Source organism: Pseudomonas sp. BNK-45 (assembly GCF_047456255.1).
Classification (GTDB): domain Bacteria; phylum Pseudomonadota; class Gammaproteobacteria; order Pseudomonadales; family Pseudomonadaceae; genus Aquipseudomonas.
This window is the reverse complement of record NZ_CP179909.1, coordinates 1644532-1702202: the sequence shown is the minus strand read 5'-3', so window position 1 is coordinate 1702202 and position 57671 is coordinate 1644532. Positions and strand designations below refer to the sequence as shown.

Sequence of the window (57671 nt, the reverse complement as noted above, 5' to 3'; positions counted from 1 at the left end):
TGAAACACGCAAGGAAATGCGCCGCGACCTGATCCAGCGCATGCTGATCCGTCTGCAGTTGCTGACCCCGGACCAGCTTGCTCAACTGCAAGCCACAGCCGAAGCCAAAGCCAAGGCCGAAGCCCAGGCGCTGGAAGCTGCACGCAAGGCTGAGGCGGAAACTCCGCAGCAGTCCCCCCTGGAACTGCCGAACCAGTAAGCCGTGTGGGGCGCTCACGCGCCCCATTGGCCCCCGCCTATGAAACTCGCACCCGCCCAACTCGGCAAACACCTGCAAGGTCCTCTCGCGCCGGTCTATGTGATCAGCGGCGATGATCCCCTGCTCTGCCAGGAAGCCGCCGACGCCATCCGCTCTGCCGTACGCCAGCAGGGATTCGACGAGCGCCAGGTATTCAGTGCCGATGCCAGCTTTGACTGGGGCACCCTGCTGCAAGCCGGGGCCAGCATGTCGCTGTTTGCGGAAAAACGCCTGCTGGAACTGCGCCTGCCCTCGGGCAAGCCAGGAGACAAGGGCGCCGCAGCGCTGATCGAGTACTGTTCGCGTCCGGCCGAGGACACAGTGCTGCTGATCAGCCTGCCCAAGCTCGACGGCAGCGCACAGAAGACCAAGTGGGGCAAGGCCTTGGTGGAAGGTGCCCAGACCCAGTTCGTACAGATCTGGCCGGTGGACGCCAACCAGCTTCCACAGTGGATTCGTCAGCGACTGTCCCAAGCCGGGCTGTCCGCCAGCCAGGACGCGGTGGAGCTGATCGCCGCGCGGGTCGAGGGCAACCTGCTGGCCGCGGCCCAGGAAATCGAAAAACTCAAGCTGATGGCTGAAGGTGGACAGATCACCGTCGAAACGGTCCAGGCCGCAGTGGCCGACAGTGCGCGTTTCGATGTGTTCGGGCTGGTGGATGCCATTCTCAACGGTGAAGCCGCCCACGCCCTGCGCATGCTGGAAGGGTTGCGCGGTGAAGGCGTCGAACCTCCCGTGATTCTCTGGGCCCTGTCCCGAGAACTGCGGCTGTTGGCCAACCTGGCCCTGCAATTCAGCCAGGGCGTGCCATTGGACAAGGTGTTCAGTCAGGCCCGCCCTCCGGTCTGGGACAAACGCAAGCCGCTGATGAGCAAGGCGCTGCAACGTTACTCTGCACAGCGCTGGGGGCAGTTGCTGCTGGATGCCCAGCGTATCGATGCGCAGATCAAGGGGCAGGCCAGCGGTTCGCCCTGGAGCAGCCTGAGCCGCCTGTCGCTGCTGATGGCCGGCCAACGCCTGGCCCTGCCGGCCGAGTAAGCACGCCGCTCATCTCACGACTGGCATCTTCCTGCTGCAGAGTGCTGGACAGCCGCTCCACTCTGGCCGATGATTCGCGCCGCAGCCTCTCTCTACAAACCGCGAGTACAAAACGATGAGCAAACCATCCAAGCATGGCCCCAACAAGGCCAAATCCATTGTCGCCCAGCCACTGTTCCGCAGCCGTCAGGAACGCCCGGCCAAGGGCAAAGGCAGCTACCGCCGCGAAGCCTTCCAGTCTAAAAGCTGGGAGGCTTCTTACTTTCTGGCCGCCTGAAGCCCTGAACCCCGTCGGCATGATAAGGTCTGCACCTGATAGTTATTCTCTCTGGACCTGTGCATGCCCTTTTGTCTTTCCCGTCGTTGGCACATGCGCCAACTGATCGCTGCCTCCAGCCTCGTTCTGCTCGTCGCCTGCGCGGAACAACCTACCGCCGCCGACGCCCAGCCGCTGCCCACCCTCCAGGCAGCCCCCCTCGCCGCACCCGCTACTGTCGCACCACTGACCGCCGACAATCTGGACATCCAGCCCGCACAGACCTTCGATGAATGGCTGAACGCATTCCGTACCGAAGCCCTGAACGCCGGCATTCGCGCCGACATCTTCGACCGAGCCTTCGCCGGTGTCACACCGGACATGAGTGTCATCAAGGCTGACCGCAGCCAGCCGGAGTTCACCCGCCCGGTCTGGGAATACCTGGATGGAGCCCTGTCTCCGGTCAGGGTACGCAAGGGCCAGGCCCTGCTGCTCCAGTACAGCGACATCCTGCAGCGGATCGAACAGCGCTATGGCGTGGATCGCCAGGCATTGGTGGCGGTCTGGGGCATGGAGAGCAATTTCGGCGACTTCCAGGGCAACAAGTCGGTGATCCGCTCCCTGGCCACCCTGGCTTATGAAGGACGCCGCCCGGCCTTCGCCAACAGCCAGTTGATTGCCGCCTTGCAGATCATCCAGCACGGCGACATCCAGCCAGAGAAGATGCTCGGCTCGTGGGCCGGCGCCATGGGCCAGACCCAGTTCATTCCCACCACCTACAACACCCACGCCGTGGACTTCGACGGCGACGGTCGCCGGGATATCTGGAACAGCCCGGCCGACGCTCTGGCCTCCACAGCCCATTACCTGCAGAGCTCAGGCTGGCAAAAAGGCCAGCCCTGGGGCGTTGAGGTCCAGCTCAAGAGCAGTTTCGACTACGCCCTGGCCGACGCCTCCACCCGCAAGACCGTGGCCGAGTGGCTGAGCCTGGGCATGACAACGAGCAACGGCAAGGCCCTGCCATATGGCTCCGAGCAATTGTCCGCTTCGTTGCTGTTGCCTGCGGGTTACCGAGGGCCGGCGTTCCTGATTCTGGATAACTTCCGGGCAGTGCTGAAATACAACAACTCATCGTCCTACGCCCTGGCAGTCAATCTGCTGTCCGAGCGGTTTGGCGGCGCTGGTCAGATCAACGGCAGTTGGCCCAAGGACGATCTTCCCCTGAGCCGCTCCGAACGCATCGAATTGCAGACCCTGCTCAGCACCCACCAATATGACGCCGGCAACCCCGACGGCATCATCGGTGCCAATACCCGCAAGGCCATTCGCAGTGCCCAGCAGGCACTGGGCTGGCCCGCAGATGGCTACCCAACCCACAAGCTGCTGGAAAGCCTGCGCAGCCGCTAGACACGCGTGTGCGAAGGAGCTGGCTCCTTCGCCAGCGCCTTACCTGAACACCACGTCCTGAGCCAGGGTCAACTCCCTGGCCCCTGCATCCAGCTTGACCAGTGCCCCCACCGGCAAGGTCAGGTTCGGATCGCAGTGACCGCTGCGCCATCCCGCCAGCACCGGAATCTGCAAGGGCTCGAAGACCTGCTTGAGCAACGCGCACAACGCGGTGAAATCCACACCCGCCACATCCCCGACCAGGACCCCGCGCACCCCCTCCAGCTTGCCGGCCAGACGCAAGTGATTGAGCAGGCGGTCGATGCGGTACAGCGGCTCGTTGACGTCTTCGATAAACAGAATGACGCCGCCGGTATTGATTTCGTAAGGCGTACCCAAGGTACTGGCAATCAGTGACAGGTTGCCGCCCACCAGCGGCCCTTGGGCGATACCCGGCTCCACCGTGGTCAAGGGAAAGGCTACCGGATGGGGCAGCAGGCTGCCGCTCTTGACCTGCCCTCTGAGCATATTGAAAAACGACGCCTCGGTTGGCGCCTGCTTGCCGCCCAGCAGGTCGGCATTGAGCATCGGCCCGTGAAAGCTGACAAAGCCCGCATAACGATTGATCGCCAGGTGCAAGGCGGTGATGTCGCTGTAACCGACAAATGGCTTGGGATGGCGTCGCAGCAACTCGAAGTCGATCTTGTCCAGCAGGCGCGGACTGCCATAGCCCCCGCGCAAACACACAATGGCGTCGATTTCGCTATCGGCAAAAGCCCCGTGCAAGTCATCGAGACGGACCTGATCACTGCCTGCCAGGTAACCATCCTGTTGACCTACGCCAGGGAAGATCCGCAGCGTATAGCCCCTGGAACGCATCCATTGGCAGGCTTTTTCGGTATCCAGAGCTGCAGGACCGGCGGGGGCGATAAGGCCAATGACACCTTCCGCCGCCAATGCCGGCACCGGCAGATGAGCGTGAAGAGCAGCAGTGGGTTGGATGGGCATGCAGATTCTCCCTGTGTGAATTCACCCCAGCACAGTAGCCATGAATGCCACCAAACAGAAGAGGGGAAATCACCCACGGAGAATACAAGGGAGGCGCAGCGCAGAAGGCGTACCAAACAGCGGCAAAGCTGCCCGCAAGGCCAGGGCCTTGCGGGCGGGCTACATCAGGAAACCAGGCCTTCTTTGGCCAGCTTCGCTTGTTCGTCGGCGTGATACGAGGAACGTACCAGCGGGCCGGAAGCGACGTTCTTGAAGCCCATCTTGTAACCTTCCTCGGCGAACCAGGCGAAGGTGTCCGGGTGCACGAAGCGTTGAACCGGCAGGTGGTTGCGCGACGGTTGCAGGTACTGGCCGAGGGTCAGCATATCGATGTCGTGCTCACGCATGCGCTTCATGACTTCGATGACTTCGTCGTCGGTTTCGCCCAGGCCTAGCATCAGGCCGGACTTGGTCGGTACATGGGGTACCCGTTGCTTGAACTTCTGCAGCAGGGTCAGCGACCACTGGTAGTCCGAGCCCGGACGCGCTGCCTTGTACAAGCGCGGCACGGTTTCCAGGTTGTGGTTGAACACATCCGGCGGCGTGGCGGCGGTAATTTCCAGGGCGACGTCCATGCGACCGCGGTAGTCGGGAACCAGGGTTTCCAGCTGAACGTTCGGCGACAGTTTGCGAATCTCGCGAATGCAGTCGGCAAAGTGCTGGGCACCACCGTCACGCAGGTCATCACGGTCCACCGAGGTGATCACCACGTACTTCAGGCGCAGGTCGGCGATGGCCACCGCCAGGTTCATCGGCTCATCGACATCCAGAGGCTTCGGACGGCCATGGCCAACGTCACAGAACGGGCAGCGACGGGTGCAGATGTCACCCATGATCATGAAGGTCGCGGTACCGCCGGAGAAACATTCGCCCAGGTTCGGGCAGGACGCCTCTTCGCAGACGCTGTGCAGCTTGTGCTTGCGCAGCAGTTGCTTGATCCGGTCGACTTCCGGCGAGACTGGAATGCGTACACGAATCCAGTCCGGCTTCTTCGGCAACTCGGTGGTCGGAATGATCTTCACCGGAATGCGCGCGACCTTTTCCGCACCGCGCAATTTGACGCCGGTTTCAACTTTCGGACGGGCCGCCCGCTCGGAAACATCCAGCGTCGGGATCAGGGTTTCAACAGCGTCTTGCGCAGTAGTCATATCAGTCGATTCCGCCCGTTAGGGTCGTCTGCTCAGCATAGTCGAGGTGTTTGACGAGCTGCGCACGCAGCCGGGCACTTACCTCGGCAAATTCAATCGGCCCTGCATGGTCGCTCAGTTGGGTCATCGCCAACCCGGCATAACCACAGGGGTTAATCCGTCGAAACGGCTGCAAATCCATGTCCACGTTCAAGGCCAGACCGTGAAAGGAGCATCCGTGCCGGATCCGCAGGCCCAGCGAGGCAATTTTCGCCCCGTCGACGTAGACCCCCGGTGCATCGGGCTTGGCCGCCGCCGGCACGCTATAGCTGGCCAGCAACTCCACCAGGCATTGCTCCATGCGACTGACCAGATCACGCACACCGAATCCCAGCCTGCGCACATCCAGCAGCAAGTAGGCCACCAACTGGCCCGGACCGTGATAAGTCACCTGTCCGCCGCGATCGGCCTGCACCACCGGAATATCTCCCGGCAGCAACAGATGCTCGGCCTTGCCCGCCTGGCCCTGGGTAAACACCGGAGGATGCTGCACCAGCCAGACTTCGTCTGCCGCGCTGGTGCCGCGTTCATTGGTAAAGCGCTGCATGGCCTGCCAGACCGGTTCGTAGGCCATCAGGCCAAGCTCACGAAAGCCCAGCGTTTGCGGCATCACAGCACCATGTGGACGACACCGGTAGCACGCAGGGCACTATTGATATCACGCAGTTGGTCTTCGCCGGTGGCGGTGATGTGCAGCTGTACCGTGGTGTACTTGCCGTTGCTGCTTTGACGCTCGGCCAGGGACTTGATGTCCAGCTTGGCGTACTTGGCAAGGATCTCGATCACGGTGTCCTTGAAGCCGACAACCGTGTCACCGATCACCTTGATCGGGTAGTCATCGACGGGAAATTCAATCTTGTGCGACTTAACGTCTGTGTCTGTCATGGCAGTAACGGCCTCGTAAGCCGTGGCGACGGACATGACCCCCGCTCCACTTCGGAGCGAGGGCCACGCAGGTCGACAATATCAGTTGAACAAACCGTAGAAGAATAGGCGGATGCTATCCCACATGCGGCGGAAGATACCACCTTCGTCGACCGCTTCCAGAGCGATCAGATCGGCGCTGTGCACCACCTTATCGTCCAGCTTCACTTCGACTTTACCAATCACGTCGCCCTTGGCGATCGGCGCAACCAGATGCGGGTTCATGGTCATGCTGGCAGCGAGCTTTTTCAGCTGGCCTTTAGGCATGGTCATGGTCAGATCTTCGGCCAGACCGGCCTTGACCTGATGAGTGGTGCCTTTCCAGACCTGGGCCTGGGCCAGCTCGGTGCCCTTCTGGTAGAAGGTCTGGGTTTCGAAGAAGCGGAAGCCATAGGTCAGCAGCTTCTGGGTTTCGGCGGCGCGCGCCTGCTCGCTGTTGGTGCCGAACACCACGGCGATCAGACGCATGCCATCACGCACGGCCGAAGACACCATGCAGTAGCCGGCCTCGTCAGTGTGGCCGGTTTTCAGACCGTCGACGGTCTTGTCGCGCCACAGCAACAGGTTACGGTTGGGCTGCTTGATACCGTTCCAGAAGAACTCCTTCTGCGAGTAGATGGCGTAGTGGGCCGGGTCTTCGTGGATGATCGCCCGCGCCAGCAGCGCCATGTCGTGAGCCGACGAATAGTGCTCGGGATTCGGCAGACCGGTAGGGTTCATGAAGTGGCTGTTGCTCATGCCCAGGTCGGCCGCCGTCTTGTTCATCATGTCGGCGAACGCGTCCTCGCTACCGGCAATGTGCTCGGAAACCGCGACACTGGCATCGTTACCCGACTGGATGATGATCCCGTGCAGCAGGTCGCTGACGGTGACCTGCGATCCCACCTTGATGAACATCCGCGAACCGCCGGTACGCCAGGCGTTTTCGCTGACGGTCACCGGGTCGTTCTCACCGATCTGACCGCGACGGATCTCCAGGGTCGCGATGTAGGCAGTCATCAGCTTGGTCAGGCTGGCTGGCGGCAGGCGCTGGTCACCATTGTTCTCCACCAGCACGTTACCGCTGCTGGCGTCCATGAGCACATAGGATTTGGCGGCCAGTTGCGGTGGCGACGGCATCGCTTCGACCGCCCAGGCGGCGGGCGTGATGATCAGCGGGACAAGCAGGCACAGGCGTTTGGCAAAGGTGGTGATGTTCATCCGTCTCTCGAAGTTGCTAATGGAAACTTGCCCCGGAGGGCAAAACTATTTCAGACAGCCTTCTGACGAGCTGTCGCGTATGCAGTTGTTCACTCACTGACCCTTGCCGGGCTTTTGTTGTTCGACGAGCCAACAACCAGGGTCCGCCCCCCAATACCGCGAGCGGACCTTCAATCTTCAATGTTCCTACTCGGCGGTGACCACACTGGGCTGACCCAGGTTAGCCAAGCGCACGCTGTTCTGCGCTTGCTGGGCCTCACCCGGCGTGCCGAACGGCCCCAGGCGAACCCGGTGCAGCGTCTGCTGGTTGCGCACGATCGAGCTGATGAACACCGGAGCGCTCACCATGCTGCTCAATTTCGACCTCAACAGCTCGGCAGCATCGGGGTTAGCGAAGGCGCCCACCTGCAAATACTGGCCTGAGGCGGCTGCAGGAGTGTTTTTCACTTGTACCGGAACCACTGCGGCCGCGTGTTGCTGAGGCGGCGGGGTCCATTGCTCGACAGTACCGGTGGAAGCCGTGACCACCGGCGCGCTATTTTGCGCCACTTGCGGCTCGTTGAGCATCAACGGCGCCGGACGGCCACGCTGAGCCCACCATTGCTGCGGATCGATGCCCTCGACCTTGACCCGGGCGGTGCCGGTTTCGGCATAGCCGAGTTTCTTCGCCGCCGCGTAGGACAGGTCGATGATCCGGTCGGAATAGAACGGACCGCGGTCGTTGACCCGCAGGATCACGCTGCGGTTGTTGTCCAGGTTGGTGACCCTTACGTAACTGGGCAATGGCAGGGTCTTGTGTGCGGCACTCATGCCATACAGGTCATAGACCTCGCCATTGGCAGTGTTCTGGCCATGGAACTTGGTGCCGTACCAGGACGCCGTGCCGGAAGCCACGTAGTTCTTCGACTCCTGGATCGGGAAGTAGGTCTTGCCCAGTACCGTATACGGATTGGCCTTGTACGGGCCGGTATGCAGGGTCGGAGTCGCATCGGGGATCCGCGAAACGTCGACATCCCACCAGGGCGCGCCATCCTTGTGGGCACGGTTGACGTCCAGCCCAGGCATGGAACGCACGGCATTCGAGGATTTCTGCTGCGGCGAGCGGCTCGTCGAGCAACTGACCACCAGCAAGGACAACGTGGCAAAAGCCAGCAGCTTCAGGGGTTTGCGGATTGGCATTGCCAGCATTACTTGACGCCCCGTGCTTGGACCAGCTGTTCAGACAACTGATGTACGGCCATGGCATACATCACGCTGCGGTTATAGCGAGTGATCGCGTAAAAATTCTTCAGACCCATCCAATATTCCGGGCCATTGTCACCTTCCAGGCGGAAAGCGGTGACCGGCATATCATCGCGCAGCGCATCATGACTCGACCAGCCCAGGGCTCGCAACTCCCCCACCGTCTTGGTCGGTTCGATGCCCGTGGTCAGGCCCTCGTCCACGCGATCGCCACGCACATCGGCGCGACTGACCACCGGCTCGCCGGCGACCCAGCCATGGCGCTTGAAGTAACTGGCCACACTGCCAATGGCATCGTCCGGGTTGGTCCAGATATTGATGTGCCCATCTCCGTCAAAATCCACCGCATAGGCGCGGAAACTGCTGGGCATGAACTGCGGCAGCCCCATGGCCCCGGCGTAGGACCCCTTGAGGCTCAGCGGATCGAGCTGCTCTTCGCGGGCCAGCAGCAGGAACTCGCGCAGCTCCTTGCGGAAGAACTCGGCCCGCGGCGGATAATCGAAACCCAGGGTCGATAAGGCGTCGATTACACGGTAATTCCCAGTATTGCGGCCGAAAAAGGTTTCAACGCCAATGATCGACACTATGACCTGGGCCGGCACGCCGTATTCCTGCTCGGCGCGGGCCAGGACCGCCTCATGCTGACGCCAGAAATCCACCCCACGGGCAATGCGCGCGTCGGTGATGAACATCGGCCGGTATTCCTTCCATTGCTTGACCCGCTCGGCAGGCCGCGAAATGGCGTCAAGAATCGACTGCTTGCGCTCGGCCTCGCGGAACACGCCCATCAGCTGTTCCCCGGCAAAGCCATAGTCCCGAGTCATTTCGCCGACGAATTCGGCCACTTGCGGCGAACCTTCGTAATCACCGGCGAACGCGGTTTGCGCTGCACCCAGGATGCCTACCAGACCGACCCACGGCGCTTGCCGAGCGGCCCAGCCACGCATTGCTTGCATTGAATTCTTCACCTTAATCAAACCTGCGCGATCCACTTGCGATGGGTATGGATCGACATCAAAACCCCAAACGCTGACAGTAGTGTCACCAGCGAAGTTCCTCCGTAGCTAATGAACGGCAACGGCACTCCCACCACCGGCAACAAGCCACTGACCATACCGATGTTGACGAAAACGTAAACAAAAAACGTCATGGTCAGGCTGCCTGCGAGCAACTTGCCGAACAGCGTCTGCGCCTGGGCGGTGATCACCAGCCCGCGCCCGATCAACAGCAGATAGATCAAAAGCAGCGCACAGATGCCCACCAGGCCGAACTCCTCGCCCATGACCGCAATGATGAAGTCGGTGTGGCTCTCAGGCAAAAAGTCCAGGTGCGATTGGGTGCCCAGCAACCAGCCCTTGCCGAAAACCCCACCGGAACCGATCGCCGCCTTGGACTGGATGATGTTCCAGCCAGTGCCCAGGGGATCGCTTTCAGGGTCGAGGAAAGTCAGGATCCGCTGCTTCTGGTAGTCATGCATGATGAAGAACCACATGGCGATCGCCACTGGCACCGCGGCCGCCAGCACGCTGAGGATCCAGCGCCAGCGCAGGCCGCCCATGAACAGTACGAAAGTGCCACCGGCCAGGATCAGCAAGGCCGTCCCCAGGTCCGGCTGGCGCACGATCAGGATGAACGGAATGCCGATCAGGATCAGGCTGATCCCCACATGCTTGAGATGCGGCGGCAGCGTGCGCTTGGACAGGTACCAGGCGATGGTCGCCGGCATGATGATCTTCATGAACTCCGACGGCTGGAAGCGGATCACCCCGGGAATGTTGATCCAGCGGGTCGCCCCCATGGCGTTGTGGCCCATGACGTCCACCACCACCAGCAACACCACCCCGAACACATAAGCCAGGGGCACCCAGCGCGCCATGAAACGCGGCTCGAACTGGGCGATGACAATCATCGATACCAGGCCGATGCCAAAGGACGTGGCCTGCTTGGCCAACAGGTCCCAGCTCTTGCCGCTGGCCGAATACAACACGAACAGGCTGCCGGCGGCCAGCGTCAGCAGCAGCACCAGCAAGGGGCCATCGATATGCAGGCGCTGCAGCAGCGTCGCGCGGCGACGCATCACATCCTCGCTGGAGAGGATGCGGTCAAAATTACTCTTCACGGGCCGTAGCCTCCGCGCTGATAGGGCTGGCGAACTCAGGCTTGAGCTGGCCGTCCTGGCCGAGAAGCCAGGCATCCATCACCTGACGCACCACCGGAGCGGCAACACCGGACCCCGACTCACCGTTCTCGACCATGACCGAGACCACGATTTTCGGGTTTTCCGCCGGGGCGAAACCGACAAACAGGGCGTGGTCGCGGTGCCGTTCCTGAACCTTGGAGCGGTCGTACTTCTCACCCTGCTTGATGGCCACCACCTGGGCCGTACCACTCTTGCCGGCAATGCGATACGGCGATCCGATTGCCGCCTTGCGCGCCGTGCCCCGGGCACCGTGCATCACTTGCTGCATGCCGTGATTGACCTTCAGCCAATCCGAGGGATCACGCAGGACGATGTCCGGCATCGGGTTGTGATCCACCGGCTTCTCGCCTTCGATGGTCTTGGCCAGGTGCGGCCGGTTCCACTTGCCCTTGCTGGCGACCAGCGCAGTGGCCTGGGCCAGCTGCAACGGCGTGGATTGCATGTAGCCCTGGCCGATCCCGAGAATCAGGGTTTCCCCCGGGAACCAAGCCTGGCGCCGGGTGGCACGCTTCCATTCACGGGTCGGCATCAGCCCCGGGGACTCCTCGAACATGTCCAGGGAGACCTTCTGGCCAATCCCGAACTTGCTCAGGTAGGCCGAGAGCCGATCGATGCCCAGCTTGTGAGCCAGGTCGTAGAAATAGGTGTCATTGGACCGCATGATCGCGGTATCCAGGTCGACATAACCGTCACCGGTACGGTTCCAGTTACGGTACTTGTGATCGTAGTTGGGCAACTGGTAGTAACCCGGGTCGTAGACGCGGGACGCCGCCGTGACCACCCCGGCATCCAGCCCGGCAATGGCTACCGCGGGCTTGATGGTCGAGCCCGGTGGATACAGGCCGCGCAGCACCCGGTTGAACAGTGGCCGGTCGATCGAGTCACGCAACTCGGCATAGGCCTTGAAGCTGATGCCGGTCACGAACAGATTGGGATCGAAGCTCGGCTGGCTGACCATCGCCAGCACTTCACCGGTGTTCGGATCCAGCGCGACCACCGCACCACGGCGCCCGCCGAGGGCCAGTTCCGCAGCCTCCTGCAGCTTGATGTCCAGACTCAGGACAATGTCCTTGCCGGGAATCGGATCGGTGCGCTTGAGCACCCGCAGCACCCGCCCACGAGCGTTGGTTTCCACCTCTTCGTAGCCGACCTGGCCGTGCAGTTCCGGCTCGTAGAAACGCTCGATGCCGGTCTTGCCGATATGGTGGGTGCCGCTGTAGTTCACCGGGTCCAGGGACTTCAGCTCTTTCTCGTTGATCCGCCCCATGTAGCCCACGGAATGCGCAAAGTGCGCGCCCTGAGGGTAATGCCGGACCAGCTGGGCCACCACTTCCACCCCGGGCAGACGGAACTGGTTCACCGCGATTCGGGCGATCTGCTCTTCGGTCAGCTCGAACAGAATCGGCACCGGCTCGAAGGGACGCCGCCCCTGCTTCATGCGCTTTTCGAACAGCACCCGATCTTCCGGAGTCAGCTCCAGCACCTCGACGATCACATCGAGGACCTTCTGCCAGTCACCGGAACGCTCCCGGGTCATGCTCAGACTGAAGCTGGGCCGGTTGTCAGCCACCACCACGCCGTTGCGGTCGAAAATCAGCCCGCGAGTCGGAGGAATCGGCTGCACATGCACCCGATTATTCTCCGAAAGCGTGGAGTGATAGTCGTACTGGATCACCTGCAGGTAATACAGCCGGGCAATCAGCACACCAATCAGGCAGATCACCATAATGGCGCCGAACACGACCCGGCCACGCACCAGACGGGCGTCTTTTTCGTGGTCCTTGATACGGATCGGCTGGGACATTAGGGGCGCGGGCTACTTGTGGTAAGGGTGCCCGGACAGCACGGTCCAGGCGCGATACAGCTGTTCACCGATGAGAATCCGCACCAGCGGGTGCGGCAGGGTCAGCGGCGACAGCGACCAGCGCTGATCGGCCCGCGCACAAACCTCCGGCGCCAGCCCTTCCGGGCCGCCGACCATGAAATTCACCGTGCGCGAATCGAGGCGCCAGCGATCCAGTTCCACCGCCAGTTGCTCGGTGCTCCAGGGCTTGCCATGCACCTCAAGGGTAACGATGCGCTCGTTATGCCCGACCTTGGCCAGCATGGCCTCGCCTTCCTGACGGATAAAGCGAGCCACGTCGGCGTTCTTGCCCCGGGTATTGAGCGGAATTTCCACCAGTTCCAGCGCCAGCTCGGAGGGCAGACGCTTGGCATATTCGTGCCAACCCTCTTCCACCCACTTGGGCATGCGTGAACCGACAGCGATCAGACGCAGGCGCACAGCCGTCCCTTATTGCTGGTCTTTGTTGAGCTTGGTGAAGTGCTCGTGGCCATGCTCCGGGCTGTGGTGCTTGCCATCGGCCGCGCGGCTCTGCTCGGCGCCCTGCCACAGGCGTTCCAGGTCGTAGAACTGGCGGGCCGAGGCGGTCATCATGTGCACGATCACGTCGTCCAGGTCCAGCAGCACCCAGTCACTGTCGCCCTTGCCTTCCTCACCCAGTGGACGCACGCCCTGGGCCTTGACCATTTCGCGGACCTTTTCCAGCATCGCGCCGATCTGGCGGTTGGAAGTACCGGTGGCGATGATCATGTAGTCGGTGATGCTCTGCTTGTCGCGAACATCGATCACCAGGACGTCCTGGGCCTTGACGTCTTCCAGCGCGGCGACAGCCACCTTGACCAGATCTTCGCCTTTCATTACTTGGTTAGTCATATAAAACTCGTTCAGCTCGTATGTTTGGAGCGCCGCTCAGCACAGGCCGGCAGCGTTCCTTCAGTTCGGCGCACGGTAAAGTCCGTGAGCATCGATATAGGCCAGGACCGCGTCAGGCACCAGGAAACGTACCGACTTACCGCTGGCCAGCAGTTGACGGATCTGGGTGGCGGACACCGCAAGCGGCGTCTGCCAGACGAATGCAATGTGCCCCCCCGGCCCTTGCAGGGCCAGTGGGTCGCTCACCGAGCGCGCCGCCAGCAGGTTGCGCAAGGCATCCGGCGGTTCGCTGTCGGCATCCGGGCGTTGCAGCACCAGGATGTGGCAATGCTGGAGAAGTTCTTCCCAGCGATGCCAGGTGGGCAGGCCGCAAAACGCGTCCCAGCCCAGTAACAGAAACAACTGGTCATCCGCGGCCAACTCGGCCCGCATCTGTTCCAGGGTGTCGATGGTGTAGGACGGTTTGTCCCGCTTCAGCTCACGGTCGTCCACCACCAGGGGGGAAACGCCCGCCACCGCACATTCGACCATCGCCAGACGATCGAGCGCCGACACCTGCGGTGTATCCCGATGCGGCGGCCTGGCACTGGGGGCCAGGCGCAGCTCATCGAGTTGCAGGGATTCCGCCACCTCCAGTGCGCCACGCAAGTGGCCGATATGCACTGGATCGAAGGTGCCGCCCAGCAGACCGATACGTTTGCCCATCAAGTGCGCACGTGACCGTCGCCGAAGACTACGTATTTCTCGCTGGTCAGGCCTTCCAGGCCCACCGGGCCGCGGGCATGCAGCTTGTCGGTGGAGATGCCGATCTCCGCGCCCAGGCCGTACTCGAAGCCGTCGGCAAAACGCGTCGAGGCGTTGACCATGACCGAACTGGAATCCACTTCGTTGAGGAAGCGCCGGGCATCACTGAAGTTCTCGGTGACGATCGAGTCGGTATGGTGCGAGCCATAGGTATTGATGTGCTCGATGGCCTGCTCCAGGTTGTCCAGCACCCGGATCGAGAGGATCGGCGCGGTGTACTCGGTGCGCCAGTCTTCTTCGGTCGCTTGCAGCACGTCGGCCCCCAGGATCGCGCGGGTTTGCTCGCAGCCGCGCAGTTCGACGCCCTTGTCGCGATAGATCGCGGCCAGCGGCGGTAATACACGCTCGGCAATGGCGGCGTGAACCAGCAGGGTTTCCATGGTGTTGCACGGGGCGTAGCGCTGGGTCTTGGCGTTGTCGGCAATGCGAATCGCCTTGTCCAGGTCCGCCGCCACATCGATATACACGTGGCAGACGCCGTCCAGGTGCTTGATCACCGGAACCTTGGCGTCACGGCTGACCCGCTCGATCAGGCTCTTGCCACCACGGGGCACGATCACGTCGACGAATTCGGGCATGGTGATCAGCGCCCCCACCGCGGCGCGGTCGGTGGTTTCCACCACCTGCACCACGTGGGGCGGCAGGTCGGCCGCCGCCAGGCCCTGCTGAATGCAGGTGGCGATGGCACGGTTGGAATGGATTGCCTCGGAACCGCCACGCAGGATGGTGGCGTTACCGGACTTCAGGCACAGGCTGGCGGCATCGATGGTCACGTTCGGACGCGATTCGTAGATGATGCCGATCACCCCCAGGGGCACGCGCATCTTGCCCACCTGAATGCCCGAAGGCAGGTAGCGCATGTCGCGGATTTCACCGATGGGGTCAGGCAGCTTGGCCACCTGACGCAGGCCTTCGATCATCTCGTCGATACGCGCGGGCGTCAGCGCCAGACGATCCAGCAGAGCCGGCTCCAGACCATTGGCCCGGCCGTTGGCCAGGTCCTGCTCGTTGGCTGCGATCAGCTCCGGTCGCGCGGCGTCCAAGGCATCGGCAGCCGCCAGCAGCGCACGATTCTTCTGCGCGGTGGTGGCACGGGCGATCACCCGGGAAGCTTGGCGGGCAGCGCGACCCAAACGGGTCATGTAGTCAAGAACGGACTCAGTCATGGTCTGGTGTGGTCTTGGCAAAGAGGAAAGCGGCTGATTATAGCTGTCGCGCCCGTTCACGGACAGCGGTCACGGGCGGATGGTCGAAATGGAGTGTAAATACTCGTGCTTCAGCCTGAATTAAGCCTGGAGTTGTTACCATTGCGTCACTTTTTTCGCCATAACCCTCGCCGCCATGCCCATTCCAACCACCGCGCAGCCGCCCAAAGCCTTGCCTGACGGCTTTTTCGACCGTGATGCACAGTTGCTCGCCCGTGCACTGCTGGGCAAAGTCATCCGCCACAAGGTCGGCGAACTCTGGTTGTCCGCGCGCATTATCGAAACCGAAGCCTATTACTGCGAGGAAAAAGGCAGTCACGCCTCCCTCGGCTACACAGAAAAACGTAAGGCTTTGTTTCTAGATGGCGGCCACATCTATATGTACTACGCCCGTGGCGGCGACTCGCTGAACTTCAGCGCCCAGGGCCCCGGCAACGCGGTGCTGATCAAATCCGGCTACCCCTGGGTCGACCCGCTCTCAGGCCCTGCCAGCCTGGCGCAGATGCAACTGAACAACCCGGACGCCAGCGGTCATCCGCGCCCGGCGCAAAAGCTCTGCGCCGGCCAGACCCTGCTGTGCAAGGCCATGGGCCTCAAAGTCCCGAATTGGGATGCAAAACGTTTCGATCATGAAATCCTGTTCGTCGAGGACGTCGGCAGCACTGTGCCGCACATCATCCAGACCACGCGCCTAGGCATCCCCCATGGCCGCGACGAACACCTGATGTACCGTTTCGTCGATGCCGCCTTCGCCCCCTACTGCACTCGGAACCCGCTGCGACGCGGTCAGGTCGAAGGGCGCGACTACCTGATCCTCGGCTGAAGCAACGGCATCCGCCTCCCCGCCGCCAACCACAATGGAGTTGAATTTATGGGCCCATGGCTCGACAGCGTGACTGCCTGGCTGACCACCCACCCGCAATGGCTGGCCGCCGCCGTGTTCATCGTCGCCTGCGTGGAATGCCTGGCCATTGCCGGCCTGATTGTTCCGGGCACGGTGCTGCTGTTCGCGATTGCCGTGCTGGCCGGCAACGGCGCGCTGTCACTGGGGGAAACCCTGCTGCTGGGCCTGTTCGGCGGCCTGCTTGGGGACCTGGTGTCCTACCTGCTCGGACGCCACTTTCATCAGAGCATCCGCCGCCTGCCGGGCCTGCGGCAGCACCCGGAATGGATCAATGGCGCCGAGAACTACTTCCAGCGCTACGGTATCGCCAGCCTGTTGGTGGGACGCTTCATCGGTCCTCTGCGCCCCATGCTCCCCATGGTGGCGGGCATGTTCGACATGCCCTTCCCGCGCTTCATAGCCGTCAGCCTGCTGGCCGCGGCGGGCTGGTCCGTGGCTTACCTGCTGCCGGGATGGGCCACCGGTGCGGCGATCCGCCTGCCACTGCCCGAAGGTTTCTGGCCACAAGCCGGTGTCGTCGCCGGCGGCCTGGCACTGCTGATCGGCTTGAGCATCACCAGCAGCCTGCGGCGCCACCGCCGTGCGACCCTGCTGATGTCCGGCACCAGCCTGCTGGTCCTGGCGGGACTGTTCATCGGCTATCCCTATCTCACGGCATTCGACCAGGGGCTGATCGCGCTGGTGCAGGAACACCGGGACCCGGCCCTGGACAAGATCATGGTGATGATCACTCAGGTCGGCGAGTTTCGCGCCATGTTCATCACCAGCGCCGTGCTGACCTTGCTGCTTCTGGCCCTGCGGCAATGGCGCCACGCGGTATTCGCCGGGGCGACCCTGATGTGCACCGCCCTGGCCAATACCGGCAGCAAATGGTTTTTCGCCCGCCTGCGGCCTGAAGTCCTGAGCGATCCGCTCACCAGCTACAGCATGCCCAGCGGCCACGCCTCGGGCTCCTTTGCGCTGTTCCTGACCCTGGCGGTATTGGCCGGACGCGGCCAGCCGCCCAGGATGCGCCTGACCTGGCTACTGCTGGGTTGCCTGCCGGCGGCCTCGATTGCCCTGTCGCGGGTGTACCTGGGGGCTCACTGGCCCAGCGACATCCTCGCCGGTGCGATGCTGGCGACCTGCGTCTGTGCCGCCAGCCTGACCCTGATTCAATGGCAGACCCCGCTCAAGCCGATGCCGGCCAGGGCCTGGTGGATAGTGCTGCCAGTGATGCTGCTGATGTGCGGCTTCATGGCCATCCGGCACCTGCCCCACGCGCTGTTGCGCTACGCCTATTGACGAATCGGCGCGCCACCTGCCGCGACCGGTGCCGGCTCAGGCGAACAGCTCGCCCTGCAGCTCGTCCAGCAATTGCTGGATGGCATCGAGCCGCTGCTGCGGATCATCCAACTGCAGCAGGTCGATCTTGTCCTGCTCGGAGAAGGGCAGCAGGTAGGCCAGTTGATTGGCCAGGGACAATTGCCCCTCGGCCTCGCTGCCCATGTCCAGCGCCTCCACCATCGGATGCTCGGCCAAGGCCTTGAGCAGGGCGATCAGATCGGCGTCCTCTTCCTTCAGCGGCTGCTCGCTGGCCTCTTGCAGCCACTGGACCTGGGCCACGGTCAATTGATCCTTCTGCACTTCACTGCTGAGCACGCGAAAACGCCGGCCACCCTTGACCCTGATGCCCAGCAATCCATTGTCCTGCTGGTGGAAATCGGTGATCAGCGCCTCACAGCCCACCAGGGCATAGCCGGGCGCTGCAGGGCCGACCTCCTCGCCCTCCAGAATGCACACCACCCCGAAACCGCAGCCCTGCTTCATGCAACGGCCGATCATGTCCAGGTAGCGCGCCTCGAAAATCTGCAGATCGAGGATGCAGTCGGGAAACAACACGGTATTCAGGGGAAACAGTGCCAGGCTCATACACCCATCCTTAAACCAGCAAAGACACCGCCAACGGCAGCAACACCGCCGTGGCCACGCCCATCAGACTCATCGCCAGCGCCGCAAAGGCGCCGCACTCCTCACTTTCCTGCAACGCCACCGAAGTGCCCACGGCGTGGGCGGTCATGCCCAGCGCCATGCCCCGCGCCTCGGGACCATGCACCCCCAGGCGATCGAGAATGGCCGGGCCGAAGATCGCCCCGATCACCCCGGTGATCAACACGAACACCGCCGCCAATGCCGCCACCCCGCCGATCTGTTCGGCCACCAGCATGGCGATGGGCGAAGTCACCGACTTGGGCGCCATGGTCATCAGGATCATGTGCTCGGCGCCGAACCACCATCCCAGCGCCACCCCCAGACTGGTGGCCAGCAGCCCACCCACCACCAGCGTAGTGAAGATTGGCCAGAACAATTGACGAATGCGCCGCAGGTTGAGGTACAGCGGCACCGCCAGGGCCACTGTGGCCGGGCCCAGCAGAATGCTCAGGATCTCGGTGCTCTTGCGGTACTCGGCGTAACTCAGGCCACAGCCGAGCAACACACCGATCACCAGCAGCATGGAGACCAGCACCGGCTGCAGGAACATCCAGCGAGTCTTCTCGAAAGCCGCGAGCACCAGTTGATAGGCCCCCAGCGTGATGCCGATGCCGAACAGGGGATGGTGAATCACGGCTGCCCAGGCCCCTTGCCAATCGAAGGTCATTGGCGGTCCTCCCGGCGAGCCTGGCGCTTGACCAGGCGCTGCATCAGCACGCCGACAAAGGCCATGGAAATAACCAGCGACAACACCAGCGCGCCACTGATGGCCCAGAAGTCTGCGGCGATATCCCGGGCATAGACCATCACTCCCACGGCAGGCGGCACCAGCAGCAGCGGCAGATAACGCAGCAGGCTGCTGGCCGCCTGGCTCAACGGCTCTCCCACTTCACCGCGCAGCACCAGGAACACCAGGAGCAGCAACAGGCCAATGATGGGTCCGGGCAGCACGGGCAACAGCAGATGATTGAGCGCCGTGCCAAGCAATTGGAACAGCACCAGCCATGTCAAACCGCGTAACAACATACCGACTCTCCAGCCAGATCCCGTCGCGCATTATAAGCACGCAGGCGCTATGAACCGGCATTCGCCAAAAGCATGGATGTTTACCGGGAAGGATCGCCATGATGATCTAAAGTGGATATTTCGGAGCGCAAAGTACTGCGCCCAACACTAAAAAAACGTTGATCCAAGGAGAGTCTCAATGCCCCATGTTCCTGTTGCAGAGCTCAAAGATTATGTCGGGAAGGAACTCGGACGCTCCCCGTGGTTCACCATCGACCAGGAGCGAATCAACCTGTTTGCCGAAGCCACCGGCGACTTCCAGTTCATTCACGTCGATCCGGTCAAGGCGGCAAAGACCCCGTTTGGCACCACCATCGCCCACGGCTTCCTGACCCTGTCGCTGATCCCCAAACTGATGGAAGACATCCTCGTGCTGCCCGAAGGCCTGAAGATGGTGGTCAACTACGGCCTGGACAGCGTGCGCTTCATCCAGCCGGTGAAAGTCGACTCCAAGGTACGGCTCAAGGTCGAACTGACCGAGGTCACCGAGAAAAAGCCAGGCCAATGGCTGCTCAAGGCCACCGCCACCCTGGAGATCGAGGGCGAGGAAAAACCCGCCTACATCGCCGAGCCCCTGTCGCTCTGCTTCGTCTGAAACGCTCCTGATGCGAAACAGCTCACGCTGTTTCGCTCAACCTCTCTATATATAAGTCACACCGCTGCGGCATACTCGGTCCCCTAATTATCCGGAACCCGTTATGCGCCCACTTGTACCCCTGGTTTTGACCCTTTTGCTCAGCGCTTGCGGAGACGGCGAATCCCTGTTGCCGCCCGACGCCCGACTGCCGGACGGCGGACGCTATCGTGGCGACCTGGTCAATGGACTGCTCCAGGGACAGGGACGCATCGACTACCCCAACGGCAGCTGGTACGCCGGCCAGTTCGACAAGGGCCAATGGCACGGCCAGGGGGAATGGCACGGCAGCAATGGCGAGGTCTATCGCGGCCAGTTCCAGCAGGGCCTGTTCCATGGCCAAGGCACCCTGACCACCAAGGACAGCAGCTACAGCGGCGGCTTCAAGCTCGGCCGCCGGGACGGCGAAGGCACCCTCAAAGAAAACGGCATGACCTATCGCGGCGAATTCAAGGCCGACCTGTACTCGGGCCTGGGTCGCCTGGAGCTGGAAGACGGCAGCCAGTATCAGGGGCAGTTCGCCAAGGGCAAACCCAATGGCGAGGGCCAGCGCAGCGATGGCAACGGCAACCAGTTCACCGGCCACTTCGTCAACGGCCAGTTGGAAGGCAACGGCACCTTCAACAGCGCCGAGGGCGACATCTACGTCGGCGGCTTCAAACACAATCAGCTCAATGGCAAGGGCCGTTACGAAAACTCCGACGGCGACGTGTGGATCGGCCAATTCAAGGAAGGCGCCCTGGGCGGCAAGGGCGAGTTGATCGGTGCCGACGGCAGCCACTATATCGGCGGCTTCAGCGACTGGCGCTTCAGCGGCGAGGGACGCCTCAACCTCAGTGACGGCAGCTTCTACATTGGCGGCTTCGACAGCGACAACTATCAAGGCCGTGGCGTGCTGGTGCTGCGCGATGGCAGCGTGCAAAGCGGCGTGTGGAACAACGGCCTGCGGATTCGTGATGCCGACGGCAAGCTCTTGCCCGACCCGCTGGAAAGCGCCCTGCTGGTCCAGGGCCACTTGCTGCAAAAAGCCCTGGACGAGGTGCCCGCCTCCACCCCAGGCATCAAGCTCTACAGCCTGACCCTGGCCGGCGACGGCAAGCAGAGCGTGTTCCTGCGCGAAGCCGACTACGTCAGCAACATGCTCGCCAGCCGCTTCGGCGCCTATGGCCAGATCCGCCTGGTGAACCACCGCGACCACCTGACGAGCAGGCCGATGGCCACCCGGGAAAACCTGCGCCGCGCCGCCCAGACCCTGGCCGAACGCAGCAGCCCCGAGGACCTGGTGTTCATCTACCTCACCAGTCACGGCACCAGCGAACACGAACTGGTGCTGGATCAACCCCGCCTGGAGCTGGCGGACCTGCCCGCCGACGAGCTGGCCAGCGTCCTGGCCCCCTTGAAAAATCGCGACAAGATCATCGTCATCTCGTCCTGCTATTCCGGCGGCTTCATCCCCGCGCTGAAGGATGAGCGGACCCTGATCATGACCGCCTCCCAAGCCGACCGGGTCTCCTTCGGCTGTTCGGAAGAAGCCGACTTCACCTATTTCGGCGACGCGCTGTTCGCCCAGGCGCTGAACCAGACGGACGATCTGGAGCATGCCTTCAAGCTGGCCAGGGCCACCGTCGCCGAGCGCGAACAGGCAGATGGCTTCGAGGCGTCGGAACCCCAAATCTGGGCCCCCAAGGGGGTCATTGCCCACTGGCAACAACTGCGTAAACAGCAGGCACGAAAAGCGCTGCAAAGTGTCTCTATAGGCAGCAAGGAAGCACAGAGCAACTAAGCTGGAACCGTATCAAGGGGGGAATGACCATGTACTTGACGCCTCAGCACATCCTGCTCGCCGGCGCCTCAGGCCTGACCGGAGAGCAACTACTCGACCGCCTGCTCAACGAGCCCACCGTGGTTCGCGTCCTGGCACCCAGCAGACGCCCGTTAAGCGAGCACCCTCGCCTGGAAAACCCCGTTGGCGATCCGGCAGTGGTCCTGCCGCAATTGAGCGGCAAGGTGGAGATCGCCTTTTGCTGCCTGGGCACCACCATCAAGCAGGCCGGCTCCGAAGCGGCCTTCCGCGCGGTGGACCTGGATCTGGTGGTGGCCTTCGGCAAGCGCGCCCGGGAACTCGGGGCACGGCACCTGATAGTGATCAGTGCGCTGGGCGCCGATCCCAAGTCGTCGATTTTCTACAGCCGGGTCAAAGGTGAAATGGAAGAAGCCCTGAAACAGCAGGGCTGGCCACAACTGACCATTTGCCGGCCGTCATTGCTGCTGGGGGATCGTATCGAGCCGCGCCTGGGCGAGCAGCTGGCCGGGCCGCTGTCTCGACTGATCCCCGGGAAATACCGCGGCATCGAAGCCTGCCAGCTGGCCCGGGCCATGTGGCGCCTGGCGCTTGAAGAGCAGAACGGCACGCGGGTCGTCGAGTCCGACGAGCTGCGCAAACTGGGTAAATGAATCATTGCCGGCAAGCCGCTCCCGCACACGCCTGTGGGAACCGGCTTGCCACCGAGGCGCTACAACCCGCCCGTCGCCTGAAACCCCACCCCCAACACCGTCAGCACTGACAACGGCAGCAGCAGGGTATCGAGCACAGCGCTGGCCGGCAGATCCACCCCCGGATAGCTCGGCGCCTCGGCGCCAAAGCGGTCCATGGCGCAGCAGCCTCCCTGCATCGCATACAGGTCCAGGCGCGTCCCCGAATACACCACCGGCGCGCCCGGTTGTGCGGCGTTCAAGGTTCGCACCGTGGCGCATCCCGCCAGTTGCAGGACAGCCAGCAGGATCAACAGGGATTTATTCATCGCTGCTCAAATGATGCTCGCCCCAGCGCGGCAACATGTCCTGGGGAATGTTCAGCAGATTGAGAATCCGCGCCACCACGAAATCCACCAGGTCATCGATGGTCTGCGGCTGGTGATAGAAGCCCGGCGAGGCCGGCAGGATGGTCACCCCCATGTTGGACAGCTTGAGCATGTGCTCCAGATGAATACTGGAATACGGCGCCTCGCGCGGCACCAGGATCAGCTGCCGGCGCTCCTTGAGGGTGACGTCCGCCGCGCGTTCGATCAGGTTGTTGCAGGCCCCGGTGGCAATCGCCGACAAGGTGCCGGTGGAACAGGGCACCACTACCATCGCCGCCGGCGAGCCGGAACCCGAGGCCACCGGCGACATCCAGTCTTCCTTGCCGTAAACCCGGATCTGCCCCGCCGCTGCACCGGTGTACTCCGTGAGGAAGGCCTGCATCAACTGCGGCTTGGGTGGCAGGCTGACGTCGGTTTCCGTGGCCATCACCAGTTGCGCGGCCTTGGAGATCAGGAAGTGCACTTCCCGATCCTCGCGCACCAGACAATCGAGCAGGCGCAAACCGTACTGGGCGCCGGAGGCACCGGTCATGGCCAGGGTGATGCGTTCCGGGCCGTTGCTCATTGCAGTGCCTCGGCCAGTTTGCCGTGCAGGCCGCCGAAGCCGCCGTTGCTCATGATCACCACCTGAGTGCCCGGCTTGGCCTGGCTTTTCACCCGTTCGATGATGCCCTCCAGGGAGTCGCTGACAATCGACGGTACCGTACACAAGGCCGCCGTGGCCGCCAGGTCCCAGCCCAGGTTGGCCGGTGCATACCAGATCACTTGATCGGCCTGATTGACGCTCTCCGGCAGCCCGTCACGATGCGCGCCGAGCTTCATGGAATTGGAGCGCGGCTCGATGATGGCGATCACCGGGGCATCGCCGACCCGCTTGCGCAGGCCGTCCAGGGTGGTGGCAATGGCCGTCGGGTGGTGGGCGAAGTCGTCGTAGATGGTCACGCCGTGCACCTGCGCGACCTTCTCCATGCGTCGCTTCACGCTCTTGAACGCACTCAGGCCGGCAATGCCCATGGACGGCACCACGCCGACATGACGCGCGGCGGCCAGGGTCGCCAGGGCGTTGGCCACGTTGTGCTGCCCGGTCAGCTCCCACTCCACCACGCCCTGGCTCACACCCTCGAACATCACTTCAAAGGCCGAACCGTCGGCACTGAGCAACTTGACCTGCCACTGGCCACCGGCACCGGTGGTCTGCACCGGGGTCCAGCAGCCCATCTCGATCACCCGCTGCAAGGCCGGTTCGGTGGTGGGATGAATCACCAGGCCTTCGCTGGGGATGGTCCGCACCAGATGGTGGAACTGCCGCTCGATGGCCGCCAGGTCGGGGAAGATGTCCGCGTGATCGAACTCAAGGTTATTGAGGATCGCCGTGCGCGGGCGGTAATGGACGAACTTCGAGCGCTTGTCGAAGAAAGCGCTGTCGTATTCATCGGCCTCGATCACGAAGAACGGTGTGCCGCCCAGGCGCGCCGACACCGCGAAGTTCTGCGGCACGCCGCCGATCAGGAAGCCCGGGCTCATGCCAGCATGCTCCAGCACCCAGGCCAGCATGCTGCTGGTGGTGGTCTTGCCGTGGGTGCCGGCCACTGCCAGCACCCAGCGCCCTTGCAGCACGTGATCCGCCAGCCACTGCGGGCCGGACACGTAGGGCAGGCCCTTGTTCAGTACATATTCCACCGCCGGATTGCCCCGGGACATGGCATTGCCGATCACCACCAGATCCGGCGCCGGATCCAGCTGTGCAGGATCATAGCCTTGAGTCAGTTCGATGCCCTGGGCCTGCAACTGGGTGCTCATCGGCGGATAGACGTTGGCGTCGGAGCCCGTTACGCGATGGCCCAGCTCTTTGGCCAGAACCGCCATCGACCCCATGAAAGTGCCGCAGATACCGAGAATATGGATGTGCATAGTCGACCTCGAAAAACATCGGCGCAGGTTAGCCTAGAGGGCTGCAAATCGCACCCATTAGCTGAGCGGGTGGTTGCCGCCCCTGCCGGCGCTGGCACCAGGACCGCAGCCTGTACCAGCGGCGAGGGGCCGGGCTTAGCGCGCGATGCCGTGCTTGCGCAGCTTTCTATAAAGGGTGTTGCGGCTGACCCCCAACTGCTCGGCGGTGTGGGTCATGTGCCAGCGCTGCTGCTCCAGGGCCGCCAGCAGCGCCACTCGCTCGGCGTCTTCCAGGGGCCGCTCCTGCACCTCGGCAACCGGCTCGCTGACCGGCGCCGGGCGGTTGTCGCGGATCAGCGGCGGCAGGTCCTCCAGAGCAATGCGACCGTTCTCGCACAAGGCAGCCAAGGTCCGCAGCACGTTGCGCAACTGGCGCACATTGCCTGGCCATGAATAGCTCAGCAGGGCCTGGCGCGCGCCATCGTCCAGCACCACGCTTTGCTCGCCGGCCTCCTCGGCCAGGAGAAAATCCAGCAACCGGGATTTATCGCTGCGATCGCGCAGGGCCGGCAAGGCGATCTCCAGGCCATTGAGCCGGTAATACAGGTCCTCGCGAAAACTGCCGTCACGCACCCGTTCCAGCAGATCCCGGTGGGTGGCACTGATGATGCGCACGTTGACCGCCTGGGGCTCGCCGCCAATGGGCACCACCAGGCGATCCTCCAGTACCCGCAGCAAGCGGGTCTGCAAGGCCAGGGGCATATCGCCGATTTCATCCAGGAACAGGGTGCCGCCATCGGCCTGTTGCAACTTGCCGCGCATGCCTTCCTTGCGCGCCCCGGTAAAACTGCCGCCGCGATAACCGAACAATTCGCTCTCGATCAGGCTCTCCGGAATCGCCGCGCAATTGAGCGCGACAAAGGCCCGTTCGGCCCGGGCACTGCCCTGATGCACCGCCTTGGCGAAAGCCTCCTTGCCCGAACCGGTCTCGCCGTTGATCAGCAACGGCACATCCCGTTCGAATACCCGCGAGGCCCGGCGAAAATCGTTCTGCAGCCCCTCATCCCCCAGGCAGATACCCGCAGGGCGCGGCAGCGTAACCCCGACCGGCGCCCGCAGCACCGGCTGCGCGGCAGCTGGTGGCTGGCCGCGCAACAGCGCAAACAGACGCCGCCCATCCCGGGTGCGCAGTGGCCAGCTGGCGCTGGCATTGATACTGGCGCGACTGAGCAACTCATCCAGCGAGCAGTCAAAAAAGCTATCCACCGGCTTGCCCAGCAGCCCCCCGCGGATATGCCCCAACAGATTCAGGGCACTCTGGTTCACTGCACAGATCCGTCCCTCGCCGTCGAACGCCAGCAAACCCTCGCTGAACAGCCCCACCGACTCAGCCTGCAAATGAAAGCGCAGCAGCCACTGGTTCTCGAAATAGCGCAGGAAATAGCAGCTCTCGATCATCTTCGCCGAGAGGTTGACCAGGGCCATGGTGTGGAACTGGCTCTGCCGGGAGACATCCTGGCGCGCCGAGGACACATCGAGCACCGCCAGCAACTCGCCATGGGGATCGAACACCGGACTCGCCGAGCAGGTCAGGCCCGTGTGCCGGCCGCGGAAATGCTCGCCCTGGTGAATGGTCAGCGATTGGCGCTCCACCAGGCAGGTGCCGATGCCATTGGTGCCTTCGCGAGCCTCGCTCCAGTCGGCGCCGAGCCAGAGCCCGGCATGCTCGAAGATCTTGCGTTCGCTAGGGGCGGTGATGCAGTTGAGGATCACCCCGCGGGCATCGGTCAGCAGCACCGCGTGCCCGGCGCCGGACAATTGCTGATGCAGGTTGGTCATCTCGGTGCCGGCGATCTGCAGGACATCCTGCAGGCGCTCGCGACTCTCCAGCAGACGACCGTGCTCCAGCACGGTGGGTGCCATGACCTGGGCCGGATCCAGGTGATAGTCCTCCAGGCAACGCAACCAGGAACGGGCGATGGAAGGATCGCTGCCCGGCCCCTGCAGATGGGCCTTGCCCCGGGCCACCGTCAACACCTGCTGGGCGTGTCGGCTCAAGTGATTACTGCTGTGCATTTCTTATTATTCTCCTGCTGCGCTGTCACGCTCAGACGGAACTCGATCGCCACAGCCGGACTGCCAGCGACCGCAAAAGGGTGAATGCTCATCAGATTTGTCTGACAAGAATCGACACGCGAACCAGCATCCTCCAGCCACTGTTGCATTGCAATGCCGGTTTGACCCGCAAGTCACAGGCTGTGCCATAAAGGTTACAAACTGTCACTTCGCGCTGTACCAGTTCCGCCACAGCGAGCCTGCGCCGCGCCGGTGAAACATCCGCAAACCCTTGATGCACATGGCCCCCACCACGCTGGCCCGACCTTTGCTCTACGCTTGACATGCGCTCAAGCGCGTCCTCCCCCATAAGCATAAGAAGCCAGGAGATACCCACCATGCGTTACGCACACCCCGGTACTGAAGGCGCCATCGTTTCGTTCAAGAGCAAATACGGTAACTACATCAACGGCGAATTCGTCGCGCCGATCAAAGGCCAGTACTTCACCAACACGTCGCCGGTCAATGGCCAGCCGATTGCCGAATTCCCTCGTTCCACTGCCGAAGACATCGACAAGGCGCTGGACGCCGCCCATGCCGCCGCCGATGCCTGGGGCGCCACCTCGGTGCAGGCCCGCTCGCTGATCCTGCTGAAGATCGCCGACCGCATCGAACAGAACCTCGAACTGCTGGCCATCACCGAAACCTGGGACAACGGCAAGGCCGTGCGCGAGACCCTGAACGCCGACATCCCGCTGGCCGCCGACCACTTCCGCTACTTCGCCGGTTGCCTGCGGGCCCAGGAAGGCAGCGCCGCGGAAATCGACGGCAACACCGTGGCCTACCACATCCATGAGCCCCTGGGCGTGGTCGGACAGATCATCCCGTGGAACTTCCCGATCCTGATGGCCGCCTGGAAACTCGCCCCGGCCCTGGCCGCCGGCAACTGCGTGGTGCTCAAGCCCGCCGAGCAGACGCCACTGGGCATCACCGTGCTGCTGGAAGTGATCGGCGACCTGCTGCCACCGGGCGTGCTCAATGTGGTGCAAGGTTTCGGCCGCGAAGCCGGCGAGGCCCTGGCCACCAGCAAGCGCATCGCCAAGATCGCCTTCACCGGCTCGACCCCGGTGGGCTCGCACATCATGAAATGCGCCGCCGAGAACATCATCCCGTCCACCGTTGAACTGGGCGGCAAATCGCCGAACATCTTCTTCGAAGACATCATGCAGGCCGAACCCAAGTTCATCGAAAAGGCCGCCGAGGGCCTGGTGCTGGCGTTCTTCAACCAGGGTGAAGTCTGCACCTGCCCGTCCCGCGCCCTGGTGCAGGAGTCGATCTACGACGAATTCATGCAAGTGGTGATGAAGAAGATCGAACAGATCAAGCGCGGTGACCCGCTGGACACCGACACCATGGTCGGCGCCCAGGCGTCCGAGCAGCAGTTCGACAAGATCCTCTCCTACCTCGACATCGCCAAGAACGAAGGCGCGCAGCTGCTCACCGGCGGCAAGGTGGAAAAACTCGAAGGCGACCTGTCCAGCGGCTACTACATCCAGCCGACCCTGCTCAAGGGCACCAACAAGATGCGCGTGTTCCAGGAGGAGATCTTTGGCCCGGTGGTCAGCGTCACCACCTTCAAGGACGAAGCCGAAGCCCTGGCGATTGCCAACGACACCGAGTTCGGCCTGGGTGCCGGGGTCTGGACCCGCGACATCAACCGCGCCTATCGCATGGGCCGCGGGATCAAGGCCGGCCGCGTGTGGACCAACTGCTACCACCTGTACCCGGCCCACGCCGCGTTCGGTGGCTACAAGAAGTCCGGCGTTGGCCGTGAAACCCACAAGATGATGCTCGACCACTACCAGCAGACCAAGAACCTGCTGGTGAGCTACGACATCAACCCACTGGGCTTCTTCTGATCGATCCTCCCGGCGACCCCGGTCGCCGGGAGGCCTTTTCGCGGCCTTGCCGCAATTGTTCACCTGCTCTGATCCGGTGCCGAAGGCTGGCCGGACGGGACACTGCTGTCGGAAGTTCTGCGCCAAACCAGTCGTGCACAGACCCTGCTTGAAAAACAATAACAAGGGACAAACGCAATGGATCAGATCGGCAACTACGTGCTCTACCTCATCATGCTCTGCGCCGTACTCGGCGCCTTCGCCGCCATCTACGACAGCGAGCGGGGCCTGGGCAAAGAATTCATGGAAGGCATCCACGCCACCGGCTACATCTTCGTGCCGGCGGCGGGAATCATGGCTTCCATCCCCTATCTCACCGTGGTCATCGAAACCGTCTTCGGGCCGTTCTTCAACTCCCTGGGCGCCGACCCGGCCCTGGCGGCGACCATGATCATCGCCTCGGACATGGGCGGCTATCAGCTGGCCTCGGCCCTGGCCGCGAGCAAGGAGGCCCTGGTGATGGCGTTGATCACCGGCTTCATGGGCGGCGCCACCATCGTCTTCTCGATCCCCATGGGCCTGGCGATGCTCGACAAGCGCGACCACAAGTACATGGCCCTGGGGATCATGTCCGGCATCCTCACCATCCCTGTCGGGGTGATGATCGCCAGCCTGATCCTGGCCTTCAGCAACCCGGTAGTTCGCGAACTGGTGAGCACCAACGGTGAAGCCAGCTACCAACTGGCCCTGGGCCTGGGCAGCATCTTCGCCAACCTGCTGCCGATCCTGATCTTCGTCGTGGCCCTGGCCCTGGGCCTGCGCTTTTTGCCGGACATGATGATCAAGGGCTTCATCATCTTCGGCCGGGCCATGGACGCGGCGATCAAGCTGGTGCTGGTGTTCTCCATCGTCGAGTACTTCACCGGGGCCTTCTCCGCGGTGTTCGGCAGCTGGGGCTTCCACCCGATCATCGCCGACGCCCAGGACCAGACCCGCGCCCTGGAAACCGCCGGCTACATCGGCATCATGCTGGCCGGTGCCTTCCCCATGGTCTACCTGCTGCGCAAATACCTGGGCAAGCCTTTGGAAAACCTCGGCGGCAAGATCGGCCTCAGCGCCGTGGGCAGCGCCGGCATGCTGGCGACCATCGCCAATATCCTCGCCATGTTCCGCCTGGTGCGCCTGATGCCGCCCAAGGACAAGGTGGTGAACATCGCCTTCGGGGTCTGCGCCGCTTTCCTGCTGGGGGACCACCTGTCGTTCACCGCCAACTTCCAGCCGACCATCATCCTGCCGGTGCTGATCGGCAAGATCAGCGCCGGTTTCGTCGCCGTCGGCCTGGCCTACTGGCTGTCGGTGCCCAAGGCGCTGCAACTGGAAGCCCAGGATCGGGCAGCGGGGATCATCGCCCCGGGCGAGTACCTGGGCGGCACCGCACTGGAAACTCCGGAGCCTGCGGGCCAGAAGGCCACGGCCTGATTCCGGCGCGGCGAGGAACGCCAGCATGCAAGCCATCACGGGCGGCACATCGGTGTTGCTGCTGGGGCTGGACTTCGGCTCCACCACCAGCAGCGCGCTGATCGCCCAGGCCAGCCTGAGCAGCCATTGCGTCACCGGACGCATGGCCCTCAACGAACCCCGGGTGCTGTTTCGCGGCGAGCCGGTGTTTACCCCGTTCAAGGAGCGGATCATCGATGAAGCGGCGATCCAGGGCCTGATCGAATGCTGGCTTGAGCAGGCCGGAGTGCGCCCGGAACAGCTGTTTTCCGCGGGCGTGATCATTACCGGCCTGGCGGCGCGGCGGCACAACGCCCAGGCCCTGACACGACGGGTGGAGCAACTGATCGGCAACGTACTGGTCTCCCGCGCCGACGACGGCGGGCTGGAGTCCTGGCTGGCGTTCATGGGCAGCTGTTCGACCCTGAGCCGCTGTCATCCGGGGCAACCGCTGCTCAACCTGGATATCGGCGGCGGCACCACCAACGCAGCCTGGGGCCTGGACGGCAATGTCCTGGCCAGCGGCTGCCACTTCATCGGCGCCCGGCACTTGCAGTTCGAACCGGGTGGTTATCGCCTCAGCGCGCTGTCGGAATTCGGCCGGGCGCTGCTCGATCACCTGCAGATCCACAAGACTGTTGGCCAGCCGCTCGACCACCCGGAGCGGGATGCGGTGGTCAACTGGTACGTCGACGCCCTGGTCGCCATCGCCGAAGGTGATCGCACCTTCTTTGCCGGCCCGCTGGGGCAACTGACCGAGCAACTGCCGTTGATCCTCCCCGAACACAATGCCCATCCGGCCCTGACCTTTTCCGGTGGTGTGGGCGAACTGCTCTATCGCCACCTGCAAGGCGAAGCCATGCCGGGCATTACCTATTACGGCGACCTGGGCATCGATCTGGCCCTGGCCATCGCCCGCCACCCACGACTGGTCCGGGATGCCGGCCACCTGCAGCCGGAAAACCGCGGCCGGGCCACGGTCTACGGCCTGACCCTGCACAACACCGAAATCTCCGGCAGCACCCTGTTCCTGCCCCGGCCCGAAGTGCTGCCGCTCAAGGACCTGCCCATCGTCGCCCGCCTGCCGATGAACGCCTCACGGCAACAACTGGACGACGCCCTGGCCCTGGCCTTGAGCAGCCGCGACGGTGCCTGCCTGCAACTGCTCGATAGCGGCCAGGCGCCGGACCTGGATGAAATCCGCCAACTGGGGGCCCTGCTGTGCCGGGCCCTGGGCGCCGCCCAGCCCGAACCTCAATGGCCGCTGGTGCTGTTGCTGGAAAGCAACGTCGGCAAGGTCCTGGGCAACTACGCCACGGATTGGGGGCGCAGTTCTTGCAACCTGATCGTCATCGATGAAGTGCGCGAGCGTTCGGCGCATTTCATCAATCTGGGAACACCCCATCGGCACATCGTGCCCGTCGCCTTTTACGGCGTGCACTGATGCCGATGCCGGCCAAGGAGCCTCTTGCCATGTCACTCACCGAACTGCAGCACATCCGCCTTCCCGCCGTCCCGGCCGAGCGTGGCTACAGCACCCGGGTGCTGGATCGCGAGATCGCCTTCAGCAGCCTCAAGGCGGTGCTCGGCGCCGCCGACATCAGCAAGGCCGGCGACCGGGTGGCAGGGCTCGCGGCGGCTGATGAAATCACCCGCGAGGCGGCGCGCAAGGTGCTCTCCGAGCTGACCCTGGATCACTACTTCCAGCATCCGCTGACCGATCGCCACGGGCGCATCGACAGCGTCATGCAGGTCAACTACGACATCGACCACGGCGTCTTCGACGAGATCGCCCCACTGACCCTGGGCGCCCTGAAAGATCGCCTGCTGCGCAGCCACGGCACCGAAATACGCCGTATCGGCACGGCCCTGACCGGGGTGATGGCGGCGGCCCTGGCCAAGCTGCTGGATGTGCACGAGCTGATCCTGCTGTCGAAAAAACTCAAGAGCGGCGCGGCGGCCAAGGCCCGCACCCTGGTGGGCCTGCCCGGCACCCTGTCGTCACGGTTGCAGCCCAACCATCCCACCGACAACCTCAGCGGCATCACCTTGCTGGTCTACACCGGGCTGAGCATGGGCTCGGGGGATGCGTTGATCGGCCTCAATCCGGCCATCGACACTGTGGAGAACATCAGCGCCACCCTGCACCACCTGGACAAGTTGCGCCGGGAAACCGGGGCGCCGACGCAGATCTGCGTGCTCTCCCACATCAAGACCCAACTGGCCTGCCTCGACCAGGGCGCGCCGGTGGAGATCATGTTCCAGAGCCTGGCCGGCACCGAACGCACCCTGACCGACGAATTCGACGTCACCGTGCAGTTGCTCGACCAGGCCTGGCAGACCATGGCCGAACGCGGCCCGCTGCGGGAGGTGGCGGAAAACTTCATGTACTTCGAGACCGGCCAGGGCAGCGAGCTGACCTACGGCAAGCACGAAGGCATCGACATGGCCACCTGCGAGGCCCTGTGCTACGGGCTGGCCCGGCGTTATCGACCGTACATGGTGAACAACGTCACCGGCTTCATCGGCCCGGAAACCCACCTCGACAACTTCGAGATGACCTACTCCTGCCTGCAGGACCAGTTCATGGGCAAGCTGCTGGGGCTGCCCATGGGCATGGCGCCCTGCTACACCCTGCACTCCCAGGTGACCCTGGAAGGCCAGCAGATGGCCACCGAACTGCTGACCGCCGCCGGCGCCAACTTCTTCATGGACGTGTACCTGAGCACCGATCGCATGCTCGCCTACTTCGACACCAGCGCCCACGACAACCAGACCCTGCGCGAAGTCCACGACCTGGCACCGGCCCCGGAATACCTGCGCTGGGCCCTGGGCAAGGGGATTTTCCAGGAGGATGCCCACGGCAACGTGGAGCGCGGGCCGAACTGGGGCAATCCGAGGATCTTCTGCGCGTCGGACATCGACTTCCAGCGCCTGCTGGAATCCACCCCGGCCACCTACGGCTTCGACAACGCCGGCCCGCGGCCGGCCAACAGGGTGTCGCGCACGGTGCGGGCCAACCTGGCGGTGGCCCGGGAAGCGATCTACGTCGACCTGCGCCCCGCCGAAATCGCCGCCATTGCTTTGCGCGAGCTGCGCACCGCGGCCCCGGACAAGCTGGCTCACCTGCAAGACCCGGAGCTGGGCGCGCGGCTGACCGAGGAGGTGCTGCAGCGCCTGCAACCGGAATACAACGATGTGCAGATCGTGATTTCCGACGGCCTCAGCGCCGAAGCCATCCACCACAACATTCCCGAACTGCTGCCGGTGCTGCTGGATGGCCTGCAGAGCCGCGAGCTGCGCATCGGCCAGCCGATCCTCGCGCCCTATGGCCGGGTCAAGCTGGCGGAATCGGTGGGCGAAGCGCTGCAACCGCAACTGATCATCGTGCTGATCGGCGAGCGCCCCGGCGGTGATGCCCTGGCCTCGCGCAGCATGTCCGCCTACCTGGGCTACCGCCTGCCGGACGACCAGGCCCGCCGCGCCGCCGCGCAGTTCAGCGGCAACCCGGACATTCGCTACGAATACACCGTGATCTCGAACATCTACCGCGGTGGCCTGCCACCGCTGGAAGGCGGCAGCCTGGTGGCGGAAAAGGCCTTTGCCATCCTCCAGCACAGGGCTGCCGGCAACCGCCTGGAAAACCTGCTGAAGAAGGTGGCATCCTGATGATCCGCCAGCACTCGGCAACGCCCCTATATCGTTGAAACGGAGACTGAGATGGCCCAATTTTCCCACAGCGTAGGTTCTCAGACCTATCGCTTCGACAGCCTCAAGGACGTCATGGCCAAGGCCAGTCCGGCCCGTTCCGGCGACTTTCTGGCCGGGGTTGCCGCCCTCAACGACGGCGAGCGGGTCGCCGCCCAGATGACCCTGGCGGATATCCCCTTGAAGCACTTTCTCGAAGAGGTGCTGATTCCCTACGAAACCGACGAAGTCACCCGGCTGATCATCGACAGCCATGACAAACAGGCCTTCGCCACGGTCAGCCACCTGACCGTGGGCGGCTTTCGCGACTGGCTGCTCAGCGACGCCGCCGACGAGCAGAGCCTGCGGGCCCTGGCCCCAGGCCTGACCCCGGAGATGGCCGCCGCGGTGTCGAAGATCATGCGCGTGCAGGACCTGGTGCTGGTGGCGCAGAAGATTCGCGTGGTGACAAAGTTTCGCGGCACCCTGGGCCTGCGCGGGCGCCTGTCCACCCGCCTGCAGCCCAACCACCCCACCGATGAGCCGGCGGGCATTGCCGCAAGCATTCTCGACGGCCTGCTGTACGGCAACGGCGACGCCATGATCGGCATCAACCCGGCCACCGACAGCATCGCCTCGATCTGCGCCATGCTGGAAATGCTCGACGCCATCATCCAGCGCTACGAAATCCCGACCCAGGCCTGCGTGCTGACCCACGTCACCACTTCCATCGAAGCCATCAACCGCGGCGTGCCCCTGGACCTGGTGTTCCAGTCGATTGCCGGCACCGAAGCGGCCAACGCCAGTTTCGGCATCAACCTCAACGTGCTCAAGGAAGGCTACGAAGCGGGCCTGAGCCTGAACCGCGGCACCCTCGGGCAGAACCTGATGTACTTCGAGACCGGCCAGGGCAGCGCCCTGTCGGCCAACGCCCACTTCGGCGTCGACCAGCAGACCTGCGAGACCCGCGCCTACGCCGTGGCCCGGCATTTCAAGCCGTTCCTGGTGAACACCGTGGTCGGCTTCATCGGCCCGGAATACCTGTACAACGGCAAGCAGATCATCCGCGCCGGGCTGGAAGATCACTTCTGCGGCAAGCTGCTGGGTGTGCCCATGGGTTGCGACATCTGCTACACCAACCACGCCGAGGCCGACCAGGACGACATGGACACCCTGCTGACCCTGCTGGGCGTGGCCGGGATCAACTTCATCATGGGCATCCCCGGCTCCGACGACATCATGCTCAACTACCAGACCACGTCCTTCCACGACGCGCTCTACGCCCGCCAGACCCTCGGCCTGAAACCAGCCCCCGAATTCGAGCAGTGGCTGGCCAGGACCGGCATCTTCACCCAGGCCGATGGCAAGGTGCATTTCGGCAACAACCTGCCGCCGGCGTTCCGCCAGGCGCTGGCCCAGTTGGGATAAGGAACAGGCTCATGCAAAAACATCCGAGCGACTCGCAAAACCCCTGGCTGGAGCTGCGCCGCCTGACCCCGGCACGCATTGCCCTGGGCCGTACCGGCACCAGCCTGCCCACCGGCGCCCAGCTGGACTTCCAGTTCGCCCACGCCCAGGCCCGGGACGCGGTGCACCTGCCTTTCGACCACGCGAACCTGCGCTCCCAATTGGCCGAGCGCGGCCGTGACAGCCTGCTGGTGCACAGCGCCGCCACGGATCGCCACAGTTACCTGCAACGCCCCGATCTGGGGCGCCGGCTCAGTGATGAATCGGCCCAGAGCCTGCGCGACTACGCCAGTGCCCATCCCGGCGGGGTCGACCTGGCGGTGGTGGTGGCGGACGGCTTGTCGGCGCTGGCGGTGCATCGCCACACCCTGCCATTCCTGGCGCGCATGGAAGAGCAGACCGCCGCCGAGGGCTGGTCGCTGTCGCCGGTGATCCTGGTGGAGCAAGGCCGGGTGGCGGTGGCCGACGAAATCGGCGAGTTGCTAGGGGCCAAGATGACCGTGATCCTGATCGGCGAACGCCCCGGACTCAGCTCGCCCGACAGCCTGGGGCTGTATTTCACCTATCAGCCAAAAGTCGGCATGACCGACGCCTACCGCAACTGCATCTCCAACGTGCGCCTGGAGGGCCTGAGCTACGGCATGGCCGCCCACCGCCTGCTGTACCTGATGCGCGAAGCCTGCCGTCGGCAACTGTCGGGGGTGAATCTCAAGGACGAGGCACAGATACAGACCCTGGACAGCGATTCTCCGGCGAATATGAAGGGCAATTTCCTGTTGGACCCACCTCAAGCGTGACGTTGCAAGACGATTGCGCTTTTTCAGCGCTTTGGGCAGCATCGGGACACGGCTGCCCGAGTCATCCAACCTGTGCCGTCACATCCACTTGAAGTTGAGAGCTACCCATGCGGATTACTCAAGCAACCCTCGAGCACCTGGATCTGTTGACCCCGCTTTTCGTCAAATACCGTGAATTCTATGGCGCCCTGCCTTATCCGGACTCGTCCCGGGCCTTTCTGGAAAAGCGCCTGCGACGCAAGGAATCGGTGATCTACCTGGCCCTGGCCGATGATGACAGCAGCAAGTTGCTGGGCTTTTGCCAGCTGTACCCGAGTTTTTCTTCGCTGTCCCTCAAGCGCGTGTGGATTCTCAACGACATCTACGTCGCCGAAGACGCCCGCCGCCAGCTGGTGGCCGACAACCTGATGCGCACCGCGAAGAAAATGGCCAAGGAATCCAATGCCGTGCGGCTGCGGGTTTCCACCAGCAGCAACAACGCCGTGGCACAGAAAACCTATGAGTCCATGGGGTTTCGCGAAGACACCGAATTCAAGAACTACATATTGCCGCTGAGCGATGACTGACCCACAAAAAAGCGGCCTCAGGGCCGCTTTATCAGCTGCGGTGAACATCAAATCCTCTGCGTTTGCTCCCCCTCGCAAACCGAAACGCCCGGCTACAATCTGAACGCGCATTTCACCTGTCAGCCTTTATAATGCCGAACTTTTCGGATCGTAAGAAAAGCTACATCCCCCTTGTAGTCCCTTTCTTCGAGTCATCGCACAGGCCTGCAGAGCCAGGCTGTCACCACAGGTGCCCCCATGGATTTCAACCCGATCGACCTAATCCTTCATCTCGACGTTTACCTCGACATGCTGGTGACCAACTACGGGCCCTGGATCTACGCCATCCTGTTCCTGGTGATTTTTTGCGAAACCGGCCTGGTGGTGACGCCGTTCCTGCCGGGCGACTCCCTGCTGTTCATCGCCGGTGCAGTCGCTGCGGGCGGCGGCATGGACCCGGTGCTGCTGGGCGGCCTGCTGATGCTGGCGGCCATCCTTGGCGACAGCACCAACTACGTGATCGGGCGAACGGCGGGCGAACGCCTGTTCAGCAACCCCAACTCGAAGATCTTCCGCCGCGACTACTTGCAGAAAACCCACGACTTCTATGAGAAACACGGTGGCAAGACCGTGACCCTGGCCCGCTTCCTGCCGATCATCCGCACCTTCGCACCCTTCGTCGCCGGTGTGGCCCGCATGCCCTACCCGCGGTTCTTTGCCTTCAGCGTGGCCGGCACCATTCTCTGGGTCGGCGGCCTGGTGACCCTGGGCTACTTCTTCGGCAACGTGCCGTTCATCAAGAAAAACCTTTCGTTGCTGGTGGTCGCCATCATCCTCCTGTCCCTGGTGCCGATGATCATTGGCGTGCTGCGCAGCCGCTTGGCCCGCAGTGCTGAAAAAGTCGAAACCCGCTAAACCTTATGTGGTCCCTCAGCGCCTGGCGCCGCAAGCGCCGGCTGGCCAAGCATCCGGTCAGCGATAACACCTGGCAGCGGGTACGCCAGCAACTACCGTTCCTCGACGGCATCAGCGCCGCCGAGGACCAGTGGCTACGCGAAGCCAGCGTGCTGTTCCTGGACGACAAGCACCTCACCACCCTGCCCGGCGTGGAACTGCATCAGGAACAGCGCCTGCTGCTGGCGGCCCAGGCGCAACTGCCGCTGCTGCACCTGGGCGACCTGAACTGGTACCAGGGCTTCCACGAAATCATCCTTTACCCCGACGACTTCCTCAGCCCCCAGCGCCACCGCGATGCCAGCGGTATCGAGCATGAGTGGGATGGCGAGCACAGTGGCGAAGCCTGGCAACAGGGGCCGATCATCCTTGCCTGGCCCGGGGTGCAAGCCAGCGGCGGCTGGGAAGCCTACAACCTGGTGATCCACGAACTGGCCCACAAGCTGGACATGCTCAACGGCGACGCCAATGGCCTGCCGCCGCTGCACAGCGACATGCGAGTCAGCGACTGGGCCCAGGTGATGCAGAGCGCCTACGACGACCTCAACCGTCAGCTCGACCACGACCCGGACGCCGAAACCGCCATCGATCCCTACGCAGCGGAAAACCCGGCCGAGTTCTTCGCCGTCACCAGCGAATACTTCTTCAGCGCCCCGGACTTGCTGGTGGCGGCCTATCCGAAAGTCTATGCACAGTTGCAGCTGTTTTATCGGCAGAATCCCCTGGCCCGGCTACAGCAACTTCAGGCTGAAGACCCGGTCTATCAAACGCACCACTAAGTTCCTGTCGCGCTATTACGTTGTTCATCTGCAGGCCGGTTGAAAGACAACTTCCCCGCCTGGCGACCGATGGTAAAACCACCGGTCGCGCGGTACAGCCGAACCGCTCTGCGCGACAGTACAACCAAGGTTCTACGACCCTTGGCACGTGGCATCGGTAGCGGAGTGTGTCTATAATCGCCGCCACTTTTTGGTCAATCCGGCCAAGTCATTTGGTCAACTAACGGGGGCAACGCCCAATGAGCTACAGCAAGATTCCGGCGGGCAAAGACCTGCCGAACGACATCTACGTCGCTATCGAAATCCCGGCCAACCACGCGCCGATCAAGTACGAAATCGACAAAGACAGCGACTGCCTGTTCGTTGACCGTTTCATGGCCACCCCCATGTTCTACCCGGCCAACTACGGCTTCATCCCCAACACCCTGGCTGACGACGGCGACCCCCTCGACGTGCTGGTAGTGACCCCTTACCCAGTAGCGCCAGGCTCGGTAATCCGCGCCCGTCCAGTGGGCATCCTGAACATGACCGACGACGGCGGCGGCGATGCCAAAGTGATCGCGGTTCCTCACGACAAGCTGTCCCAGCTGTACGTCGACGTGAAGGAATACACCGACCTGCCAGCCCTGCTGCTGGAACAGATCAAGCACTTCTTCGAGAACTACAAAGACCTCGAAAAAGGCAAGTGGGTGAAGATCGACGGTTGGGGCAACGCTGACGCGGCCCGTGCCGAGATCCTGAAGTCGGTCGCGGCCTACAAAGGCTGAGAAGCAGCTGCAAGCTGCTAGCGACACGCTTCAAGAGAAAGCCCCGAGTGATCGGGGCTTTTTTGTGCCCGCGATTTCCCGCAGCAACCGGCTTGCCGGCGAACGGGCTTGCACCAGATACGCATCGCGCAACACATTCCCACGCACTATTTTCGCCCTCAAGGCCTCTGGATCGCGCTTTGCACTGGGAATTCCCGGCGAACCTGCGTATGCTGCGCCCCACATTTGCGCATCGACCCTTTCTGCGGTCAGATCGCCCGACGAAGCGGATGACTTTCCCGCCCAGTCCCACAGCCAGCCGCAAGAGCTGGGTGTACGTTTTGAAGGCTGGTGCGGTTTACCAAAAATGAACCAAGCCAGTCCCCGAGAAGCCGGCCACAAGCCGGCTTTTTAATGCTTGAATTAACTCCATCCCTACAGCTCAGCTAACAACCTGAACTGCTTCGTATGACAAACGAAATAAACCTACTACTTTGAGTCAACATAAACGCCCGCCCAACATGTCCTACTTCATAAGCATCGCCTGTCCAAGAAAAAAGCCCCCTGTACCCGTAAAAAAGGGGGCGTTAGAATCCCCAGACTAATCAGCTATCACGGGCCCATTATCTAAAAATAAAGGCCATAGCCCACTGGCATTTCAATGAAGGGCACAGCGCGCAGTAACGTCAGCCCACGTAGAGAAATCGCCTGACCTCTACGACCAGAAAACCCTCAAAATGACAATATATCAGCCAACCACCAAAGGCTCTGAGCTCGTTGTCCATACGTGGCTCAATCACCAATAGTTCGCCAGATGGCTCCTCCCTAAAAAGCACACGCCCTGGAAACCTTGCGTTGAGTGGCTTCCATTCATGCGCGTCAGCCCGCTTGGCGTATCGACGACGGATACGAGGAAATACTCCAGATCAATCTGATGAGTCCAACCAATTGAGCTCACCGACTGGATAATGCTCAAGAAATGGTGAGCCTTTACTACTACATGATTCGCCTGTCACGCAGCCTGCTAACGATTAACGCTTGCAACTGCACACCTTGGCTTCCAACCCGTTGCACAAGCGCTGAGAGGGCGGTTAAATATCCAATACTGCAGAGGTGAGGCCCACAATAGACAATTTGGCTCAGGGCCAGAAACCTTGTCTGCTAGCCTGTCGCAGCATAAAAAACTATGATTTCAAAACTTGTGTCATCTGAACAAATAATGGCCTTCAGATCGTGGCTAAACGCCATACGAAATAGTAAGGTCCGACAACACCCCCGATAACAGCTAGACACAGAGCTAGAAAGTGAGAACAATTACCAATTCCAGCTATAGAAAAAACAAATTACAATCATGGAATCAATAAATTTTATCATTGGCACAATTTGACTTGTGCCCAGATGCCGTACCTTTACTATCAGCAAGAGGTTGAAGACGGAAAAGCCCTCTGATTTTTCGCATTTTCAAGAAATAACAAGTAATATTTTTGTAAGCAATGCAAGGTTAAGAAGCATATGCCATCAATACATAAGTTATATCTTTTTATTATAGCCGAAGTTCCACAGTGAGATAATTGAACGAGCCACCGAGCAGCATCAATTAGCCTTCACTCAAAATAAAAATATCTAAATGCAGCCTGCATTTGAGGAAAAAGTGGTTGCTTAAATCGCGAGCCAAGCTCTATCTAACCAATAACCTAGGAAGAAAACTGCTCATACCGCAACCAGTTATCGAGATCAGCGCATAGAAAATTAAAATATGTACCTGTATGGCCTAAATTGGAAGATAGTTTTTTCTAGCCAGTTGCAACAACATGAAAATATCGCCTGCCAGAGTGATTGCCTCAAGCAGCTCATCAGGATGTTAGTCGAGCTAGCCCTTGAGGTCGAAATGAGTAAGAACTTAGAGCAGAATAGATGCAATACATTTACGCCTTCCAACGCCTGTGTCGATAGTGGCATGACTCTCGCAGAATACTTTGGCGATTTGTCGCTTTCTCCCTCTGCTGCTCCGCCTCTTTTCTCTGCCCATCCATTGACTGAGGTGAATAAAAGCCGCTGGAGAGTTATTGACAATACTCAAAATATAAAAACCTATCTCGACGACGCGTTCACAGCATAATAAACTCAGGCATAGAGCTATTAATCACCATAAGTGATCTTAAATACTAGTCGAGGATTGACTCTTGGTAGCTTAGAAATCAAAATCTTAACATTTGCTCCTCTATATTGATTTACGGTCCACCATTAAGGGAAAACAATTGCAATGATCTCTAGACTTTCAGAGCTACTTTTTGAGCTAAACGGTAGCCGTAACGTACTTTATCAATTAGTCACCCAGCAACTGATATTACGTTATCGCCGCACCGCCTTAGGTTACTTATGGACCTTGATTAACCCTTTATTGATGATGTCTGTCATGGCAGTGGTTTTTTCAAGTTTGTTCAAAACAGAGTTAAAGTCATTTGCAGTCTTCCTTTTCGCCGGAATGATCCCTTGGACATTTTTCAACTCAGTGGTAGTACAAGCTGGATCTTCCTTTATAATCAATGAAGGATTGATCAAGAAAATATATCTACCAAAAATCATTTTCCCTTTAAGCGTCTGTTGCGCACTACTCATAGACAGTGCGCTTTCTTTCATAGCACTATTTTCAATCGTGCTTGTAAGTGGCGGCTCTTTTACCTGGACTGCTTTTTTTGTTCCAGTTGCCTTTCTCTTGCTATTCTTATTTTCATTTGGTGTCGCTCTGATCATGTCAGTTTTGACAGTCTTCTTTCGCGACCTACAGTATGTTGTTGTCATTGCGATGCAAGGCTTGTTCTTTCTTTCACCTGTTTTATACAAGAAAGACTTGCTAAGCGGTTCAATTGGATGGGTTGTAGCTATGAATCCATTTAACCCATTTATTGAGCTCTTCCGTGCATCTTTATATGAAGCAACCTTACCCAGCATTCATACCCTTACACAGGCAATTAGCTTTGCCATAATTTCAATGGCCTGCGGGCTTTTCATTTTTTCTCGCCAAGAGAAAAAAATAATATTTAGGTTGTAATCTGCCATGTCTAGCATTCAAGTTGAAGAGCTCTTTATAGATTTTCGTATATACCATAACAGTTCTCCGTCACTAAAAGAATATTTCTCGAACTATCTAAGTAGAAAACGCCAACCGAGCTATAGTAATTTTTCTGCAGTAAATGGTGTCTCCTTTAAAATAGAGTCCGGGGAACGTGTCGGTATAGTTGGGCACAATGGTGCTGGAAAAAGCACCCTTCTGAAAGCTATATGTAAAATATATCAGCCCGAAAATGGAAAAATCACGATAAGTGGAAAAATCGCCCCTTTAATCGAAATTGGTGCAGGCTTTCATCCCGAGTTTACCGGCCGCGAAAATATTTATTTGAACGGTTCAATTTTGGGGCACTCAAAAAATCAGATCAAGCAGATTGAGTCTGAAGTTATTGCATTCGCAGAACTTGAAGAGTTTATTGACACTCCCGTTAAATATTATTCGACCGGGATGTATATGCGTTTAGCATTCTCACTTGCCACTGCGATGCATCCGGACATATTAATACTTGACGAAATTTTTGCTGGTGGCGATGCCGCCTTTCTAACTAAAGCAAGAGCAAGGATGCACGACATGATTGACAATGCCAACATTATGATAATGGTTTCTCATGATCACGACTTATTGAAGTCACTATGCAATAGAGTCATCTGGATGGATCACGGAAAAATAGTTGCGGATGGTGAACCAGAAACTATAGTAGCAATGTACCTAAAAGGTAATAAGTATGACTAATCAAAAAAGAGCATTGCTCGTCGGCAGCAGCTTTAGTGCTTCGCCGATTTTCTTTACCTTAAAAAGGTTCGATCTTCATGTGTCTGTTTGTGGCAATTTGAAAACAGATCCATGCCATCAATATGCAGATGAATCATTTTACATTGACTACTCAAAGCCAGAAGAGTTGTTACGCTTGGTTGAAGAGCATAAATTTGATTATATAGTTCCCAGTTGTAATGACTATGCTTATATGTCATGTGTTGCCGTTGCTGAAAAGCATGGCTATTTGGGTTTTGACAAACTAGACACTGCACAAATTCTTCATAACAAACGTGAGTTTCGCAAATTTGCAGAAAAAACCTCCCTATCGGCGCCTAAATTCATACATCAAAAGGAAGGGGCCACATTAGACGCAAGTACTCTCAAGCTTCCATTATTAGTTAAACCTGTAGACAGCTTTAGTGGTCGCGGGGTGACCAAAATATCAAAATTATCGGATCTTCAAGAGGCACTTTCCCATGCGCATGCTGCCTCCCGCTCCAATGAAGTCGTCCTCGAAGAATTTATTGAGGGCAATTTGCATAGTCACTCCGCTTTTATCAAAGATAAAGAAATATTATTCGATTTCTTTGTTGATGAGTATTGCACAGTATATCCATATCAAGTCAATTGCTCAAACTACCCCTCAGGGATTTCCGAGAAAGTTCGCTCATCAGTACGCACGCAGATAGAACAATTAGCGAGTAAGCTGGAGCTAAGTGACGGCCTATTACATACACAGTTCATTGCGAGTGGAGAAACTCCCTGGATCATCGAGTGTATGAGACGCTGCCCTGGAGATCTTTATGGTTCGATGATCGAGCTCTCCACTGGAGTAGATTATACAGAGCTTTATGTTCGACCATTTATCGACCAGGAACTCCCACAAAACGTACCTACCCCTAGGGAAAAATATTTTTGTCGTCATACTGTTTCAAGAGACAAGCCTCTAGTTAATTTTTCCTTCTCTTACAGATTCCCAGCGACTCGTGTTGACATCGTTCCGCTTAAAGGGAGCGGTGAGATACTTGAGAAAGCGCCGTTCGACAAATTGGCTATCATTTTCGCTGAGTTCAGTGACCAAGAATCAATGCTCAAGATTGCACCAGAACTGGCACAATTCATTGATATAAGGAAATTAGGAACACAGGCATGAACGACATAAACTTGGGATCGCTTAATAAAAGAAAGCTAAAAGTCGCCTTTTTGGGAGGAGGCTTCGACTCAGCTGTCGGACGGGCTCACCGAGCAGCAATTGAAATGGATCAACGATTTGAGGTGGTATCCGGCTGCTTTAGCAGAAAGCCAGAAGTTAGTAGCTCGACAGCATTAAAATATCGCATTGATCCTGAACGCTCATACTCGGACCTTGATCAATTTCTATCAAACGAGACGCGTAAAATCGACGCTGTCGCAATCATGACACCTCAAGATCAACATGCAGACCATGTCATTCGGTGCCTAGAAGCAGGTCTGCCTGTTATTTGCGAAAAGGCTTTGGTAGGGTCTGTTGAAGAAGCAATCTCGATTCGAGAGAAGCTACTATCATCACAGGGGTTTCTTGCAGTTACATATAATTACACTGGTTTTCCGATACTTCGCGAACTCAAATATATGATCCAGCGCGGTCATTTGGGAAAGATACAGCAAGTCCAAATCGAGATGCCTCAGGAAGGCTTTGCTCGATTAGGAGCTGGTGGTTTACCACTCATACCACAAGAGTGGAGACTGCAGGACAATCAAATACCAACGCTTTCTCTCGATCTGGGCGTTCATATTCATATGATGATCCGTTTTCTTACTGGGGAGCGTCCGCTGGAGGTAGTATCAACTAGCAAATCATATGGAAACTTCAAGAAAGTTACCGACAGCATTTCCTGCTTAAGCAATTACTCCAACGACTTAACATGTAACATTTGGTACAGCAAATCAGCGTTGGGCTACCGGAATGGCTTGAAACTAAGAGTTTTCGGAAGTAATGGCTCGGCTGAATGGATACAAGAAAATCCCGAACATCTCAATATGGCGGATAACTCTGGAAATCGTCTTCTAGTTGACCGTGCAAGCAACAATATAAATATCTCTAATCAGCCCCGTTACACCAGATTCAAAGCCGGACATCCTGCTGGCTTCATAGAAGCCTTTGCAAATTATTACTACGACGTGGCGGATGCGCTTGAGTGCTATTTATTGAAAAAAGGCAGTCACTCTCAAGAATATGTTTTTGGTATTAATGAATCCTTAGAAGGACTACAGATGCTTGAAGCAATTTCTCGATCTTCCATAAATAAGTGCTGGGAGAAAGTCGTATGAGCTTCTCTATTCTAAAGAATGAAAATTTAACAAGTGATGTAGAAAATGCTCGAGCCTTCTGCTCTGAGTTCCACAATGGTACTACTAGTAAAAAATACATTTTGGGGCGAAATATATATGCTGCAAGCGTAGCAAAACAAATAGCGGTGGATGGGTTTATAGATGACCACACAAGCGACATCGAATACCTTGGTCGTCCTATTGTGAAACTGACAGACATCCCAAAAGATGCATTAGTACTGAATGTCGCCGGAGGACGCCCACTTTCCGCCAAGCAGCGACTAGATGAGGCCAACCTAAGAAATCTTGATTACTTCGCATTTTACAAATACTCCGGATTTTCATTGACCCCGATGCGCTTCAATGAAAATTTCCAAGAAGATTTCAGCAAAAACAAAGAGAAATACGAGTGGATTTATCAAACTCTTTGCGATAAAGAATCAAAGCACATATTCAAAAAGCTGGTCAGTTTCAGGCTTGACTATGATATCAAACATCTCGAGGGGTTTTCGTGGAGAGAAGATCTACAGTATTTTGAAGAGTTTTTGGACTTGCGTGCCGAAGGCGAAACTTTTATAGACGTAGGAGGATTCAACGGTTTTACTAGCCTTGAGTTTATCAAACGATGCCCTGAATACAAATCGATTCACGTATTTGAACCTGAGCCTAACAACTATCAAGACTGCTTGAATGGCCTCAAAGGGCACCCTAACATCCATATACATAATCTTGGACTCTCTAACACCAAAGCAGAATTGAAAATCGACGTTCAAGGCTCTGCCTCAACGGTGTCGGAGCACGGCTCTGTAGTCATAAACGTAGATAAACTGGATAACGTGCTGAACGAGCCAATTTCTTTCATAAAAATTGACATCGAAGGAGAGGAAGCCGCAGCTCTAGAAGGTGCCCGCAATACTATTCTCAACTACCATCCACGCTTGGCCATCAGCGTTTATCACAAACCAGGTGATTTCTGGAAACTACCAGAGTTCATACTTTCCATTCGTAACGACTACGAAGTGTATATGCGTCACTACACAGAATGCATATATGAAACCGTGCTGTTCTTTATTCCAAAAACACAAATTTTGGAGCTCGAAAATGCCGCTACATAATTGTAGAATTATCGATTTACCTAAGATCACAGATCAGCGAGGCAACTTAACCTTTATCGAGTCGGGGCGCCACATTCCCTTCGATATAAAACGTACTTATTATCTCTACGACGTACCAGGTGGTGCCAGTCGAGCAGCTCACGGCCATCGAAATCTCCATCAGCTTATGATTTCTATTTCAGGAAGCTTCGATGTGACACTAGATGACGGTCACGAGCAGAAGACTTTCCACCTGAATCGGTCTTACTATGGACTATATATCCCTCCCATGATGTGGAGAGATTTAGACAACTTCTCATCGGCGGCTGTATGCATGGTCTTGGCATCCGATTTCTACGACGAGAGCGATTACTTCAGAAACTACGAAGACTTCCTCCAGGCAGTATTAGAGAGCAAATCATGAAAATACCATTTCTTGACTTGAAGTTGGTAAATGATGCAACGAAAAGTGAGATGACCGCAGCGTTCAATCGTGTCATGGAGTCTGGCTGGTATATTCAAGGTAAAGAGCTTGAAGCTTTTGAGTCAGAGTTTTCAGATTACTGCAAAACAGATTTTTGCATTGGCGTGGGCACTGGCCTAGATGCGCTTCATTTACTCCTTGTTGCTTATGGCATTGGTCCTGGTGACGAAGTCCTCGTGCCATCAAATACATTCATCGCGACGTGGTTAGCGGTCACTCGCACTGGCGCAACTCCCATAGCAACTGAGCCAGACCCAGACACCTATAATATCTCTGTCCAATCTATCGAGGCGGCGATTACCCCTTCGACAGCAGCAATTATTCCTGTGCACCTTTATGGGCAACCTGCGGATATGGATACAATAAATGCTGTCGCTGAAAAACATAAATTAATAGTTATTGAAGATGCTGCGCAATCTCAGGGAGCATTGTATCGTAATCGCCCAGCCGGTAGCCTGGGACATGCAGCGGCAACGAGCTTTTACCCTGGAAAGAATCTTGGAGCATTAGGTGACGGGGGCGCAATATTAACCAACGATAAAGCTATTGCAAAGAAAGTTAGAGAATTAAGAAACTATGGTTCACTTATCAAATATCAGCATGACTCTCTTGGTTACAACTCAAGACTGGATGAGATGCAGGCAGCTTTTCTGCGGATAAAACTAAAGGTTCTGAGTAGAGCAAACGAAAACCGTAGACAGATCGCTCGGCGCTATACGGAAGGATTGAGTGACTCCGATGTAATCGTCCCCTTTGTTCCGGAATGGGCTATCCCTGCTTGGCACCTGTACGTTATACGTAGCAACCAACGGGACGAGTTACAAGCTCACTTAAAAGCAAACGGTATCGAGACATTAGTACACTATCCTATTCCACCTCATCAGCAAAAATGTTATTCCAATGATATGAACAGATCTTTACCTATAGCAGAAAGACTTTCCGCCGAAATTTTGAGCCTGCCAATATCACCATCAATGCCAATGGAACACGTCGATTATGTTGTTGAAAAAATTAGGGCGTTCAAACGTTAATACAGCGCACGCTATATAAGAATGGTGTTTTTATCATGAAAGATAAAAACACCTTAAACCTAGAGAACACATTCAACAAAAGTGCATTTACACTTTCCTAATCAGCTAAGCTTTTAGCTTAGAAAATCAGAACTTTTGAACTTCTTCTTTTAAAAACACATTTTTGAGCGATTTAAAATCACTATATCCCCACTAACAATCGCCGCTATTATAGCATGTAACCGGAGTAAAATATTTATGCCCCCCCTTAAACCTCTAACAAATTTAGAAAAAAACTCTGACTAACCATTGAAACGGCATCAAGTGTTCATTTCGCCTACCATGCAAGAGCTAATAAAATGAATTCATTTTCCCGCTCAAAAGCCATTTTACTCAAAACATTTTATTGGCTACGACTCATTGGGTTTAAGGCTTATTGCAAAGTACGTCTCACCCCTAAAACATTAAAAGCAAGAGTTAAAAAACTTTTCTATTCTCATTTACACCAATACAAGCTATTCAAACTCATCAGATTATTTATCAGACTTCTATCTAGTTTCACATTCAAAATAACTGCCATAATCACTCATGGTTTCAGAGCAAAAAAATACAACCTCATAAGTCGCTCAGAGTTCATTAATTTACACAACATAAAGAATGTAGAATTTTACAGTGGCGGCTTCTTGGATATTGCAGGACCAAAATTTATTGGTTCTTATGAGTTCAAGCCTATTGGCAGTGAAGGTGTCAGATTGGAACAACCCAAAATTGACATTGTTTTTATTGAAAATTCTACTGTCATGGGAGGTACAAATTACATTATAGTTAATGACACTATTGTTCACCCCGACCAATACATTCCAAGCCGCGATGTATGCCCGGCAGAATTAAACGGCATCGCAAAACTTAACCTAGACGAGAACACTACGTCACTATATACAGGTAAGATACGTGAAATAAAGAAAGCAATATCGCTGCTTGGTTGCTGTACTGGAAACTATGCTCACTGGCTAACAGAAACCCTTCCTAAATTGTTGTTTATCGACTCTCTAAATGGCTTTGATGATTATCCCTTGCTGGTTGACCACTGGATTCATCCAAATTTTGTTGATTCAATAAACCTTGTCAAGAAAATTGATCGTCAATTGATTCGTGTCTCTCGCTGGGAATCTATATACGTTGAATCGTTAGTTGACATTTCACCGACGGCTTATGTACCACCCGAACATCGATTTTTCCATGAAAAGAAGAAACTTTGTACACCTTGCTCAAGTGATTTTCCTTTTTCATATATGGCTCTCAATCTTTTGAAAGCTCGTGCTCTTCAAGCGTTAAAAATAGAGAATCCCGAAGGAAAGCAAAAGATTTTCTTGCATCGTTCAAAGGAAAACAGTGGCAATACCCGCTATGTAAAAAACACTGACGCCATAGCGGAATTGATAAAATCCTATGGATACATTTTTTTAGATCCCGCCACGCTAAGTTTTAATGAGCAAGTTGTAGCTTTCAGCACTGCATCGCACATTGTGTCGCCGCTGGGTGCTGCACTATCCAATATGATTTTCTCGCCGCAAGGCTGTAAGGTTATAGGTCTTTCCCCTTACTATGAAAATGCAAACTATTATTATTTTTCAAACTTCATGGGCGTTCTCGGACACCAGCTTCGATATGTTTTAGGTCCTCAAGTCAGCAAAAGCGGGCATATCCTTCATAGGGATTATGAAATTGACATAGACGCACTCAAGCTAGCGCTTGAAATAATTAACCAAGATTAGAATAGAAACTTAAATGAAGCTCAAAAAAACTCTGATAAGTATATATCGTAGAAATTTAGCAAAATACTTTATTTTAAGATTTTTGAAAGAAATTTTGATCGTCATATACCGACTCACGCACCGCCTTAAAAGCCTCAGCAAAAATATTGAACAATCTGGAGAGTACTCACTAATATCACTATCCTCATTTTCCAGTAGCTCTTCTGCAAATAAAATTCTCATTACCCCTGAAAAAAGACTCCATATACCAGCACCCAATTTTTCAGGTTATTTTTCAGACAGAGCAACAAAAAGTAACGGCCGAATCGAAATAGAAACTCCTCGGTTGGAGATCTTCGAAATTTCTAACGCAATGATCGTTGGAAGGCTGGATATTATTTTTAAGGATCGTATCGCGGTCCATCACAATTTATTTGACGCGACAACACATCAGACCCCCTCAGAAAATGTCGGCGTGACATCAATAGACAGACAGAAAAATAGCATCAACCTCTACCTAACAGCTCAACCAAACAGTATTAAAGAAGCATTCAGCATGATAGGTCAATGCAGTGGAAATTACGCCCACTGGTTAACGGAAACGTTACCAAAGCTCGCGATGCTAGACGCATGCGGAGAGTATAAGGACATCCCTATTATTGTGGACGAGAATTTACACCAAAATATGTACGCATCACTTGAACTGATAAATGTAAATCGTCGCGAAATAATTAAAATTAGAGCTTGGTGTCCACTTCATGTGGAGAAGCTGATATTGGCGTCTCAACCTGGATATGAACGTTATAGCCCTCATAATCTTAACTCTAAAGAGCCGCCACATTACATAAACAGATTCTCGCCTGAAGCATTATGCATGCTTAAAGACAGCATTAAGTCTTCTCTCGAGCCTAGATTTTCACAAAAAAATGAGACTATCTACCTGGCCCGAAGCCAGAAGAGTGGCAATATTCGCCATATAGAAAATATTACCGAAGTCGAATCGCTAATAGCTGCCAGCGGCATAATTAAAATAGTATCGGACTCAATGAGCTTCCGCGATCAAGTCACTGCATGTATTAACGCAAAAATAATAATCGCCCCTATTGGAGCTTCTTTGGCGAATATGATATTTTGCCCTCCAGGCTGCAAGCTCATAGTACTGTCACCATATTATCAAGACGCCAGCTATTTTTATTACACAAACCTCAGCGGCGTATTAGGACATGAGTTATATTACGTGTTGGGGCAACAGAAAAACCAGGAGCTACATCCGGCTCATCGAAACTATTATATTGACACAAAACAACTTACCGAGACACTAGAAGAGGCTAGATCCCGTGAGTACTAAAAGCAACCCAAATGTTTTTTTTAAAAATATTGCTTTAGCAAAAAGCGCAGAAACCGCTATGGAGTGCGATGTAATAATTGTCAACTACAATGCGGGCAAACTACTTTTTGATGCTGTATCCTCATCCTTTGAGGCAGGTGCAACAAAGGTTATTGTCGTAGACAATGCATCAACTGACGACAGCATTGACTACTTGCAACGCTCAATTTCCTCGCATGGTCTTTTAATCATTAACAATTCGCAAAACTTTGGATTTTCCAAAGCATGCAATATCGGCATCAAAGCCTCCTCCGCCCGTCAAGTTTTATTTTTAAACCCTGACTGTGTCATTGCAAAAGACTCACTGAGAATAATGACACACGTTCTTGAGTCAGCTACCGATATTGGTATGGTTGGAGGTTTTCTTGTTAATCCAGACGGTTCAGAACAACCTGGTGGCCGTAGAGTTTTTCCAACACCTAAACGAGCGTTCATGCGAGCATTCGGTTTCTCAAGATTCTCTAAATTTTTGCCAAAAGCTTTTTCAGACTTTTTACTTCATTTAGAACCGTTACCAACCGGACCGACTGTCGTTGAGGCAATATCCGGGGCCTGTATGTTAGTTAAACGCGAATCTATCGAGACCGTTGGATTGTGGGACGACGAATATTTTCTGCATTGTGAAGATTTAGATTGGTGCATGCGCTTTAAGCTCGCAGGTCTGAAGATAATGTTCGTACCCAACGCGAAAATAACTCATGTTTGGGGAGCTTGCAGTCGTAGCAGACCGTTTTTTGTAGCGTGGCACAAGCATAAAGGCATGCTGCGCTTTTATAAAAAATTCTTCCGAAAAAAACACACCGCCTTGCTCTGGTGGCTGGTTGTATTGGGCGTTTGGATACGTTTTTCTTTGTTCGTTATCTATCACTCTGCGAAATCAATATTTAACACGGCGAGTGTAAAACGTGAGTGAATGCTGCATAGGATTACTAGGTGCACTTAATTAACTAGGCATCACTTTAATATTTCATGACCAAAGCAGTCAAACTATCGAATATGTAATTTTTTCACGAAAAACATTCGACACAGACATTACAATTAGGTAGATAAAACCACTCGCCCTCACATCCAATAGCAAGGAAATTATAATAACTTGAATTAATTCAACTCCGGTTTGGTTACTGGAAGATCATTTGACGATGCTACAAGCTTTTGGTACCAGACGCATAGTTGCTCTATCATCTACAAGTCGCTTCACCAAAAGCGCTTCATCGTCACTCAAGGAGCGAAATACAGCTTCGCCGCCTGGAAGAAGCAGAGTCGAAGATAGAAATGTGGGATGAAGACAACGGTATTAAGTGGGTAATACTACGACCAACACTCATTTATGGCAGTGGGCACGAAATAAATATTGCAGAGATTGGCTAATCTCATTTGGAGATTTGGCTTCTGTCACATTTTGGGGAAAGCTCAAGATCCCCGACAGCCCTTACATGCTCACTATATGGCGCAGGCTTGTGTTGCAGCGATCACATCAGCTCATGCAATCAACAAGTCCTATAATCTATCAGGCGGCGAGGTATTCTCATATCGAGAAATGGCAAAGCGGATTGTTGAACACTTTGATCGTCCAATATACCTATTACCTGTTCTATCTTTTCATTTTAATTATTATTCACGACTATTCGAATTTTGACCTGCTATCACCACTGAAATATATTAATAGCCGAGTTTATGGACACTGATATAGTTTTGATCACGTAGATGCAACGCGTGACTTTAGACTCAGAAAAATAAAGTTTTCTCTGAGCGCAGACAACTTTACAAAACAAGCTAACCATGCATGAAATTTTCAACGGTACCGACCTGTAAAACTGAGCGCTGACGACCGAAGCATATAAACTTAAAGTTATGTTTCTGACTAAATTAGCTGATTGCGCTGCGAGGCGCTTTAAAACAGCCCTCTTATTTCCATGCTTCGACCCAAGACAATTACTTCAGATCAAACTAAAACGCTTACCAACTGCGTGCCTACCACCCACTCGGTAGCAATTACCCCCCCTTACATCCCATCAACTTATTAAATTCGCTGCACTTCACAAAGCCCAGCCAAAAGCACTTAGAGATTACTTGATAAACTTCCCACACGGTGACCACAAACTAGAAACTTCCCAGCATGTTTCGCCACACGCTAAAAACACACTTTGCAAACAGCAAATTGACGACCACAGAACCAAACGTTCCAAATAAGGAGCGTAACTCTCCAGTGCCCATCAGCTGTTTTCGAACCACCCAGAGGTCAGACTGTACAAATAGCATAGTCAGCAATGCGGTATTTTTCATCAACCCACGAAAGCAGATTTTCACTTAATCAAACTACCGTTTGATCATCCAATACGGATACTTAACTTTGGCCCACACTTGGGCTTTGAGTATTCAATTTTACGCTTGGTCTTACAGTTCAGACTGAGCTTATTCAACTTGGAATAGGTGCAGCGCTCTTCCTGCTTACCTCACTTTTTTCATACTAATGGCGATTCTCGTCTCCGGAATATACGGTGTCTGCGTACGATGCGTTTTCATCGCTATGTAGCAATTCTGCGACCTAGACGACATCGGATACCTTGGTAGCGGTGCCATGATTTCCGTGAACCAGCCCCGGCTCAGTATCGACACCGATATGAGTCTTCATCCCGAAGAAATATTGGTTCCCTTTCTTGGTTTGAGACATCTCAAGCTTACGCTTTCCTTCTTCGCTCTTGGCCGAACTGGGGAATGAATAATAATGACATCCACGAAGGTGCCTTGGCACAGCGAGGAACCCTTTTCCTGCAAATAGCTGTTGATAACCACAAGGATTGCAGGCGCCTTTTGGTACTTTTCTAGCAGATGTCTGAAACTCATCATCGAGGTATCTTCGAGGAAGTGGAGCGCGCGGGTCAGGAAATCGGCCATATTTCAGTACATCGGTGAAATTGTTCAAAGAATCCATAATCAGTATTTCCAACGCCCCCGCGCAAGAATAAAATCGCCGCTCTCAAGGACTCTCGGATGACAAGGAATGTGGAATAAACAAGCCGCTATCGATCACTTGAACGCGCATGCTCACGCCGGCAGTACCGGACGCTGTGCCGCCTACACCCGCCAGGCGATCGAGGCTGGCGGCGGTGGGGTGATTCTGCACAGGAAGCATTCGGCCAAGGACTTCGGCTCATCCCTGACCTCGGCCGGATTCGTCGAGCAACCCGCTGGCCAGACGCCTCAGGCCGGTGATGTAGTGATCATTCAGCCGATTCCCGGCCATCCCCATGGGCACATGGCGATGTTCAACGGTTCACTCTGGGTGTCAGACTTCAAGCAGTTGCACGGTTTCTACCCAGGGCATTCCTATCGGGTGCACAAGCCCGACTACAAAATCTATCGCCATCCGTAAGGGGTCCTCCATGAGAATGCTGTTCTGCTCGCTGCTGGCCGCGGCCGCCGTCGCCCTGCATCAGCCACTGGCCCTGGCCGACTGCGCCAGTTCGCCCAAGCCTGTCACCCAGGCGTTCTACAGTTGGTACCTGCAAACCTTCAGCGAAGACAAGGACCCGATCACCGACAGCGTCCCGGAAATGAAGAAGTACGTCTCCGACTCGCTGATCGCCAAGATCAAAAAGCAGATGGCCAGCCCCGATGGCCTGGAAGAGGACTACTTCCTCAAGGCCCAGGACTACATGGATGAGTGGCTGACCCAGATCAAGGTCAGCGAGCCGCAGATCAAGGGTTCCAGCGCCAAGGAACAGGTCACGCTGGGCAGCACCCCGGATACCACCCAGATCGTCGATGTACGGATGATCAAGGACAAGGGCTGCTGGAAGATCGACGAAGTGCTTTCCACCACCGATCAGAGCGACTGAACGACGAGCTCTGCCCCGCTGCAAGACTGACAACGGCAAATGCGCAGGTCGTCGAGGGACGCGACCTGCCATGTTAAGCTGCGCGCCGTTTCGGGCACCCGCCCGAGGCGTCTTCCACTGAAAAAGGACTCTCAGTCATGTCGTTGCCGGCCGCTGTACGCCTGCCGCTGTCGTTCCTCTGCCTATTTACCGCCCTCAGCCTCACCAACGTCCACGCCGAAGACCAGCAGGACGTCGCCAAAGGCCGCTGGCAAGGCCTGGCGGCCATGGCCAATCTGTACCTGGACGACGCCACGCCGGCCGATTTCATCGAAGCCGGGGACAACGAAAAGAGCCAGCACGACAACTACGCCGGCGCCCTCGCCTACTACCTGACCGCCGCCCGTCTCGACCCGAAGAATGCCTACGCCGCCTACCAGGCAGCTGGCAGCCTGGCCGCCATGAACAAGAACACGCGCGCCGCCGAGTTCCTCGATCAGGCCCGCGAGCGTGGCTTCTGGCAGTGGGTGATCCTCAAGGAAGACGACGAACTGCAATCACTGCAGCAGACCCCGGCCTACCAGAAGCTGCTGCAGGCCGCCGAGAAGAACTACCCGGCCAAGGCCAAGGATGCCGGCCTGGCGGCCTTCAGCATTCCCCAGGGCAAGGCCCCCGCCGAAGGCTGGCCGGTGGTGGTCTGGCTGTCGGGATTCGGCACCGAAGGCAGCGACGGCATCGACATGCGCGCCGACCTTGTGGGCGAGCAGGCGGTGCTGGTGGGCATCAACGGCACCCTCAAGCGCGACGAGCATCAGTTCATGTGGCAGCCGCATTCGGTGGACAGCACCCAGGAGGCGGTCAGCGCCGCCCTGAAGAAGCTGGAAAAGCAGACCCGCATCGACCGCTCGCGCATCGCCCTGATGGGCTTCTCCCAAGGCGCCGAGCATGCCTCGCACCTGATCGCCGAGTACCCGCAGCAATACAGCGGCGCGTTGCTGCTGTCCCCCGGCGGCTACCGGATTCCGTTCGGCGAACCCCGGGCCCGGGACAAGCGCATCGTCATCGTCCACGGCGCCCAGGAGCACGAAAGCAACCAGAAGCTCACCGCCACCACGCAGCAGGCCCTGGCGCCCGGCAACCAGGTCCAGAGCCATGAGCATGCCGAGGGCCATACCTTCCAGGACGACTGGCGCCAGGCGTACCCGGGCTACCTGAAGTTCGCCCTGAACCTCTGATGCAAGGTTTCGGCGCTACGGCCTGAACCCCGCGGCCACGGCGCGGCTTCAGGTCAAGGCTTGGCCGGAACAATGGGCCCCGGGGACTTCACCTGGGTCATCAGGTCATCGTCCCAGGTGCCTTCGACCTTGACCTGAGCCAGGGCCCCCAGCTCCATGGCCTCGATCAGGTTGTGGTTGAGGTACACGTAGGTGCCGGGCTGCTTGAAGGTGTAGAGCGCGGCCAGCGCCGAACCGCCGGGGATGAACCAGGTTTCCAGATTGCGCAAAGGGGCATTGGCGAACTTGCCGGTGGTCCAGACCCAGTCACCATGGCCACCAATCAGGTGCGGACGGCTGTCGCGGTTGGCCTGGGAGTGGATGAACAGCACGCTTTCCCCGACCTTGGCGGTCAACGCATTGGCCCCGGTCAGAGCCCCGACCCGGCCGTTGAACACCACATGGCTCGGGGTCAGCTTGCGCATCACTTCACGGGTGTCCTGGTAGCTGGAGGCCAGGTCCGGGTAGTCCTTGTAATGCCCGTCCTTGTCCTTGGGGATATACAGATCGAACTCACCGATGGTGTAGGCCCGGTCATAGTGCAAGGGCTTGCCGGCAGGGTCTTTCAAGCCATCGCGCGGCAGCACCATCAAGGTTCCGCTCATGCCCGAGACTACGTGCCAGGGCACCATGCCCGACGGCGCGCAGTGGTAGACAAAGGTGCCGCTGCGATCGGCCTTGAACCGCAGCACTACCTCCTGGCCCGGCACGACCTGGGTCAGCGCGGCCCCGCCCAGGGCGCCGGTGGCGGCGTGAAAATCGATGTTGTGGGGCATGCTGTTGCTGGCCGGGTTGCTCAAGGTCAGTTCGACGTAGTCGCCCTCGTGCACCACCAGCGTCGGACCGGGCATGGAGCCGTTGAAGGTCATGGCCTGCAGCGTGGTGCCCTGGTCATCGACCACCATCTTTTTCTCTTCCACCTGCATGTGGAACTGCACGACCTTCGGTGGCCCGCTGACCACCTGTTCATGGGCATGCACCTGAGGCGGCGTCACCAGATCCACCTTGACCCGCTGCAACCCGTCGGCGCCCGCGGCCAACACCAGGCCGGAGACACAGCTGCCGGCCATCACACAGCACTTCAACCACGATTGAAAAGCACCCATGTTGCGCATTTCCCTGCCAATGAATGGTGCTTCATTGCAAGGCAAACGCCGGGCGCTCGTATTGTCTCAGGGCAATGAAGCAATGCCCGGGCAGACGCAGCGATTGAGCCCGATCATGGATAGCTGAAACTGCGCACCAGGGTCAGCTCTCCGGGGGCACGCATCGGCACGATGAAGGATTCGCTCTTCTCATCCGGCGTACCCTCCTCGGTGATCACCGTGACCTGGGCCGTGGTCAGCGGCTGCACGGCGTTTTCCTGGCCGCCGTCTGCATCCTCGTCACTGCGATAGCCGCCACCGTAGTAGTTCACATACACCAGGTACTGGCCCTTGAGCGGCGCCGGCATGGAGAAGATCTCCGGGCCGTAGCCGGTGGTCACGTCCACGTCCAGGGTCGCGCCGTTGGGGGCCACGC

Annotated in this window: 55 protein-coding genes and 1 pseudogene (2 of these 56 only partly in view); 33 read left to right on the top strand and 23 right to left on the bottom strand. The window is 57.8% G+C overall.

The window, feature by feature from the left end; genetic code table 11:
* From lptE to ACMGG8_RS07860, 4 genes are all read left to right on the top strand, one after another.
* A protein-coding gene (gene lptE, locus ACMGG8_RS07875) for an LPS assembly lipoprotein LptE (RefSeq protein WP_060844721.1) crosses the window boundary here: on the top strand, nt 1-199 show its 3' end. Its footprint begins 407 nt before the window's first position; only the last 199 of its 606 coding nucleotides appear in the window; its start codon lies off the left edge, out of view; it ends in the stop codon at nt 197-199.
* 39 nt (nt 200-238) lie between these two features.
* Nucleotides 239-1276 carry a DNA polymerase III subunit delta gene (holA, locus tag ACMGG8_RS07870; protein ID WP_060844722.1) on the top strand — a complete coding sequence of 346 codons (1038 nt, stop codon included), beginning with the start codon at nt 239-241 and terminating at the stop codon, nt 1274-1276.
* A gap of 115 nt (nt 1277-1391) precedes the next feature.
* On the top strand, nt 1392-1553 hold the full coding sequence (gene arfA / locus ACMGG8_RS07865) for an alternative ribosome rescue factor ArfA (protein ID WP_015637164.1): 162 nt from the start codon (nt 1392-1394) through the stop codon (nt 1551-1553).
* A gap of 63 nt (nt 1554-1616) precedes the next feature.
* Nucleotides 1617-2939 carry a lytic murein transglycosylase gene (locus tag ACMGG8_RS07860; RefSeq protein WP_414159412.1) on the top strand — a complete coding sequence of 441 codons (1323 nt, stop codon included), beginning with the start codon at nt 1617-1619 and terminating at the stop codon, nt 2937-2939.
* A gap of 39 nt (nt 2940-2978) precedes the next feature.
* Here ACMGG8_RS07860 and ACMGG8_RS07855 read toward each other — a convergent pair whose 3' ends face one another.
* From ACMGG8_RS07855 to ACMGG8_RS07795, 13 genes are all read right to left on the bottom strand, one after another.
* Nucleotides 2979-3926 (bottom strand): S66 peptidase family protein, encoded by a 948-nt coding sequence (locus ACMGG8_RS07855; protein ID WP_108546167.1) that lies wholly within the window; start codon nt 3924-3926, stop codon nt 2979-2981.
* Between the two features lie 164 nt (nt 3927-4090).
* On the bottom strand, nt 4091-5113 hold the full coding sequence (gene lipA / locus ACMGG8_RS07850; protein ID WP_414159411.1) for a lipoyl synthase: 1023 nt from the start codon (nt 5111-5113) through the stop codon (nt 4091-4093).
* Between the two features lies 1 nt (nt 5114).
* Nucleotides 5115-5762 (bottom strand): lipoyl(octanoyl) transferase LipB, encoded by a 648-nt coding sequence (gene lipB / locus ACMGG8_RS07845; protein WP_414159410.1) that lies wholly within the window; start codon nt 5760-5762, stop codon nt 5115-5117.
* Complete coding sequence (locus ACMGG8_RS07840) at nt 5762-6037, bottom strand: DUF493 domain-containing protein (RefSeq protein ID WP_011063665.1); 276 nt, start codon at nt 6035-6037, stop codon at nt 5762-5764. Before ACMGG8_RS07840 ends, lipB begins: the two co-directional genes overlap by 1 nt.
* An 81-nt stretch (nt 6038-6118) precedes the next feature.
* A complete protein-coding gene (locus ACMGG8_RS07835) occupies nt 6119-7276 on the bottom strand; it encodes a D-alanyl-D-alanine carboxypeptidase family protein (RefSeq protein ID WP_060841255.1) in 1158 nt (385 codons plus the stop codon).
* 186 nt (nt 7277-7462) lie between these two features.
* Complete coding sequence (locus ACMGG8_RS07830) at nt 7463-8464, bottom strand: septal ring lytic transglycosylase RlpA family protein (RefSeq protein WP_060844725.1); 1002 nt, start codon at nt 8462-8464, stop codon at nt 7463-7465.
* Nucleotides 8464-9486 (bottom strand): lytic murein transglycosylase B, encoded by a 1023-nt coding sequence (gene mltB / locus ACMGG8_RS07825; RefSeq protein ID WP_414159409.1) that lies wholly within the window; start codon nt 9484-9486, stop codon nt 8464-8466. The genes ACMGG8_RS07830 and mltB overlap by 1 nt, the downstream gene beginning before the upstream one ends.
* A 5-nt stretch (nt 9487-9491) precedes the next feature.
* A complete protein-coding gene (gene rodA / locus ACMGG8_RS07820; RefSeq protein ID WP_047306242.1) occupies nt 9492-10595 on the bottom strand; it encodes a rod shape-determining protein RodA in 1104 nt (367 codons plus the stop codon).
* A 31-nt stretch (nt 10596-10626) separates the two neighbouring features.
* Nucleotides 10627-12522: a penicillin-binding protein 2 gene (gene mrdA, locus ACMGG8_RS07815; protein WP_060841258.1), complete on the bottom strand. Its 1896-nt coding sequence runs from the start codon at nt 12520-12522 to the stop codon at nt 10627-10629.
* Between the two features lie 12 nt (nt 12523-12534).
* Complete coding sequence (gene rlmH / locus ACMGG8_RS07810) at nt 12535-13002, bottom strand: 23S rRNA (pseudouridine(1915)-N(3))-methyltransferase RlmH (protein ID WP_011063671.1); 468 nt, start codon at nt 13000-13002, stop codon at nt 12535-12537.
* Between the two features lie 9 nt (nt 13003-13011).
* Nucleotides 13012-13434 carry a ribosome silencing factor gene (rsfS, locus tag ACMGG8_RS07805; RefSeq protein ID WP_015637171.1) on the bottom strand — a complete coding sequence of 141 codons (423 nt, stop codon included), beginning with the start codon at nt 13432-13434 and terminating at the stop codon, nt 13012-13014.
* 60 nt (nt 13435-13494) lie between these two features.
* Complete coding sequence (gene nadD / locus ACMGG8_RS07800; RefSeq protein WP_060841259.1) at nt 13495-14139, bottom strand: nicotinate-nucleotide adenylyltransferase; 645 nt, start codon at nt 14137-14139, stop codon at nt 13495-13497.
* Nucleotides 14139-15404, bottom strand: a complete 1266-nt coding sequence (locus ACMGG8_RS07795; RefSeq protein ID WP_414159408.1) for a glutamate-5-semialdehyde dehydrogenase — start codon at nt 15402-15404, stop codon at nt 14139-14141. Before ACMGG8_RS07795 ends, nadD begins: the two co-directional genes overlap by 1 nt.
* Nucleotides 15405-15579: 175 nt before the next feature.
* Here ACMGG8_RS07795 and ACMGG8_RS07790 point away from each other — a divergent pair, with 175 nt between their 5' ends.
* Nucleotides 15580-16266, top strand: a complete 687-nt coding sequence (locus ACMGG8_RS07790; RefSeq protein ID WP_414159407.1) for a DNA-3-methyladenine glycosylase — start codon at nt 15580-15582, stop codon at nt 16264-16266.
* Between the two features lie 48 nt (nt 16267-16314).
* Nucleotides 16315-17631, top strand: a complete 1317-nt coding sequence (locus ACMGG8_RS07785; protein ID WP_414159406.1) for a bifunctional DedA family/phosphatase PAP2 family protein — start codon at nt 16315-16317, stop codon at nt 17629-17631.
* 36 nt (nt 17632-17667) lie between these two features.
* Here ACMGG8_RS07785 and ACMGG8_RS07780 read toward each other — a convergent pair whose 3' ends face one another.
* From ACMGG8_RS07780 to ACMGG8_RS07770, 3 genes are read right to left on the bottom strand one after another with little or no spacing between them, the layout of a single operon-like run.
* On the bottom strand, nt 17668-18258 hold the full coding sequence (locus tag ACMGG8_RS07780; RefSeq protein ID WP_060841263.1) for an LON peptidase substrate-binding domain-containing protein: 591 nt from the start codon (nt 18256-18258) through the stop codon (nt 17668-17670).
* 10 nt (nt 18259-18268) lie between these two features.
* A complete protein-coding gene (locus ACMGG8_RS07775; RefSeq protein ID WP_060841264.1) occupies nt 18269-18985 on the bottom strand; it encodes an LrgB family protein in 717 nt (238 codons plus the stop codon).
* The gene (locus ACMGG8_RS07770; RefSeq protein ID WP_060841265.1) at nt 18982-19344 is read right to left on the bottom strand and encodes a CidA/LrgA family protein; all 363 of its coding nucleotides are present in this window, start codon (nt 19342-19344) and stop codon (nt 18982-18984) included. Before ACMGG8_RS07770 ends, ACMGG8_RS07775 begins: the two co-directional genes overlap by 4 nt.
* 178 nt (nt 19345-19522) lie before the next feature.
* Here ACMGG8_RS07770 and ACMGG8_RS07765 point away from each other — a divergent pair, with 178 nt between their 5' ends.
* From ACMGG8_RS07765 to ACMGG8_RS07755, 3 genes are all read left to right on the top strand, one after another.
* Complete coding sequence (locus ACMGG8_RS07765) at nt 19523-19978, top strand: MaoC family dehydratase (protein ID WP_060841266.1); 456 nt, start codon at nt 19523-19525, stop codon at nt 19976-19978.
* A 103-nt stretch (nt 19979-20081) separates the two neighbouring features.
* Nucleotides 20082-21800 (top strand): C13 family peptidase, encoded by a 1719-nt coding sequence (locus tag ACMGG8_RS07760; protein ID WP_414159405.1) that lies wholly within the window; start codon nt 20082-20084, stop codon nt 21798-21800.
* Between the two features lie 29 nt (nt 21801-21829).
* Nucleotides 21830-22471 (top strand): oxidoreductase, encoded by a 642-nt coding sequence (locus tag ACMGG8_RS07755; protein ID WP_060842018.1) that lies wholly within the window; start codon nt 21830-21832, stop codon nt 22469-22471.
* 59 nt (nt 22472-22530) lie between these two features.
* On the opposite strand, the gene ACMGG8_RS07750 is transcribed toward ACMGG8_RS07755, so the two are convergent.
* The 4 genes from ACMGG8_RS07750 to ACMGG8_RS07735 form a co-directional block, all read right to left on the bottom strand.
* Entirely contained in the window at nt 22531-22818 is a 288-nt protein-coding gene (locus ACMGG8_RS07750) for a YceK/YidQ family lipoprotein (RefSeq protein WP_060841268.1), read from the bottom strand.
* Nucleotides 22811-23443 carry a flavin prenyltransferase UbiX gene (gene ubiX, locus ACMGG8_RS07745; protein WP_016966094.1) on the bottom strand — a complete coding sequence of 211 codons (633 nt, stop codon included), beginning with the start codon at nt 23441-23443 and terminating at the stop codon, nt 22811-22813. Before ubiX ends, ACMGG8_RS07750 begins: the two co-directional genes overlap by 8 nt.
* Nucleotides 23440-24789 carry a UDP-N-acetylmuramate:L-alanyl-gamma-D-glutamyl-meso-diaminopimelate ligase gene (gene mpl / locus ACMGG8_RS07740; RefSeq protein ID WP_060841269.1) on the bottom strand — a complete coding sequence of 450 codons (1350 nt, stop codon included), beginning with the start codon at nt 24787-24789 and terminating at the stop codon, nt 23440-23442. Before mpl ends, ubiX begins: the two co-directional genes overlap by 4 nt.
* Nucleotides 24790-24924: 135 nt before the next feature.
* The gene (locus ACMGG8_RS07735; RefSeq protein ID WP_414159404.1) at nt 24925-26844 is read right to left on the bottom strand and encodes a sigma-54-dependent Fis family transcriptional regulator; all 1920 of its coding nucleotides are present in this window, start codon (nt 26842-26844) and stop codon (nt 24925-24927) included.
* 377 nt (nt 26845-27221) lie between these two features.
* Here ACMGG8_RS07735 and ACMGG8_RS07730 point away from each other — a divergent pair, with 377 nt between their 5' ends.
* From ACMGG8_RS07730 to ACMGG8_RS07630, 21 genes are all read left to right on the top strand, one after another.
* Nucleotides 27222-28742 carry an aldehyde dehydrogenase family protein gene (locus ACMGG8_RS07730; protein ID WP_414159403.1) on the top strand — a complete coding sequence of 507 codons (1521 nt, stop codon included), beginning with the start codon at nt 27222-27224 and terminating at the stop codon, nt 28740-28742.
* Between the two features lie 177 nt (nt 28743-28919).
* Nucleotides 28920-30200 carry an ethanolamine utilization protein EutH gene (gene eutH, locus ACMGG8_RS07725; protein ID WP_047306244.1) on the top strand — a complete coding sequence of 427 codons (1281 nt, stop codon included), beginning with the start codon at nt 28920-28922 and terminating at the stop codon, nt 30198-30200.
* A gap of 25 nt (nt 30201-30225) precedes the next feature.
* Nucleotides 30226-31662, top strand: coding sequence for an ethanolamine ammonia-lyase reactivating factor EutA (locus ACMGG8_RS07720; RefSeq protein WP_414159402.1), 1437 nt, complete (start codon nt 30226-30228; stop codon nt 31660-31662).
* A 29-nt stretch (nt 31663-31691) separates the two neighbouring features.
* Complete coding sequence (locus ACMGG8_RS07715; protein ID WP_060841274.1) at nt 31692-33887, top strand: ethanolamine ammonia-lyase; 2196 nt, start codon at nt 31692-31694, stop codon at nt 33885-33887.
* Nucleotides 33888-33938: 51 nt separating this feature from the next.
* A complete protein-coding gene (locus ACMGG8_RS07710; protein WP_108546164.1) occupies nt 33939-35333 on the top strand; it encodes an ethanolamine ammonia-lyase subunit EutB in 1395 nt (464 codons plus the stop codon).
* Nucleotides 35334-35344: 11 nt separating this feature from the next.
* A complete protein-coding gene (gene eutC, locus ACMGG8_RS07705) occupies nt 35345-36169 on the top strand; it encodes an ethanolamine ammonia-lyase subunit EutC (protein ID WP_414159401.1) in 825 nt (274 codons plus the stop codon).
* A gap of 107 nt (nt 36170-36276) precedes the next feature.
* Entirely contained in the window at nt 36277-36735 is a 459-nt protein-coding gene (locus ACMGG8_RS07700; RefSeq protein ID WP_016966085.1) for a GNAT family N-acetyltransferase, read from the top strand.
* A gap of 237 nt (nt 36736-36972) precedes the next feature.
* Entirely contained in the window at nt 36973-37629 is a 657-nt protein-coding gene (locus tag ACMGG8_RS07695; RefSeq protein ID WP_060841277.1) for a DedA family protein, read from the top strand.
* Between the two features lie 5 nt (nt 37630-37634).
* A complete protein-coding gene (locus ACMGG8_RS07690; protein WP_414159400.1) occupies nt 37635-38447 on the top strand; it encodes a zinc-dependent peptidase in 813 nt (270 codons plus the stop codon).
* Between the two features lie 239 nt (nt 38448-38686).
* On the top strand, nt 38687-39214 hold the full coding sequence (gene ppa, locus ACMGG8_RS07685; protein ID WP_011063696.1) for an inorganic diphosphatase: 528 nt from the start codon (nt 38687-38689) through the stop codon (nt 39212-39214).
* A gap of 1735 nt (nt 39215-40949) precedes the next feature.
* Entirely contained in the window at nt 40950-41312 is a 363-nt protein-coding gene (locus tag ACMGG8_RS07680; protein ID WP_414159399.1) for a hypothetical protein, read from the top strand.
* 144 nt (nt 41313-41456) lie between these two features.
* Nucleotides 41457-42245 carry an ABC transporter permease gene (locus ACMGG8_RS07675; RefSeq protein ID WP_414159398.1) on the top strand — a complete coding sequence of 263 codons (789 nt, stop codon included), beginning with the start codon at nt 41457-41459 and terminating at the stop codon, nt 42243-42245.
* 6 nt (nt 42246-42251) lie between these two features.
* Nucleotides 42252-42995, top strand: a complete 744-nt coding sequence (locus ACMGG8_RS07670) for an ABC transporter ATP-binding protein (RefSeq protein ID WP_414159397.1) — start codon at nt 42252-42254, stop codon at nt 42993-42995.
* On the top strand, nt 42988-44172 hold the full coding sequence (locus tag ACMGG8_RS07665) for an ATP-grasp domain-containing protein (protein ID WP_414159396.1): 1185 nt from the start codon (nt 42988-42990) through the stop codon (nt 44170-44172). Before ACMGG8_RS07670 ends, ACMGG8_RS07665 begins: the two co-directional genes overlap by 8 nt.
* The gene (locus ACMGG8_RS07660) at nt 44169-45329 is read left to right on the top strand and encodes a Gfo/Idh/MocA family protein (protein WP_414159395.1); all 1161 of its coding nucleotides are present in this window, start codon (nt 44169-44171) and stop codon (nt 45327-45329) included. Before ACMGG8_RS07665 ends, ACMGG8_RS07660 begins: the two co-directional genes overlap by 4 nt.
* Entirely contained in the window at nt 45326-46444 is a 1119-nt protein-coding gene (locus ACMGG8_RS07655; RefSeq protein WP_414159394.1) for an FkbM family methyltransferase, read from the top strand. The genes ACMGG8_RS07660 and ACMGG8_RS07655 overlap by 4 nt, the downstream gene beginning before the upstream one ends.
* Nucleotides 46380-46847, top strand: a complete 468-nt coding sequence (locus ACMGG8_RS07650) for a sugar 3,4-ketoisomerase (RefSeq protein WP_414159393.1) — start codon at nt 46380-46382, stop codon at nt 46845-46847. Before ACMGG8_RS07655 ends, ACMGG8_RS07650 begins: the two co-directional genes overlap by 65 nt.
* A complete protein-coding gene (locus ACMGG8_RS07645) occupies nt 46844-47938 on the top strand; it encodes a DegT/DnrJ/EryC1/StrS family aminotransferase (RefSeq protein WP_414159392.1) in 1095 nt (364 codons plus the stop codon). The genes ACMGG8_RS07650 and ACMGG8_RS07645 overlap by 4 nt, the downstream gene beginning before the upstream one ends.
* A 338-nt stretch (nt 47939-48276) precedes the next feature.
* Nucleotides 48277-49692, top strand: coding sequence for a glycosyltransferase family 61 protein (locus tag ACMGG8_RS07640; protein WP_414159391.1), 1416 nt, complete (start codon nt 48277-48279; stop codon nt 49690-49692).
* 13 nt (nt 49693-49705) lie between these two features.
* Complete coding sequence (locus ACMGG8_RS07635) at nt 49706-51019, top strand: glycosyltransferase family 61 protein (protein WP_414159390.1); 1314 nt, start codon at nt 49706-49708, stop codon at nt 51017-51019.
* Nucleotides 51009-51971 carry a glycosyltransferase family 2 protein gene (locus tag ACMGG8_RS07630; RefSeq protein WP_414159389.1) on the top strand — a complete coding sequence of 321 codons (963 nt, stop codon included), beginning with the start codon at nt 51009-51011 and terminating at the stop codon, nt 51969-51971. The genes ACMGG8_RS07635 and ACMGG8_RS07630 overlap by 11 nt, the downstream gene beginning before the upstream one ends.
* A 1280-nt stretch (nt 51972-53251) precedes the next feature.
* Here the strand turns inward: ACMGG8_RS07630 and ACMGG8_RS07625 are convergent.
* A pseudogene (locus tag ACMGG8_RS07625) lies at nt 53252-53941 on the bottom strand (IS5 family transposase); the annotation flags it as partial.
* A 118-nt stretch (nt 53942-54059) separates the two neighbouring features.
* On the opposite strand from ACMGG8_RS07625, the gene ACMGG8_RS07620 reads away from it, so the two are divergent.
* From ACMGG8_RS07620 to ACMGG8_RS07610, 3 genes are all read left to right on the top strand, one after another.
* A complete protein-coding gene (locus tag ACMGG8_RS07620; RefSeq protein ID WP_060841280.1) occupies nt 54060-54431 on the top strand; it encodes a hypothetical protein in 372 nt (123 codons plus the stop codon).
* Between the two features lie 10 nt (nt 54432-54441).
* Nucleotides 54442-54897: a DUF3828 domain-containing protein gene (locus tag ACMGG8_RS07615; RefSeq protein WP_060844742.1), complete on the top strand. Its 456-nt coding sequence runs from the start codon at nt 54442-54444 to the stop codon at nt 54895-54897.
* 137 nt (nt 54898-55034) lie between these two features.
* A complete protein-coding gene (locus ACMGG8_RS07610; RefSeq protein WP_060844743.1) occupies nt 55035-56111 on the top strand; it encodes an alpha/beta hydrolase in 1077 nt (358 codons plus the stop codon).
* Between the two features lie 53 nt (nt 56112-56164).
* On the opposite strand, the gene nirK is transcribed toward ACMGG8_RS07610, so the two are convergent.
* Together nirK and ACMGG8_RS07600 are read right to left on the bottom strand one after the other, a co-directional pair.
* Nucleotides 56165-57256 carry a copper-containing nitrite reductase gene (gene nirK / locus ACMGG8_RS07605; RefSeq protein ID WP_414159388.1) on the bottom strand — a complete coding sequence of 364 codons (1092 nt, stop codon included), beginning with the start codon at nt 57254-57256 and terminating at the stop codon, nt 56165-56167.
* 113 nt (nt 57257-57369) lie between these two features.
* Nucleotides 57370-57671, bottom strand: the 3' portion of a protein-coding gene (locus ACMGG8_RS07600) for a YfaP family protein (RefSeq protein WP_060841283.1). 517 nt of this gene lie beyond the right edge of the window; 302 of the gene's 819 nt are visible here — the last part of the coding sequence; its start codon lies off the right edge, out of view; it ends in the stop codon at nt 57370-57372.

Bases quoted from the DNA above. Each gene is read 5' to 3' on its own strand.
- ACMGG8_RS07765 (WP_060841266.1), top strand. From the start codon at position 19,523: ATGCCCCATGTTCCTGTTGCAGAGCTCAAAGATTATGTCGGGAAGGAA.
- ACMGG8_RS07760 (WP_414159405.1), top strand. From the start codon at position 20,082: ATGCGCCCACTTGTACCCCTGGTTTTGACCCTTTTGCTCAGCGCTTGC.
- holA (WP_060844722.1), top strand. From the start codon at position 239: ATGAAACTCGCACCCGCCCAACTCGGCAAACACCTGCAAGGTCCTCTC.
- mrdA (WP_060841258.1), bottom strand. From the start codon at position 12,522: ATGTCCCAGCCGATCCGTATCAAGGACCACGAAAAAGACGCCCGTCTG.
- ACMGG8_RS07620 (WP_060841280.1), top strand. From the start codon at position 54,060: ATGTGGAATAAACAAGCCGCTATCGATCACTTGAACGCGCATGCTCAC.
- ACMGG8_RS07795 (WP_414159408.1), bottom strand. From the start codon at position 15,404: ATGACTGAGTCCGTTCTTGACTACATGACCCGTTTGGGTCGCGCTGCC.
- ACMGG8_RS07730 (WP_414159403.1), top strand. From the start codon at position 27,222: ATGCGTTACGCACACCCCGGTACTGAAGGCGCCATCGTTTCGTTCAAG.
- ACMGG8_RS07755 (WP_060842018.1), top strand. From the start codon at position 21,830: ATGTACTTGACGCCTCAGCACATCCTGCTCGCCGGCGCCTCAGGCCTG.
- ACMGG8_RS07635 (WP_414159390.1), top strand. From the start codon at position 49,706: ATGAAGCTCAAAAAAACTCTGATAAGTATATATCGTAGAAATTTAGCA.
- ACMGG8_RS07690 (WP_414159400.1), top strand. From the start codon at position 37,635: ATGTGGTCCCTCAGCGCCTGGCGCCGCAAGCGCCGGCTGGCCAAGCAT.
- ACMGG8_RS07785 (WP_414159406.1), top strand. From the start codon at position 16,315: ATGGGCCCATGGCTCGACAGCGTGACTGCCTGGCTGACCACCCACCCG.
- ACMGG8_RS07735 (WP_414159404.1), bottom strand. From the start codon at position 26,844: ATGCACAGCAGTAATCACTTGAGCCGACACGCCCAGCAGGTGTTGACG.
- eutH (WP_047306244.1), top strand. From the start codon at position 28,920: ATGGATCAGATCGGCAACTACGTGCTCTACCTCATCATGCTCTGCGCC.
- nirK (WP_414159388.1), bottom strand. From the start codon at position 57,256: ATGGGTGCTTTTCAATCGTGGTTGAAGTGCTGTGTGATGGCCGGCAGC.
- ACMGG8_RS07650 (WP_414159393.1), top strand. From the start codon at position 46,380: ATGAAACCGTGCTGTTCTTTATTCCAAAAACACAAATTTTGGAGCTCG.
- ACMGG8_RS07750 (WP_060841268.1), bottom strand. From the start codon at position 22,818: ATGAATAAATCCCTGTTGATCCTGCTGGCTGTCCTGCAACTGGCGGGA.
- eutC (WP_414159401.1), top strand. From the start codon at position 35,345: ATGCAAAAACATCCGAGCGACTCGCAAAACCCCTGGCTGGAGCTGCGC.
- mpl (WP_060841269.1), bottom strand. From the start codon at position 24,789: ATGCACATCCATATTCTCGGTATCTGCGGCACTTTCATGGGGTCGATG.
- ACMGG8_RS07670 (WP_414159397.1), top strand. From the start codon at position 42,252: ATGTCTAGCATTCAAGTTGAAGAGCTCTTTATAGATTTTCGTATATAC.
- ACMGG8_RS07720 (WP_414159402.1), top strand. From the start codon at position 30,226: ATGCAAGCCATCACGGGCGGCACATCGGTGTTGCTGCTGGGGCTGGAC.
- ACMGG8_RS07700 (WP_016966085.1), top strand. From the start codon at position 36,277: ATGCGGATTACTCAAGCAACCCTCGAGCACCTGGATCTGTTGACCCCG.
- ACMGG8_RS07835 (WP_060841255.1), bottom strand. From the start codon at position 7,276: ATGAACATCACCACCTTTGCCAAACGCCTGTGCCTGCTTGTCCCGCTG.
- ACMGG8_RS07640 (WP_414159391.1), top strand. From the start codon at position 48,277: ATGAATTCATTTTCCCGCTCAAAAGCCATTTTACTCAAAACATTTTAT.
- ACMGG8_RS07675 (WP_414159398.1), top strand. From the start codon at position 41,457: ATGATCTCTAGACTTTCAGAGCTACTTTTTGAGCTAAACGGTAGCCGT.
- lipB (WP_414159410.1), bottom strand. From the start codon at position 5,762: ATGCCGCAAACGCTGGGCTTTCGTGAGCTTGGCCTGATGGCCTACGAA.
- ACMGG8_RS07655 (WP_414159394.1), top strand. From the start codon at position 45,326: ATGAGCTTCTCTATTCTAAAGAATGAAAATTTAACAAGTGATGTAGAA.
- ACMGG8_RS07715 (WP_060841274.1), top strand. From the start codon at position 31,692: ATGTCACTCACCGAACTGCAGCACATCCGCCTTCCCGCCGTCCCGGCC.
- ACMGG8_RS07680 (WP_414159399.1), top strand. From the start codon at position 40,950: ATGTACCTGTATGGCCTAAATTGGAAGATAGTTTTTTCTAGCCAGTTG.
- ACMGG8_RS07775 (WP_060841264.1), bottom strand. From the start codon at position 18,985: ATGACCTTCGATTGGCAAGGGGCCTGGGCAGCCGTGATTCACCATCCC.
- rsfS (WP_015637171.1), bottom strand. From the start codon at position 13,434: ATGACTAACCAAGTAATGAAAGGCGAAGATCTGGTCAAGGTGGCTGTC.
- ppa (WP_011063696.1), top strand. From the start codon at position 38,687: ATGAGCTACAGCAAGATTCCGGCGGGCAAAGACCTGCCGAACGACATC.
- ACMGG8_RS07660 (WP_414159395.1), top strand. From the start codon at position 44,169: ATGAACGACATAAACTTGGGATCGCTTAATAAAAGAAAGCTAAAAGTC.
- ACMGG8_RS07780 (WP_060841263.1), bottom strand. From the start codon at position 18,258: ATGAGCCTGGCACTGTTTCCCCTGAATACCGTGTTGTTTCCCGACTGC.
- ACMGG8_RS07645 (WP_414159392.1), top strand. From the start codon at position 46,844: ATGAAAATACCATTTCTTGACTTGAAGTTGGTAAATGATGCAACGAAA.
- ACMGG8_RS07855 (WP_108546167.1), bottom strand. From the start codon at position 3,926: ATGCCCATCCAACCCACTGCTGCTCTTCACGCTCATCTGCCGGTGCCG.
- ubiX (WP_016966094.1), bottom strand. From the start codon at position 23,443: ATGAGCAACGGCCCGGAACGCATCACCCTGGCCATGACCGGTGCCTCC.
- ACMGG8_RS07695 (WP_060841277.1), top strand. From the start codon at position 36,973: ATGGATTTCAACCCGATCGACCTAATCCTTCATCTCGACGTTTACCTC.
- ACMGG8_RS07710 (WP_108546164.1), top strand. From the start codon at position 33,939: ATGGCCCAATTTTCCCACAGCGTAGGTTCTCAGACCTATCGCTTCGAC.
- ACMGG8_RS07840 (WP_011063665.1), bottom strand. From the start codon at position 6,037: ATGACAGACACAGACGTTAAGTCGCACAAGATTGAATTTCCCGTCGAT.
- ACMGG8_RS07790 (WP_414159407.1), top strand. From the start codon at position 15,580: ATGCCCATTCCAACCACCGCGCAGCCGCCCAAAGCCTTGCCTGACGGC.
- ACMGG8_RS07615 (WP_060844742.1), top strand. From the start codon at position 54,442: ATGAGAATGCTGTTCTGCTCGCTGCTGGCCGCGGCCGCCGTCGCCCTG.
- rodA (WP_047306242.1), bottom strand. From the start codon at position 10,595: ATGCGTCGCCGCGCGACGCTGCTGCAGCGCCTGCATATCGATGGCCCC.
- ACMGG8_RS07770 (WP_060841265.1), bottom strand. From the start codon at position 19,344: ATGTTGTTACGCGGTTTGACATGGCTGGTGCTGTTCCAATTGCTTGGC.
- ACMGG8_RS07665 (WP_414159396.1), top strand. From the start codon at position 42,988: ATGACTAATCAAAAAAGAGCATTGCTCGTCGGCAGCAGCTTTAGTGCT.
- arfA (WP_015637164.1), top strand. From the start codon at position 1,392: ATGAGCAAACCATCCAAGCATGGCCCCAACAAGGCCAAATCCATTGTC.
- lipA (WP_414159411.1), bottom strand. From the start codon at position 5,113: ATGACTACTGCGCAAGACGCTGTTGAAACCCTGATCCCGACGCTGGAT.
- nadD (WP_060841259.1), bottom strand. From the start codon at position 14,139: ATGGGCAAACGTATCGGTCTGCTGGGCGGCACCTTCGATCCAGTGCAT.
- ACMGG8_RS07610 (WP_060844743.1), top strand. From the start codon at position 55,035: ATGTCGTTGCCGGCCGCTGTACGCCTGCCGCTGTCGTTCCTCTGCCTA.
- ACMGG8_RS07830 (WP_060844725.1), bottom strand. From the start codon at position 8,464: ATGCTGGCAATGCCAATCCGCAAACCCCTGAAGCTGCTGGCTTTTGCC.
- ACMGG8_RS07860 (WP_414159412.1), top strand. From the start codon at position 1,617: ATGCCCTTTTGTCTTTCCCGTCGTTGGCACATGCGCCAACTGATCGCT.